General features: G+C 43.6%; 48 protein-coding genes, 1 tRNA gene and 1 other RNA gene (2 of these 50 cut by a window edge). 27 read left to right on the top strand and 23 right to left on the bottom strand.

Annotated elements, in window-relative coordinates; all coding sequences use genetic code 11:
* The 4 genes from YWE_RS0104670 to ppx form a co-directional block, all read left to right on the top strand.
* Positions 1 to 1,632, top strand: partial view of an AAA family ATPase gene (locus YWE_RS0104670; protein WP_029093462.1) — the 3' portion only. It extends 120 nt beyond the left edge of the window; the window shows 1,632 of its 1,752 coding nt (coding positions 121-1,752); its start codon lies beyond the left edge, outside the window; it ends in the stop codon at positions 1,630 to 1,632.
* A gap of 98 nt (positions 1,633 to 1,730) precedes the next feature.
* Positions 1,731 to 2,249 carry a bifunctional 3-hydroxydecanoyl-ACP dehydratase/trans-2-decenoyl-ACP isomerase gene (fabA, locus tag YWE_RS0104675; protein ID WP_029093463.1) on the top strand — a complete coding sequence of 173 codons (519 nt, stop codon included), beginning with the start codon at positions 1,731 to 1,733 and terminating at the stop codon, positions 2,247 to 2,249.
* Between the two features lie 237 nt (positions 2,250 to 2,486).
* Positions 2,487 to 4,583 (top strand): polyphosphate kinase 1, encoded by a 2,097-nt coding sequence (gene ppk1, locus YWE_RS0104680; RefSeq protein ID WP_029093464.1) that lies wholly within the window; start codon positions 2,487 to 2,489, stop codon positions 4,581 to 4,583.
* Between the two features lie 5 nt (positions 4,584 to 4,588).
* Positions 4,589 to 6,115, top strand: coding sequence for an exopolyphosphatase (gene ppx, locus YWE_RS0104685; protein ID WP_029093465.1), 1,527 nt, complete (start codon positions 4,589 to 4,591; stop codon positions 6,113 to 6,115).
* A 310-nt stretch (positions 6,116 to 6,425) separates the two neighbouring features.
* On the opposite strand, the gene ompW is transcribed toward ppx, so the two are convergent.
* Entirely contained in the window at positions 6,426 to 7,079 is a 654-nt protein-coding gene (gene ompW / locus YWE_RS0104690) for an outer membrane protein OmpW (RefSeq protein ID WP_029093466.1), read from the bottom strand.
* Between the two features lie 402 nt (positions 7,080 to 7,481).
* Between ompW and YWE_RS0104695 the strand changes: the two genes are divergently transcribed.
* Positions 7,482 to 8,249, top strand: a complete 768-nt coding sequence (locus YWE_RS0104695; RefSeq protein WP_029093467.1) for a YciC family protein — start codon at positions 7,482 to 7,484, stop codon at positions 8,247 to 8,249.
* Positions 8,250 to 8,364: 115 nt separating this feature from the next.
* Here YWE_RS0104695 and YWE_RS0104700 read toward each other — a convergent pair whose 3' ends face one another.
* Entirely contained in the window at positions 8,365 to 10,074 is a 1,710-nt protein-coding gene (locus YWE_RS0104700; RefSeq protein WP_029093468.1) for a SulP family inorganic anion transporter, read from the bottom strand.
* Between the two features lie 224 nt (positions 10,075 to 10,298).
* Between YWE_RS0104700 and YWE_RS0104705 the strand changes: the two genes are divergently transcribed.
* From YWE_RS0104705 to yciA, 3 genes are all read left to right on the top strand, one after another.
* Positions 10,299 to 11,168: an NAD(P)-dependent oxidoreductase gene (locus YWE_RS0104705; protein WP_211230991.1), complete on the top strand. Its 870-nt coding sequence runs from the start codon at positions 10,299 to 10,301 to the stop codon at positions 11,166 to 11,168.
* 81 nt (positions 11,169 to 11,249) lie between these two features.
* The gene (locus YWE_RS0104710; RefSeq protein WP_029093470.1) at positions 11,250 to 11,810 is read left to right on the top strand and encodes a septation protein A; all 561 of its coding nucleotides are present in this window, start codon (positions 11,250 to 11,252) and stop codon (positions 11,808 to 11,810) included.
* A 135-nt stretch (positions 11,811 to 11,945) separates the two neighbouring features.
* On the top strand, positions 11,946 to 12,365 hold the full coding sequence (gene yciA, locus YWE_RS0104715) for an acyl-CoA thioester hydrolase YciA (protein ID WP_029093471.1): 420 nt from the start codon (positions 11,946 to 11,948) through the stop codon (positions 12,363 to 12,365).
* Positions 12,366 to 12,501: 136 nt separating this feature from the next.
* Here yciA and YWE_RS0104720 read toward each other — a convergent pair whose 3' ends face one another.
* Positions 12,502 to 13,296, bottom strand: a complete 795-nt coding sequence (locus YWE_RS0104720; RefSeq protein ID WP_036015120.1) for a TonB family protein — start codon at positions 13,294 to 13,296, stop codon at positions 12,502 to 12,504.
* A 236-nt stretch (positions 13,297 to 13,532) separates the two neighbouring features.
* Here YWE_RS0104720 and YWE_RS0104725 point away from each other — a divergent pair, with 236 nt between their 5' ends.
* Positions 13,533 to 13,829 (top strand): YciI family protein, encoded by a 297-nt coding sequence (locus YWE_RS0104725; RefSeq protein ID WP_029093473.1) that lies wholly within the window; start codon positions 13,533 to 13,535, stop codon positions 13,827 to 13,829.
* 65 nt (positions 13,830 to 13,894) lie between these two features.
* Here YWE_RS0104725 and YWE_RS29490 read toward each other — a convergent pair whose 3' ends face one another.
* Positions 13,895 to 14,074 (bottom strand): YciY family protein, encoded by a 180-nt coding sequence (locus YWE_RS29490; RefSeq protein WP_071605828.1) that lies wholly within the window; start codon positions 14,072 to 14,074, stop codon positions 13,895 to 13,897.
* A 200-nt stretch (positions 14,075 to 14,274) separates the two neighbouring features.
* Between YWE_RS29490 and cls the strand changes: the two genes are divergently transcribed.
* Both cls and YWE_RS0104735 read left to right on the top strand, forming a co-directional pair.
* A complete protein-coding gene (gene cls, locus YWE_RS0104730) occupies positions 14,275 to 15,735 on the top strand; it encodes a cardiolipin synthase (protein ID WP_029093474.1) in 1,461 nt (486 codons plus the stop codon).
* Positions 15,736 to 15,780: 45 nt separating this feature from the next.
* Positions 15,781 to 16,110, top strand: a complete 330-nt coding sequence (locus YWE_RS0104735; RefSeq protein ID WP_036015158.1) for an HI1450 family dsDNA-mimic protein — start codon at positions 15,781 to 15,783, stop codon at positions 16,108 to 16,110.
* Positions 16,111 to 16,259: 149 nt separating this feature from the next.
* Here YWE_RS0104735 and YWE_RS0104740 read toward each other — a convergent pair whose 3' ends face one another.
* Complete coding sequence (locus YWE_RS0104740) at positions 16,260 to 16,907, bottom strand: YchE family NAAT transporter (RefSeq protein WP_029093476.1); 648 nt, start codon at positions 16,905 to 16,907, stop codon at positions 16,260 to 16,262.
* 469 nt (positions 16,908 to 17,376) lie between these two features.
* On the opposite strand from YWE_RS0104740, the gene adhE reads away from it, so the two are divergent.
* Both adhE and hns read left to right on the top strand, forming a co-directional pair.
* Positions 17,377 to 20,043 (top strand): bifunctional acetaldehyde-CoA/alcohol dehydrogenase, encoded by a 2,667-nt coding sequence (gene adhE / locus YWE_RS0104745; RefSeq protein ID WP_029093477.1) that lies wholly within the window; start codon positions 17,377 to 17,379, stop codon positions 20,041 to 20,043.
* Between the two features lie 1,143 nt (positions 20,044 to 21,186).
* Positions 21,187 to 21,594 carry a histone-like nucleoid-structuring protein H-NS gene (gene hns, locus YWE_RS0104750; RefSeq protein WP_029093478.1) on the top strand — a complete coding sequence of 136 codons (408 nt, stop codon included), beginning with the start codon at positions 21,187 to 21,189 and terminating at the stop codon, positions 21,592 to 21,594.
* Positions 21,595 to 21,924: 330 nt separating this feature from the next.
* Here hns and YWE_RS0104755 read toward each other — a convergent pair whose 3' ends face one another.
* The 4 genes from YWE_RS0104755 to rssB form a co-directional block, all read right to left on the bottom strand.
* Positions 21,925 to 22,929: an NAD-dependent epimerase gene (locus YWE_RS0104755; protein ID WP_029093479.1), complete on the bottom strand. Its 1,005-nt coding sequence runs from the start codon at positions 22,927 to 22,929 to the stop codon at positions 21,925 to 21,927.
* 8 nt (positions 22,930 to 22,937) lie between these two features.
* On the bottom strand, positions 22,938 to 24,281 hold the full coding sequence (locus tag YWE_RS0104760; RefSeq protein ID WP_029093480.1) for a UDP-glucose dehydrogenase family protein: 1,344 nt from the start codon (positions 24,279 to 24,281) through the stop codon (positions 22,938 to 22,940).
* 29 nt (positions 24,282 to 24,310) lie between these two features.
* Positions 24,311 to 25,231, bottom strand: a complete 921-nt coding sequence (gene galU, locus YWE_RS0104765; protein ID WP_029093481.1) for a UTP--glucose-1-phosphate uridylyltransferase GalU — start codon at positions 25,229 to 25,231, stop codon at positions 24,311 to 24,313.
* Between the two features lie 229 nt (positions 25,232 to 25,460).
* Positions 25,461 to 26,471 (bottom strand): two-component system response regulator RssB, encoded by a 1,011-nt coding sequence (rssB, locus tag YWE_RS0104770; protein ID WP_029093482.1) that lies wholly within the window; start codon positions 26,469 to 26,471, stop codon positions 25,461 to 25,463.
* A gap of 198 nt (positions 26,472 to 26,669) precedes the next feature.
* Here rssB and YWE_RS0104775 point away from each other — a divergent pair, with 198 nt between their 5' ends.
* From YWE_RS0104775 to YWE_RS0104800, 7 genes are all read left to right on the top strand, one after another.
* Entirely contained in the window at positions 26,670 to 27,137 is a 468-nt protein-coding gene (locus tag YWE_RS0104775; RefSeq protein ID WP_029093483.1) for a YchJ family metal-binding protein, read from the top strand.
* Between the two features lie 90 nt (positions 27,138 to 27,227).
* Entirely contained in the window at positions 27,228 to 28,061 is an 834-nt protein-coding gene (purU, locus tag YWE_RS0104780) for a formyltetrahydrofolate deformylase (RefSeq protein WP_029093484.1), read from the top strand.
* A 217-nt stretch (positions 28,062 to 28,278) separates the two neighbouring features.
* Positions 28,279 to 28,363, top strand: a tRNA-Tyr gene (locus YWE_RS0104785).
* A gap of 43 nt (positions 28,364 to 28,406) precedes the next feature.
* Positions 28,407 to 28,535, top strand: a non-coding RNA gene (locus tag YWE_RS28915) — RtT sRNA.
* 159 nt (positions 28,536 to 28,694) lie between these two features.
* Positions 28,695 to 29,267, top strand: a complete 573-nt coding sequence (locus tag YWE_RS0104790) for an LOG family protein (RefSeq protein WP_029093485.1) — start codon at positions 28,695 to 28,697, stop codon at positions 29,265 to 29,267.
* A 118-nt stretch (positions 29,268 to 29,385) separates the two neighbouring features.
* Positions 29,386 to 30,192 (top strand): exodeoxyribonuclease III, encoded by an 807-nt coding sequence (gene xthA / locus YWE_RS0104795; protein ID WP_029093486.1) that lies wholly within the window; start codon positions 29,386 to 29,388, stop codon positions 30,190 to 30,192.
* An 86-nt stretch (positions 30,193 to 30,278) separates the two neighbouring features.
* Positions 30,279 to 30,692 carry a pyrimidine (deoxy)nucleoside triphosphate diphosphatase gene (locus YWE_RS0104800; RefSeq protein WP_029093487.1) on the top strand — a complete coding sequence of 138 codons (414 nt, stop codon included), beginning with the start codon at positions 30,279 to 30,281 and terminating at the stop codon, positions 30,690 to 30,692.
* A gap of 17 nt (positions 30,693 to 30,709) precedes the next feature.
* Here YWE_RS0104800 and YWE_RS0104805 read toward each other — a convergent pair whose 3' ends face one another.
* The 4 genes from YWE_RS0104805 to YWE_RS0104820 all read right to left on the bottom strand — a co-directional run bounded on the left by YWE_RS0104805 (position 30,710) and on the right by YWE_RS0104820 (position 35,674).
* Positions 30,710 to 32,641 carry a DNA topoisomerase III gene (locus tag YWE_RS0104805; protein WP_029093488.1) on the bottom strand — a complete coding sequence of 644 codons (1,932 nt, stop codon included), beginning with the start codon at positions 32,639 to 32,641 and terminating at the stop codon, positions 30,710 to 30,712.
* A complete protein-coding gene (gene mnmH / locus YWE_RS0104810; RefSeq protein ID WP_036015124.1) occupies positions 32,641 to 33,765 on the bottom strand; it encodes a tRNA 2-selenouridine(34) synthase MnmH in 1,125 nt (374 codons plus the stop codon). Before mnmH ends, YWE_RS0104805 begins: the two co-directional genes overlap by 1 nt.
* Positions 33,765 to 34,808 carry a selenide, water dikinase SelD gene (selD, locus tag YWE_RS0104815; protein WP_029093490.1) on the bottom strand — a complete coding sequence of 348 codons (1,044 nt, stop codon included), beginning with the start codon at positions 34,806 to 34,808 and terminating at the stop codon, positions 33,765 to 33,767. The genes mnmH and selD overlap by 1 nt, the downstream gene beginning before the upstream one ends.
* Before the next feature lie 317 nt (positions 34,809 to 35,125).
* Positions 35,126 to 35,674: an NAD(P)H nitroreductase gene (locus tag YWE_RS0104820; protein WP_029093491.1), complete on the bottom strand. Its 549-nt coding sequence runs from the start codon at positions 35,672 to 35,674 to the stop codon at positions 35,126 to 35,128.
* Positions 35,675 to 35,831: 157 nt separating this feature from the next.
* Here YWE_RS0104820 and sppA point away from each other — a divergent pair, with 157 nt between their 5' ends.
* The 3 genes from sppA to pncA all read left to right on the top strand — a co-directional run bounded on the left by sppA (position 35,832) and on the right by pncA (position 39,479).
* On the top strand, positions 35,832 to 37,679 hold the full coding sequence (gene sppA, locus YWE_RS0104825) for a signal peptide peptidase SppA (protein WP_029093492.1): 1,848 nt from the start codon (positions 35,832 to 35,834) through the stop codon (positions 37,677 to 37,679).
* 142 nt (positions 37,680 to 37,821) lie between these two features.
* Positions 37,822 to 38,838: an asparaginase gene (gene ansA, locus YWE_RS0104830; RefSeq protein ID WP_029093493.1), complete on the top strand. Its 1,017-nt coding sequence runs from the start codon at positions 37,822 to 37,824 to the stop codon at positions 38,836 to 38,838.
* Between the two features lie 17 nt (positions 38,839 to 38,855).
* Positions 38,856 to 39,479: a bifunctional nicotinamidase/pyrazinamidase gene (gene pncA / locus YWE_RS0104835; protein WP_029093494.1), complete on the top strand. Its 624-nt coding sequence runs from the start codon at positions 38,856 to 38,858 to the stop codon at positions 39,477 to 39,479.
* 64 nt (positions 39,480 to 39,543) lie between these two features.
* Here pncA and msrB read toward each other — a convergent pair whose 3' ends face one another.
* Positions 39,544 to 39,951, bottom strand: a complete 408-nt coding sequence (gene msrB / locus YWE_RS0104840) for a peptide-methionine (R)-S-oxide reductase MsrB (RefSeq protein WP_029093495.1) — start codon at positions 39,949 to 39,951, stop codon at positions 39,544 to 39,546.
* Between the two features lie 362 nt (positions 39,952 to 40,313).
* Between msrB and gapA the strand changes: the two genes are divergently transcribed.
* Both gapA and YWE_RS0104850 read left to right on the top strand, forming a co-directional pair.
* Positions 40,314 to 41,309: a glyceraldehyde-3-phosphate dehydrogenase gene (gene gapA, locus YWE_RS0104845; protein WP_029093496.1), complete on the top strand. Its 996-nt coding sequence runs from the start codon at positions 40,314 to 40,316 to the stop codon at positions 41,307 to 41,309.
* A gap of 219 nt (positions 41,310 to 41,528) precedes the next feature.
* The gene (locus tag YWE_RS0104850; protein ID WP_029093497.1) at positions 41,529 to 42,410 is read left to right on the top strand and encodes a D-hexose-6-phosphate mutarotase; all 882 of its coding nucleotides are present in this window, start codon (positions 41,529 to 41,531) and stop codon (positions 42,408 to 42,410) included.
* A 105-nt stretch (positions 42,411 to 42,515) separates the two neighbouring features.
* Here YWE_RS0104850 and YWE_RS0104855 read toward each other — a convergent pair whose 3' ends face one another.
* The 6 genes from YWE_RS0104855 to rlmKL all read right to left on the bottom strand — a co-directional run bounded on the left by YWE_RS0104855 (position 42,516) and on the right by rlmKL (position 51,174).
* On the bottom strand, positions 42,516 to 43,271 hold the full coding sequence (locus tag YWE_RS0104855; RefSeq protein ID WP_227659962.1) for a MipA/OmpV family protein: 756 nt from the start codon (positions 43,269 to 43,271) through the stop codon (positions 42,516 to 42,518).
* A gap of 71 nt (positions 43,272 to 43,342) precedes the next feature.
* Positions 43,343 to 43,909 (bottom strand): membrane integrity-associated transporter subunit PqiC, encoded by a 567-nt coding sequence (gene pqiC, locus YWE_RS0104860; RefSeq protein WP_029093499.1) that lies wholly within the window; start codon positions 43,907 to 43,909, stop codon positions 43,343 to 43,345.
* Positions 43,906 to 45,534 (bottom strand): intermembrane transport protein PqiB, encoded by a 1,629-nt coding sequence (pqiB, locus tag YWE_RS0104865; protein ID WP_029093500.1) that lies wholly within the window; start codon positions 45,532 to 45,534, stop codon positions 43,906 to 43,908. The genes pqiC and pqiB overlap by 4 nt, the downstream gene beginning before the upstream one ends.
* Positions 45,521 to 46,792, bottom strand: coding sequence for a membrane integrity-associated transporter subunit PqiA (gene pqiA, locus YWE_RS0104870; protein ID WP_029093501.1), 1,272 nt, complete (start codon positions 46,790 to 46,792; stop codon positions 45,521 to 45,523). Before pqiA ends, pqiB begins: the two co-directional genes overlap by 14 nt.
* Before the next feature lie 299 nt (positions 46,793 to 47,091).
* Positions 47,092 to 48,999 carry an ABC transporter ATP-binding protein gene (locus YWE_RS0104875; protein ID WP_029093502.1) on the bottom strand — a complete coding sequence of 636 codons (1,908 nt, stop codon included), beginning with the start codon at positions 48,997 to 48,999 and terminating at the stop codon, positions 47,092 to 47,094.
* 3 nt (positions 49,000 to 49,002) lie between these two features.
* On the bottom strand, positions 49,003 to 51,174 hold the full coding sequence (rlmKL, locus tag YWE_RS0104880) for a bifunctional 23S rRNA (guanine(2069)-N(7))-methyltransferase RlmK/23S rRNA (guanine(2445)-N(2))-methyltransferase RlmL (protein ID WP_029093503.1): 2,172 nt from the start codon (positions 51,172 to 51,174) through the stop codon (positions 49,003 to 49,005).
* 196 nt (positions 51,175 to 51,370) lie between these two features.
* Between rlmKL and YWE_RS0104885 the strand changes: the two genes are divergently transcribed.
* The gene (locus tag YWE_RS0104885; protein WP_029093504.1) at positions 51,371 to 52,474 is read left to right on the top strand and encodes a YcbX family protein; all 1,104 of its coding nucleotides are present in this window, start codon (positions 51,371 to 51,373) and stop codon (positions 52,472 to 52,474) included.
* A 23-nt stretch (positions 52,475 to 52,497) separates the two neighbouring features.
* Here the strand turns inward: YWE_RS0104885 and YWE_RS0104890 are convergent, their stop codons facing one another.
* Both YWE_RS0104890 and pyrD read right to left on the bottom strand, forming a co-directional pair.
* The gene (locus YWE_RS0104890) at positions 52,498 to 53,055 is read right to left on the bottom strand and encodes a cell division protein ZapC (RefSeq protein WP_029093505.1); all 558 of its coding nucleotides are present in this window, start codon (positions 53,053 to 53,055) and stop codon (positions 52,498 to 52,500) included.
* Positions 53,056 to 53,261: 206 nt separating this feature from the next.
* Complete coding sequence (gene pyrD, locus YWE_RS0104895; RefSeq protein WP_029093506.1) at positions 53,262 to 54,272, bottom strand: quinone-dependent dihydroorotate dehydrogenase; 1,011 nt, start codon at positions 54,270 to 54,272, stop codon at positions 53,262 to 53,264.
* A 761-nt stretch (positions 54,273 to 55,033) separates the two neighbouring features.
* Here pyrD and YWE_RS0104900 point away from each other — a divergent pair.
* Positions 55,034 to 55,468 carry a type II toxin-antitoxin system HicB family antitoxin gene (locus YWE_RS0104900; RefSeq protein WP_029093507.1) on the top strand — a complete coding sequence of 145 codons (435 nt, stop codon included), beginning with the start codon at positions 55,034 to 55,036 and terminating at the stop codon, positions 55,466 to 55,468.
* A gap of 1,356 nt (positions 55,469 to 56,824) precedes the next feature.
* Here the strand turns inward: YWE_RS0104900 and pepN are convergent.
* On the bottom strand, positions 56,825 to 57,671 hold the 3' portion of the coding sequence (gene pepN / locus YWE_RS0104910) for an aminopeptidase N (RefSeq protein ID WP_029093508.1). Its footprint extends 1,772 nt past the window's final position; the window shows 847 of its 2,619 coding nt (coding positions 1,773-2,619); its start codon lies off the right edge, out of view; its stop codon occupies positions 56,825 to 56,827.

Here is a 57,671-nt window from a genome sequence, read left to right on the forward strand (position 1 = left end):
CAAAAGTCTTTAGCCACATTCTGTAATCAGCACCCAATGGCCTCACCATTTATGCTGATTAAAGCTGTGGATAGCCGGGCATACCTGTCTTTAATTCATCAATCTGTAACCCGCTTGTTGCCTCCGCGTACAGATATTATTGGTAGCCACTATGACATCGATAATGGCACAGTAAGCCTCAGCGATGCGAAGAGCAGCAGTGACAACTTTGCGGCTACCAGCAATTGCTTATATGAAGAGTGGATTGAGGCTGAACAGCTATTAGGTTGTTTACGCAAGCATGGCGATGGTTATAACCTAGAGCCCGGACTGGTTCATAAAGCAAACGGCGGCGTACTGATTTTATCTGTGCGAACTTTACTGGCTCAACCCCATTTATGGTTCCGCTTAAAACAAATCGTGACCAGCCATTGCTATCAGTGGTTCACCAATGATGAAAGCCGCCCGTTGCCGTTGTCAGTTCCTTCGATGCCATTAGATTTGAAGGTTATCCTCGTTGGCGACCGCTATGGTCTGGGCGATCTACAAGAACTTGAACCAGAGCTGATTGAACGGGCTATTTATACCGAATTTGAAGCCGATCTGGCGATTACAGAAAGCGAAGATATGGCGACATGGTGTAGCTATCTCAATGCTATCGCCTATGATGCACGACTGCCAGAGCTGGACAGCAGCGCATATCCTGCCTTGCTCAAAATAGCCGTAAGGAAAAGTGGCGATCAGGATAAGTTACCGCTCTGCCCTCAGTTGCTAAGCGGTCTGTTAATTGATGCCACTCAATATGCCGAATCTAAGATTACCGCCGACTCAGTGGCACAGGCTGAGCAAGAGAAAGTCTGGCGAGAAAGCTATCTGGCCGAAATGGTTCAGGATGATATCGCGCTTGGTCAGTTAAGAATTGAGACTGAAGGTTATGTTATCGGTCAAATTAACGGGCTATCGGTACTAGAGTATCCTGGTCATCCAAGAGCGTTTGGTGAGCCATCACGCATCAGCTGTGTGGTTCACATTGGCGACGGCGAGATCATGGATGTCGAACGTAAAGCTGAATTAGGTGGCAATCTGCACGCTAAAGGCATCATGATCATGCAGGCCTTTATTGCCTCTGAACTGGCCTCTGACCAACAGTTTCCATTCTCTAGCTCGATCGTTTTCGAACAGTCATATGGCGAAGTTGACGGTGACAGCGCTTCATTGGCCGGTTTATGCGCGTTAATCAGCTCACTTTCACTGCAGCCGATAAATCAGCAAATAGCGGTGACCGGTTCTGTCGATCAGTTTGGTAATGTACAGACGATTGGCGGCATCAATGAAAAAATTGAGGGATTTTTCGATGTCTGTAATGACCGCGAATTAACCGGAACTCAAGGCATTATTTTTCCGCTAACCAATATCCGTCACCTTTGTTTAAAAGATGAAGTTGTTGAGGCGGTGAAAGCAGGCCAGTTTCACCTATGGGCCGTTGAACATGTCCATGACGTGTTGCCATTACTGATTGGTTTGCCATACGTTGATGAAAATAAGCCAAGCGTACTCAGTGCTATTCAGGAACGTATCCTGCAGACCGGTGGTGGCGATCGTAGCCGTTTACCATGGCCGTTGCGTTGGATTAATTGGTTTAATCGTGGCTGATCGGACTTGTTCAGCTTACAAGTGTAAGCTAATCTAAAGGCAGAATACCTAAAGGGTATACTACCCTCTTACATATTAAAAATAAGGTTAGTTCAATTATGGTTGAGAAACGCGAATCCTATACGAAAGAAGATCTACTTGCTTCAGGCCGTGGTGAACTGTTTGGCGCAGGCGGACCTCCGCTACCAGCACCGAATATGCTGATGATGGATCGCATTGTCAAAATGACTGAAACCGGTGGTCAATATGACAAAGGTTATGTTGAAGCTGAGTTAGATATCAATCCTGACCTATGGTTTTTTGGCTGCCATTTTATTGGCGACCCTGTAATGCCGGGATGTTTAGGTCTAGATGCTATGTGGCAACTGGTGGGCTTCTATTTAGGCTGGCTGGGCGGTGAAGGTAAAGGTCGTGCACTCGGCGTTGGTGAAGTTAAGCTGACCGGGCAAGTCCTGCCAACCGCGAAGAAAGTAACCTATCGCCTGCACTTAAAGCGCATTGTTAATCGCCGCCTGATCATGGGTCTGGCAGATGGCGAAGTGTTGGTTGACGGTCGCGTTATTTATACCGCCACCGATTTGAAGGTTGGCCTGTTTAAAGACACCAGCGCCTTCTAAGCCCCTCTTTGTTTTATAGTAAAGGCGTTCTGGTTCCTTCTGGTAATAAGAACGCCTTTAATCATTTAATCTACAATCGAGCTTCTCTTTTTAAATCCCCCCCGTCATAACAAACCAATAATATTCTCTGAATTAGCTAAACTGATAGCCATAGGATAAATCCTGTTAGGTATCAGTAGACTTGACCCCCAACAAATCGCCATAATGGTGTTATCACGTGGTTACCATGGAGTTATGATGAATCAGGAAAAGCTCTATATTGAGAAAGAACTGAGTTGGTTATCGTTCAATGAGCGGGTATTACAAGAAGCTGCAGACAAAAGTAATCCTCTTATCGAGCGCATCCGTTTTCTAGGCATCTACTCCAGCAATTTAGATGAATTCTATAAAGTACGCTTTGCCGATGTCAAAAGGCGGATACTGATCAAACAAGAGCAAGGCTATGCATCCAGCTCAAAACACGTTCTGAAAAAAATTCAGTCTAAAGTCCTTAAAACCGATCTTGAATTCGACAATTTATATAACGAGCTCTTGCTTGAAATGGCCCGTAATCAGGTATTCCTGATTAATGAACGTCAGCTATCTGAAAATCAGCAACTATGGCTACGCCACTATTTCAAAAATCAGCTCAGACAGCACATTACCCCGATCCTATTAAATAATGACATCAGCCTGTTAGAGTTTCTCAAAGATGACTACACCTATCTGGTAGTGGAAATCGTCATTAATGCAGAAAACACACAGTATGCTTTATTAGAAATTCCATCAGATAAAGTCTCCCGCTTTATTACACTTCCTCCAGAACCGCCAAGAAGACGTAAGCCAATGATCCTATTGGACAACATTCTTAGATTCTGTTTGGATGATATTTTTAAAGGCTTTTTCGACTATCAATCATTGAACGCTTACTCGATGAAAATGACCCGAGATGCGGAATATGACTTAGTCAATGAAATGGAGTCCAGTTGGCTAGAATTAATGTCTTCCAGCCTGAAGCAACGCCTGACGGCAGAACCAGTTCGGTTTGTCTATCAGCGTGATATGCCTAATGATATGGTGGAAATTTTACGCCAGAAGCTGGGGATTTCATCCTATGACTCGGTCATTCCCGGCGGGCGCTATCATAATTTTAAAGACTTCATTAGCTTTCCAAACGTAGGTAAAGCTAATCTGGTTAATAAGCCCCTGCCTCGTTTAAGGCATATCTGGTTTGATAATTTCCGTAATGGCTTTGATGCCATCAGAGAACGGGACGTTCTGCTCTATTATCCTTACCATACCTTTGAACACGTACTGGAATTAGTCCGTCAGGCTTCATTTGACCCCAGCGTGCTGGCGATTAAGATCAATATTTATCGGGTAGCTAAAGATTCCCGAATCGTTGAGTCGATGATCAATGCGGCCCATAACGGCAAGAAAGTAACGGTGGTGGTTGAACTGCAGGCCAGGTTTGACGAAGAAGCCAATATTCATTGGGCTAAACGCCTGACTGAAGCCGGGGTTCACGTTATCTTCTCTGCGCCGGGGTTAAAAATTCATGCAAAATTATTTTTAATATCCCGTCTTGAAGACGGTCAGATCGTGCGTTATGCCCATATCGGTACCGGAAATTTCAACGAAAAAACTGCCCGCCTGTATACGGACTTCTCGCTTCTGACCGCAGACTCTCGAATTACTAACGAAGTCCGGCGGGTGTTCAACTTTATTGAGAACCCTTACAGACCGGTGAGTTTTGAGCATTTACTGGTTTCTCCGCAGAATTCTCGCCTGATGTTGAATAAACTCATCGACAGAGAGATATCCTATGCGCAGGCTGGATTAGGCGGCGGTATTACGCTGAAAATTAATAATCTGGTAGATAAAGAACTTATCGATCGACTTTATGCGGCATCCGGTGCCGGAGTCAGAATTCGTCTGATTGTCAGAGGGATGTGTTCTTTGGTGCCCAATATCCCCGGTGTGAGTGAAAACATTCAGGTCATTAGTATCGTAGATCGGTATTTAGAACACGCCCGTGTTTATATCTTTGATAATCAGGGTGACAGTCAGGTCTTTATTTCATCTGCCGACTGGATGACGCGCAATATCGACTATCGTATCGAAGTGGGTGTTGCAATATTGGACCCGGTTCTAAAACAGCGAGTACTCGACATTATTGATTTACAACTTTGTGATACAGTCAAAGCGCGAATCATTGATAAAGAATTAAGTAATCAATATGTTATGCGAGGTAATCGCAGGAAGGTCCGATCGCAAATCGCTATCTATGAATATTTAAAGACGCTGGAACAACCCGCCGTTATTCCGGAACAATCAGGTTCATCTGAGCAATAATAACTATGCCTTTAAACGAGTCCTCAGTAGCTAAGCCGCAAGAAATTGCGGCTATTGATTTAGGTTCTAACAGTTTCCATATGGTTATTGCCCGCGTCGTAAACGGCGCACTACAAATTTTAGGGCGATTAAAACAGCGAGTCCATTTAGCCGAAGGTCTTGATAAAGACAACTATTTGAGTGAAGAAGCCATGGAACGCGGCTTGGCTTGCCTGAGTTTGTTTGCTGAGCGCCTGCAAGGTTTCTCGCCGGACAGCGTAAGGATTGTCGGAACTCATACCTTACGACTGGCGGTAAATAGTGAAGAATTCCTATCAAGGGCAAAACATATTCTGCCCTATCCCATCGAAATTATTTCCGGTCAGGAAGAAGCACGCCTGATTTATATGGGTGTCGCACATACCCAACCTGAAAAAGGTCGAAAGCTGGTTATAGATATTGGCGGTGGCTCAACCGAGATGGTAATCGGTGAGGATTTCAGCCCCACCTTAGCCGAAAGCCGGCGTATGGGATGCGTTAGCTTTTCTAAACAGTTTTTTCCTGGTGAAGAAATTAGTAAACAACATTTTCAGCGTGCACAGCTCGCCGCAGAACAAAAATTAGAAAATTTATCCTGGCAGTACAGAGTTGAAGGGTGGAAATTTGCTTTAGGTGCATCAGGTACCATTAAGGCCGTTAATAATGTCATTGTTGAAATGGGTGAAAAAGACGGCGTTATTACCCCTGAGCGCTTAGCTCTGGTTGTTGAACGAGTATTGAAATTCCGCTCGTTTAAATCTATCAATTTGCCGGGCCTATCTCCTGACCGTCAAAGCGTGTTTGTTCCCGGTTTAGCTATCCTATGCGGCGTATTTAATGCTTTATCAATTAAAGAGCTCAGGCTCTCTAATGGTGCACTTCGGGAAGGAGTCCTTTATGAAATGGAAAGCCGCTTCAGGCATCAAGATATTCGAAGCAGAACGGCGATCAGCTTGGCAGAACACTACAATATAGATCGGGAACAGGCCGCAAGAGTATTAGAAACAACCCATACTCTCTATTCTCAATGGGTTACTGATAACCAGAATTTAGCCCATCCACAGCTGGAAGCGTTACTCGGCTGGGCGGCTATGCTGCACGAAGTGGGTTTAAGTATTAACCATAGCAATATGCAACGCCATTCAGCCTATATCCTGCAAAATACTAACCTACCGGGGTTCAATCAGGAACATCAGCTCTTATTAGCTACGCTGGTGCGTTTTCATCGTAAGAGCATCAAACTCGATGAATTACCTAGATTCAATTTAGTAAAAAAACGTCAGGTTATCCCGCTGATTCAATTATTACGCTTGGCCATATTGTTAAACAATCAACGGCAGTCGACTACCGCTCCGGATTATTTCCGACTGGTTAGCGATGACAATCATCTGTCATTATTCTTTCCGCCAGATTATCTGAATATAAACGCCTTAGTTCTGGCAGACCTTGAACGGGAACAGGAATATTGGGATGAAGTTACCGGTTGGAAGCTAAGTATAAAAAGTGACGCTTAAAGCCTAATGCTTGTCAGTTAAGCATTTCTATATGATGTGACTCCACTCAATCGTCATCCCGGCGAAAGCCGAGATCTAGGTTTTAGCTAACCCGCTGGCATTTAGCCTAAGGGCTGGACCCCGTTTTTCAACGGGGTGACGAGGGTAATGGTTCCGTAATAACTAGGCGAATCATTGGCTTACGTTTATTGACTGCCCTTAACTGATCGGCATTACGTTTAAAGCCAATATTTCTTTTAGTCAGTAAAAAGCCCCGATTTCAGATCGGGGCTTTTAGCTATTCATTATCGAACTTATGGCTCAGTGGTACTTAGAATTTATAACCAACGCCGAACATAAATGCGAACGGGTCAAGGCGTGTACTAACACTGTGATTTGTACGGTTACCGGCAGCATCCGTTGAGGTAAATTTCACATCAGTATCAATATTCATCCACCAAACTGAAGTATTCACCATCCAGTTTTTATCGATGTTGTAGTCAACACCGGCCTGCAATGCCACACCCCATGAATCATCAACGCTTAAATTGCTTAAGCCAGCACCTTTACCAGTGCTGTTAAAATCTTCGCTGAAGAATGTGGTGTAGTTAATACCGGCACCTAAATATGGACGCCACTGGCTTTCTGCATTGCCGAAATAATATTGGGCCATCAGTGATGGAGGCAACTGTTTAACGGTTGCAATATTACCGACTCCGCCAACGCCTACGTCATGCTTAAACGGCGTTGCGCCTAATAATTCAATACCGATATTATCAGTAATCATATAGCCGAAAGTTAAACCAAGCTGAGTATTGTTACTGACATTAAATGACCCTGTACCTTCCAATACTCTGTCAGATCCTTCATTTGGTCTGACCGTTACCGACCCAGCACGAAACAGAAAGTCACCGGCCTGATGAGCAAAAGTGATTGACGGCGCTAACGTTGCAGCAATTAGGCATACCAGAGGGAGTTTTTTCATAATCCATATTCCTTTTAGGGTTAATATGCGGAGAAATATACCCCGTTAGGAGTAAAATTGATTCAATCGAGATCACAGTTTTGAGCTAATTTTAATAAAACAGTGAACTTATCAAATTTTAACTCCACCAATATTTACACATATTTGATCAAGATCAATTGCGCTAAAAATGCAACGCATAAACAACCTGATTGTTGAATTTTTCATCTGATAACGGCAGGCCTAAATTAACTCAATTAATTCCTAATCGTTATTATTTAATAAGTAATTAAAGATAAAATCAGCAGTGGCGATAGCCAATTTGCTTAAAAGGATAAACAATAAAATACAAGACTAATTATGAACAGGTTACAATCACTGCCGATCCAAACCATTTGAATCTTGTTTTCTTCAGGAGATGTTATGTCCATCACGGCCAATTCACTATCCCGTGACAGCGTTAATTTTATACGTAATCAGCTATCCAGCTTTATTATGCTGGCCTTGCTGACCTCTTTTATCATGGTCGCACTATTACATGCGCTGGCACCCGATTTATCAGAACTACAGGCATTGGTCAGTAATGCCGTTGGCGGTGTAACCCCCATGAGTCGAAGCGAGCTCAGAGCGATTGTCGCAGCAATGCCAAAAGAACAACAGATTGCTATTGCTGAGGCGACAATACCGCTAGTTACCGCGACAGCAGGAAGCTTCTTGATCAGCAATCTGCTACTCACTGCTGGCGTAATAACCTTGGTTCAACAGGTTTCAAATCAGCAAGCAACAAGTGCCATTCGAGCGCTTGGGGCTTCTGTCCATATATTACCGAAACTGCTTATTCTGTTTATTATTTCAACCTTTGTTATTTTAATCGGGCTATCGTTCTATTTTTTACCGGGCATCTTTTTGACCTACGCTCTGGTCCTGTCGCCGGCTATTCTGATAAGTTCTCAGAAAGGGATCATTGATTCCATTATCATGAGCTGGAAAATAGCCTTGGCTAATATCAAAATTATCCTGCCGGCCTTTTTGTTTGCGATATCAGTGGAATTTCTTCTTTATGCACTCACCATTGAAATGGCAATGCGCTCCTCAATCGTGGTATCAATATTATTGGTCGGTGCAGGGAATTTAATCACAGCATATTTTTTAGTCTACCTGTTCAGATTCTATATGTTGGTTAAGCAATAAGTAAAAAGCAAAACGGCGAGTTTTAAACCCCGCCGTTTCGCTTTTGTAACTAACCGTTGTAACTAACTGTTGTAACTAACTGTTGTAACTAACTGTTGTAACTAAATAATTACCCTTACTCTTCAGTGTTTAAAGCGCTTTCTTTACTTTGAATAAGTTTAAGAGCCAGATAGAGATCGGGAACTAATAGAATGTCTTCTTCTTTCATTGCTGGCCGATTGTCTTTAAACCAACGGGTTAATTCTGTCCTTCTCCCCGCCAGTACTAACTTCACTTTGCGCACCTTCAAATCACGCTTTAGCTCATCAATCGCGGCTAACACGCTGATGTCTGCGTAGGTAAAACTTGCCACAGCATCTATCACCACCCAGCGCGGCTGAAAAGGTGTACTATCAACCAAGTTGAGAATCCGTCGCTTAAAATAAGCAACGTTGAAATAGGTCAGCGGAGAGTTAAACCGATACATCATCACCCCCGGCACAGCCTTAACGTTATGGCTATTTCCCAGAGAATGGATCATACCATCCTCATTGACACCTAATAATTGCTCAGTAGGTCTGAACACCGTACGCAAAAATTGCAGTAATCCAAGAAGAACAGCCAGCCCGATACCTTGAATAACGCCAATTAATAATACGCAGACAAAAGTAAAGCAGGCTAAACGAAACGCTGATTTATTGCGTTTTCTCAGTCCCCAAATGCCACGCAAATCCATTAGAGACCATGCCGCATATATCAGTACAACGCCTAAAGCCGATACTGGGATATATTTAAGCGGCTGAGTGAAAAAAAGAACCACTAGAGCTATCACTAAAGCGGCAATAATAGAAACCAGCTGGCTTTTACCACCATTAGAGTCATTAACCGCAGTACGGGAGTCGGCCCCGCTAATGGCAAACCCTTGTGATAAGCCAGACATGATATTCGCCATGCCTAACGCTCTGAATTCAACGTCAGCATTAATTTCGTAACCATTTTTAGCCGCAAAACTCCGGGCGGTAAGCATCAGGCTCACAAAGCTAATAAGCGCTAAGTTAAGAGCCGGAATAACCAGGTCACGCATCAATCCCGGCTGAAAGTCGCCCCAATGAACGACGGGCAGACCGGACTCAAATCCTACCCCGCCAATGGTTAAAATTCCGTATTGCTGAACGGAACATCCCCATGCCAGAGCAGTGGTGATGATAATAGCGATCAAAGGCGCTGGCCATTGACTACGGAATCGCTTAATAACGATCAGAATAACCAAGGTTAATGCTGACATCGCTAAAGTCAGTAAATGGCTATTTAGAATTTGGCCGGGCAAAGCAATTATTTTTTCAATCAGCTGATTTTCGTTCAGCTGAATTCCCAAAACCTTACCCAGTTGCCCGACCATAATAGTGACGGCAACCCCATTTAATAAACCGGAAAGAATAGGATGGGAAAGCAAATCTGCCAGAGCGCCTAGTCGAAATTTACTGGCCAGAAGACACCACCCTCCCATCATCAAGGTCATCATAATGGTCAACTGCCAGTGAAGCTCAAGATCGCCGGCCGCCAATGGTGTCACTACCGCCGCAATAACCGCACAGGTCGTTGCATCAGGTCCGACAATCAACTGACGAGAAGAGCCAAATAGCGCATAAGCTATCATGGGTAAAATACAGGAATATAAACCAACAATGGCGCCAACGCCGGCCAGTTCGGCATAAGCAATAGCAACCGGTAGCGCTACGGCGGCTACCGATAACCCGGCTTTGATATCCGGTTTCAGCCAACGTCTATCGTATGCTAATAAACTTTTTAATCCCGGCATCCAGTTTAAAAGGACTCTTCCGAACATTTTATCCTCTGTCGGCAACGACAATGTCAGCGAATACATAGGGTCTGTGATTTTAATGATAGAACATAATGCTTGGCTAGATAGGCGCTGACAAGGCCGATTATTGCTATATTTCGCTTTTCAGCCATAAAGTTACCTCACCGCCTCGTTTTAGCACTTTTCCCCCATGCTTAAAAAGAATACGATAGGCTTTCTGAATATCACTAATAATAACGGGAGTGCTAATGGCTAAGATTAGTTTTGTCGGACTTGGCGTTATGGGATACCCCATGGCTCGCCACCTGCAAAAAGCAGGACATGACGTAACAGTTTACAACCGAACCACCGCCAAGGCAGAACAGTGGGTCAAAGAATTCGGTGGAAAACTGGCATTAACTCCGCGTGAAGCTGCTATCGGTGCCGACATGGTAATGACCTGTGTCGGTAATGATAATGACGTTCGCTCAGTATATTACGGCGACGACGGTATTTTTGCCGGAGCCGAGCCTGGAGCCCTGCTGATTGACCATACAACTGCCTCAGCTGATTTGGCTAAAGAACTCTATCTCGCAGCTAAAAAGCAAGGGTTTGATTTCCTTGACGCTCCAGTATCCGGAGGCCAGGCTGGTGCAGAGAATGCGGTCCTGACCGTTATGTGTGGTGGAGATGAAGAAGTATTTAAACGCGCAGAACCTGTGCTTAGCGTTTATGGCAAAGCGGTAACCTTAGTTGGTGCCAGCGGCTGTGGCCAACTATGTAAAATGGCAAATCAACTCTGTATTGCAAACGTTTTAGCCGGCGTTTCTGAAGCAGTACGCTTTGCTCAAAAGGCCGGTTTAGACGTTAATATCGTGCGTGACGTCGTTAAAATGGGGTCAGGCAGTTCATGGCAGTTAGAGAACCGGGCCGCAACTATGGCTGAAGGTAAATTTGACTTTGGCTTTGCCATTGACTGGATCCGCAAAGATTTAGGGTTCTGTTTTGAGGAAGCTGAACGCAACGGCGCTAAGTTACCTTTTGCTAAACAAATTGATGAAGCTTATGCCGAATTGCAACAGCGTGGACTTGGCCGCTGCGATACCTCAGCGTTAATCTGTATTCTTGATGATAAATAATTATCAGTAACACTGGCGGCGGGTATAATCCTGCCGCCAAATTCGGTATAGTCAGCAGCCAACTGACCAATGGAAAGATTTATGAAGCAGTTTCTTGATTTTCTGCCCCTGATTGTTTTTTTTGCCGTTTATAAACTTTATGACATCTATATGGCTTCCGGTGCACTTATTGCTGCAACCGCACTTGCTGTTATCTATAGTTTAATAAAATTCCGTAAAGTTGAAAAAATGATGATAGTGACGTTTGTCATGGTCGTTATTTTCGGTACGTTAACCATCGTTTTCCACTCAGATGAGTTTATTAAGTGGAAGGTCACGGTTATCTATGCCCTTTTCTCTCTAGGCCTTTTATTCAGCCAGTTTGTTCTGAAAAAGACCTTAATTAAAACGATGCTCGGCAAGGAAATTACGTTACCTGAACACGTCTGGACTAAGCTGAATATTGCATGGTCGCTGTTCTTTCTTGCCTGTGGACTCCTTAATATCTATGTCGCCTTTTGGTTATCACAGGATATCTGGGTTAACTTCAAGGTATTCGGTTTAACCGGCCTGACCTTAATCTTCACGTTGATAAGTGGCGTTTATATTTATCGCCATATTCCGGAAGAACAAAAAAATCCGGCGAGCGATAAACAAGATTAAAAAATACAGCCTTTATATTTTGCCAACGCCGATATATCAAAAGTAACGTAAACTGATATAGCAGAGCGGTTGAGTTGTGGCCCATCATTAGCGCCATTATCTTTAAACTTTAATAGACCTAATCAGAATAGCACTATGAGCAAACAAGAACGTACTCCCCATGGGGAGCTAGTACTGCGTACATTAGCCATGCCAGCTGACACTAACGCCAACGGTGATATATTTGGTGGCTGGATCATGTCACAAATGGATATCGGCGGCGCTATACTGGCTAAAGAAATGGCCCGTGGCCGCGTAGTGACCGTAGCTGTTGATGCTATTACTTTTCTTAAGCCCGTCACCGTGGGAGACGTTGTCTGTTGTTATGCCCACTGTATCCGTACCGGTCGTAGCTCGATTACGGTAAATATGGAAGTCTGGGTTAAGAAAGTCTCTTCAGAGCCTATCGGACAACGCTATTGCGTTACAGAGGCCATATTTACCTATGTTGCGGTAAGCGACGAAGGTAAATCGCGCGCGCTACCCGATGGTAAAAGAAATTATACTGCTGAGTAATCAGCGATATCTCGCGATAAAAATAACCGCCTAACGGCACTGAGATAGCCCTTATCCTCATACACGACCAATGATAAAACGGGCCGCATTCAGCGGCCCGTTTTATATTCAAGTTCAGGAAAATTAACGACTGGAGCTACTGGATTTTCGCCCCGCCGTCAATTTTAAAAATAATGGTCAGCGTTTTATCTTTAACCACCACGGGGGTATAACGCCATTTTTTCAGTGCAAGCTTCACATCTCGCTCAAACATTCTTGGCGGGGTTGCTGAAATAATTCTTACGTTCTCGATTCGTCCGTCTTCATTAATATCAAACATCACCTTAATTTCGCCTTCAATTCGGCGATCAAACGCTTGCTTTGGATATGCAGGCTCAACCTGCTTCAGGATCTTAGAACCCGTAGAAGGCGCGGCACCCTGTGCCGATGATTGTGGGCCACTGGTTACCGGACTAATATTACTGCTGGTCAGCGGAGATGTCGCAGGTTTATCAATATCAGCTTTTTCAACCGGTTCTTTTTTAGGCTCTTTCTTTGGCTGCTTTTTAGGTTTTTGAACCGGTTTGGGTTCCGGCTTTTTCTCTGGCTTAGGTTTCTCTATCGGTTTTTCCGCTGGCTTAGGTTCCGGAATAGGCTCAGGAATAACGACAGGTTCGGATTCAGGAATAGGTTCTGGTTCGGAAACATCGGGTTCTTCTGGTTCACTTTTAGCTTCAGTAGCCTGAGTTTCTTGCTCTGCATTAGCCTGCGGAGCAGCAAACATTGCTGGATTGACCATCACAACATTCATTGGGGCCGCTTCTTCTGCGATCGGTATTTCAACCTGATCTTTAATTGAGGCAAAAACAAGCCCGCCAATAAGTGACGCATGAAGACAGACTGAAAATGTGATCGGCCAAGAAAAACGACGCGCTAAAAAGAACTTTTTCAAAAAATAGCCATTCCAATGTTTCAACGTAGGAAGAATTCTAAATGAAAATGGTAATGATATTCAATATCATTTTTAACATAATACCAGATAACAGACGGAAGTCTGATTTTAAACCGGTTATATAGGTTCTGATTTGCTAAAACTGATGATACCACTTGAAATTGGCATTGATGTATAAGATTAAATCACATAACTTAATCAGTGAGTTTACTCACCATGATAATGAGGATAGTGCTGTGTTATACCTAATTTATGCAGAAGATGTGGCAAATTCATTAGAACAACGCCTCGCAGCTCGCCCGGCTCATTTAGCCCGGTTACAACAATTGAAAGATCGGGATCGGCTGGTAGTCGCAGGCCCAAATCCTATTACAGACAGTGAAGAACCGAATTCTGATGGCTTTTCAGGTTCAGTGATTATTGCTGAATTCCCTAGCCTGGCTGAAGCTAAGAGCTGGGCAGATAAAGATCCATACATTGAGGCGGGTGTATATCAAAACGTCACTGTAAAGCCGTTTAAGCGCGTATTCTAAGCATATGGGGTTCCCGGCTGATATTGAGTCAGGAACCTCAAGCACTCCCACTTTAATCTTCCCCGTCACCATTCATAATTAATCGCGTAAAGCAGCGACCGTTGCTGGCGCCCTAGCTGCCTGTCGGCTCTGATACGGTGAATACGGTTATTTCTGCGAGATTGGCCTTCTAACCAACGGTTACGACGACGTTGAGATTGACGTAACATCCGCCAGCGGCCGACTTCTGTCCGAGTTCTTTGCATAATAATCAAAAAATACGTTTAACCAATAAAAGGTGGCACATTGTAACGCATATACTTTAATTAATAGGGTATTTAGACTAAAAATTAAGTAACAAGAATCTACAATTAGTTTAAAGAAGTGTTTTACCTTGCTGCAACTCTGCGTACACTCAGAGAGCTATTTTTTTGTTATTCAAAGGAAACGGGACAATAAATTCACAATGACCACATTCTATGCCGTTATGAGCTGGCTATTAGTATTTGGCTACTGGTTGTTAATTGCCGGTGTCACCTTAAGAATACTAATGAAGCGGCGTACCGTTCCATCAGCCATGGCTTGGCTGTTGGTTATTTATATTCTTCCGCTGGTCGGAATCATCGCTTATCTTTTATTCGGTGAACTTCATCTTGGTAAACGCCGTGCTGAACGGGCACAAGAAATGTGGCCTTCCACTGTCAGCTGGCTCGGCGAACTTAGAAGCTGCACCAAAATTTTCGCGACTCAAATTAGCCCGGTATCTGAACCGCTATTCCAACTGTGCGAGCATCGACATGGCGTTCCTGCCGTTCGTGGAAACCAGCTCCAGTTAATGACCAGTTTCGATGACACCATAAAATCACTGATTCGTGATATTGAACTGGCCGAAAACAGCATAGAAATGGTGTTCTATATTTGGCAGGCCGGTGGGCAAGTTGATAACGTATCTGAAGCATTGATGGCAGCGGCCAGACGAGGCGTAAGATGTCGGATAATGCTGGATTCCGCAGGCAGCATGCATTTTTTCCGTACGCCCTACCCCGGATTAATGCGAAAAGCGGGTATCGAAGTTGTTGAAGCCCTGAAGGTTAACGTTCTGCGCGTATTTTTACGTCGCATGGACTTACGTCAGCACCGTAAAATTGTGCTTATCGATAACGATATTGCCTATACCGGCAGTATGAACATGGTCGATCCGCGCTTCTTTAAACAGGGGTCCGGCGTTGGGCAATGGATAGACTTAATGGCCCGGATACAAGGCCCTGTTGCGACGATTCTTGGTATTATTTATGCCTGCGACTGGGAAGTTGAAACCGGTAAGCGCCTTCTTCCTGAACCGCCAAACTATACGATGTTACCTTTTGAAGATGAAGCGGGTCATACGGTACAGGTTATTGCCTCTGGCCCCGGATTCCCTGAAGAAATAATTCATCAGGCGCTGCTCACTTCGGTCTACTCTGCTCGTAAGCAACTGATAATGACTACCCCCTATTTCGTGCCCAGCGATGACCTACTGCACGCTATTTGTACTGCGGCACTGCGCGGCGTTGACGTCAATATTATTGTTCCGAAGAAGAATGACTCTATTATGGTTGGCTGGGCCAGTCGCTCATTCTTCTCAGAGCTGCTTGAGGCCGGAGTCAAAATTCATCAGTTTGAAGGGGGGTTGCTACATACCAAAAGCGTTTTGGTTGATGGACAGCTTAGCCTAGTCGGTACCGTAAACTTAGATATTCGTAGCCTATGGCTGAATTTTGAGGTTACCGTTGTGGTCGATGATGAAGCGTTTGGTCAAGATCTTGGCTGCGTTCAAGATGATTATATCGCCCGTTCGACAATACTAGACCCGGCTGAATGGGCTAAGCGACCAATGTGGCAACGCGTAATCGAACGTTTATTTTATTTTTTCAGTCCGTTACTATGACGGTTAAGATCCAATACTACCTTACAGACGGAACTCCTGATGGACATGACTGACTTTGATATAAATAACCGATTAGATGAAGATGAAGCTCTCGATCAGGCTTATGACATTTTTTTAGAATTGGCCGTAGATAATTTAGATCCTGCTGACATCATCTTATTCAATCTTCAATTTGAAGAACGCGGTGCTGCAGAGCTGCTAGACCCTTCCGATGAATGGCTTGAGCATGTTGATTTTGATTTAAATCCCGACTTCTTTGCCGAAGTCATTATTGGGCTAACCAATCAACAAGATGAGATCGATGATATTTTTGCTCGAGTACTTATCTGTAGAGAAAAGAATAATAAATTCTGCCATATCCTGTGGAAAGAGTAATTCGCATCACTCTCCCATTGTTGTCTGATTAGCATAGAAAAACCGCAGCTTATGGCTGCGGTTTTTCTATATTATTGCATTATCAAATAAATAATTTGAGTGAATAAACTCGGCCTCCTGAGCCACTATGTCTGGCATGCCTCATAATATCAGGTCAATAAGCCAGGAAACGTCGCTTTTACACCCGTCACAATAAATTCAATTCCCAGAGACATCAGCAGTAGACCCATAATACGCGTGATGACGTTAATTCCGGTCTGCCCGAGTAAACGAACTAATAGCGGAGCGGCTCGAAAAAGAAGCCAACAACAAAACGAAAACAAAGCTATTGCGACAAAGAAACCGAGATAATCCAACCAAGTGTTATAACGAGTACTCCAAACAATCGTTGAGCTAATAGCACCCGGCCCGGCCATTAAAGGCAACGCTAATGGGACGACTCCGACATTATCCCGAACCGTCGTTTCTGTTTTCTCCTGCTTATTTTGCTTATCTTCACCTAGCTTTCCGCTAATCATAGACATAGCAATAGTCACAATCAGAATTCCACCGGCAATGCGGAAAGAGTCGATCGAGATCCCAAAAATACGCAGTATTGCATCACCTAAAAATAACGAACACCAAAGAATAATGGCGACTGATAAGTTAGCCGTTAAGTTGGTTTTATCTCTGGCAGCCGGAGATTGGTAATTCGTCATACTAATAAATACCGGCAGAATTCCAACCGGATTAACTAGCGCGAACATACCAACAAGAAACTTAATGTATCCTGATAAATCCAGCATGGTATGGCCCATCATGGACTCCCAATTATATAAAGCAGAGGGTCAATTTGACTGGCGCTAATGTAATAGAATTATCTATGGTAATCCACCGTAAATATCCGAGAACATGGCTTAGCTATACAAAAAAGATAAGATATAAAGCCAATATAAACAAACTATTTTGAATAAATAGCTCAATGACTATGGTTGTCTGCATCATGGGCGAAATTAGGCGTGCTGAATGGTGTCAGCTTGTGATTATTGTGATTTAGATCACGATACAATAAATACTTAATAGGTAAGCTGTAATCAATGCAGTTGAAACAAGAAGACTTTCATCTGAACACACTGTAACAACGTATAAAAATATCTTCTAATAACAATATGTTAACTTAAACTTTTTCAGTAAGTAAATCGTATTGAGCTGGCCAGCTTTTCCTATACTTAATACTTGTATCGCGACTTACTCACTAAAAAAGTTTATCAATCTTAGGAGAGTCCCATGACAGTAAGTAATATCACTGAACTGAATGCGCTGGTTGCCAGAGTAAAGAAAGCTCAGCTTGAGTATGCTAATTTTACACAGGAACAGGTCGACAAGATTTTCAGAGCCGCTGCGCTCGCTGCCGCAAATGCCCGCATACCACTAGCTAAAATGGCAGTAGCCGAATCCGGTATGGGTATTGTGGAAGACAAAGTGATTAAAAACCACTTTGCCTCTGAATATATTTATAACAAATATAAAGATGAGAAAACCTGCGGTATTCTTGAAGAAGATGAAACCTTCGGCACCATTACCATTGCAGAACCTACCGGAATTATCTGTGGTATTGTTCCCACCACCAACCCAACCTCTACCGCAATATTCAAAGCGCTTATTAGCCTGAAAACGCGTAACGGTATAATTTTCTCGCCGCATCCGCGTGCTAAAAATGCAACCAATGAAGCGGCAAATATCGTGCTGCAAGCCGCTATTGAGGCCGGTGCACCAAAAGATATTATCGGTTGGATTGATGTTCCAAGTGTAGATCTCTCAAATCAGTTAATGCACCATCCTGATATTAACTTAATTCTCGCCACCGGCGGTCCGGGAATGGTTAAAGCTGCCTATAGTTCAGGAAAACCTGCTATCGGCGTAGGTGCGGGTAACTCACCGGTTGTTATTGACGAGTCTGCAGATATTAAGCGCGCCGTTGCTTCGATTTTAATGTCTAAAACTTTCGATAACGGCGTTATCTGCGCATCAGAACAGTCTGTCATTGTCGTTGATAAAATTTATGATGCGGTACGTGAACGATTTGCCTCCCACGGTGGCTATTTATTAGCAGGCAAAGAGCTTCAGGCAGTACAGGAGATTATTCTTAAAAACGGCAATATTAATGCCGATATCGTTGGCCAACCGGCAGTGAAAATTGCAGAAATGGCTGGAATAACCGTGCCCGCAAGTACCAAAGTTCTGATTGGTGAAGTTACCGTTGTCGATGAGTCAGAACCTTTTGCCCACGAAAAATTATCTCCGATGCTGGCTATGTATCGGGCTAAAAATTTCGATGATGCCGTCAATAAAGCCGTCAAACTTGTTGCTATGGGCGGAATAGGACATACATCTGCACTGTATATCGATCAAGATAACCAAAGCGAACGTATCGCTTACTTTGGCGACAAAATGAAAACGGCCCGTATTCTTATCAATACCCCAACCTCTCATGGTGGTATCGGTGACCTGTATAACTTTAAGCTGGCGCCATCACTAACATTAGGCTGTGGCTCTTGGGGCGGTAATTCCATTTCTGAAAACGTCGGTCCTAAGCATCTGATCAATAAAAAAACAGTAGCTAAGCGAGCTGAAAATATGTTGTGGCATAAACTCCCTAAATCAATTTATTTCCGTCGTGGTTCTCTACCAATTGCTTTAGAAGAAGTAGCCACCGATGGTGCTAAACGTGCATTTATCGTTACTGACCGTTACCTGTTTAATAACGGCTATGCAGATCAAATCACAAAAGTATTGAAACAGCACGGTATTGAAACAGAAGTATTCTTTGAAGTTGAAGCGGATCCGACCTTAAGTATTGTTCGCAAAGGTGCGGAGCAAATGAACTCCTTTAAACCGGATGTCATTATCGCATTAGGTGGCGGCTCCCCAATGGATGCGGCGAAGATCATGTGGGTCATGTATGAACATCCTGAAACTCATTTTGAAGAACTGGCATTACGCTTTATGGATATCCGTAAACGTATTTATAAGTTCCCTAAAATGGGCGTAAAAGCCAAGATGATCGCGGTAACCACAACATCAGGAACCGGTTCAGAAGTGACTCCTTTCGCCGTGGTGACGGATGATGCTACCGGGATGAAATACCCATTAGCCGACTATGCGTTAACACCAGATATGGCCATTGTTGATGCTAATTTAGTGATGAATATGCCGAAATCATTATGTGCTTTTGGTGGGTTAGATGCCGTTACTCACGCATTAGAAGCCTATGTTTCAGTATTAGCCAATGAATATTCTGACGGCCAAGCGTTGCAAGCGCTGAAGTTATTGAAAGAATATTTACCGCAGAGCTATAAAGAAGGGGCTAAAAATCCTGTTGCCCGTGAGCGAGTCCACAATGCGGCCACCATCGCAGGTATTGCGTTTGCTAACGCCTTCTTAGGGGTTTGTCACTCAATGGCTCATAAGTTGGGTTCTGAGTTCCATATTCCTCATGGCCTGGCTAACGCACTGTTAATCTCTAACGTTATCCGATATAACGCCAATGATAACCCGACCAAGCAAACCGCATTTAGCCAATACGATCGCCCACAGTCACGCCGTCAATATGCTGAAATTGCCGATCACTTAGGTTTGTCCGCACCGGGAGACCGTACTGCTGCCAAAATTGAGAAATTGTTAGGCTGGCTGGATGAAATTAAGAAAGAGCTGGATATTCCATCCTCTATTCGTGAAGCCGGCGTGCCTGAAGCTGAATTCTTAGCTAAAGTCGATAAGTTATCTGAAGATGCCTTTGACGATCAGTGTACTGGCGCAAACCCACGTTATCCGTTGATTTCAGAGCTTAAAACGATCTTATTAGATACTTACTATGGCCGCAATTACGTCGAAGAACAGGATGCCACTCCAGCGCTTGAAACCAAGGCTAAAGCAACATCAAAAAAAAAGTAAGAAGTAGCTAGCACTGATATTATTTATAATCTGACTCACCGAACCGCCCTATTGGGCGGTTTTTTTGATTTGTAAACTCATGGTTTTATAACTTGCCGGCTTTTCTGCCTCATCAACACAATAACAACGCTATCATACATAGCCATAGAAGCTGGTAGAGAGTGATACAGGCGTATGCTCTTGACTATGTATCAGGTGACCATGTATCAGGCATACTGAGACACGCGCCTAATCACTTCTATTAGTAAATAGTGGCTATATACCCCTCTAATTCAACCATTTCTACTCACGCGAAATGACCCATAGCATTTATTCCTAAAACGCTTCAGATAAATGCATGTCGCGGCTAAGCTATTACATGATATCCAAAATTAACAAATAGCCATGTTGGTAACGCTTCATATACAGATAACAACTCGATGATGCTCACCCACTCATCGCTCCGAACGGTTCTGTATTTAATTACCCATAACACCAGTCGAAGCTAAGTCGGCATAATCGCTAGATAAAGCAGAATCTCTTAGCCCTTAGTTTGCTATGTAACATAGAAATTATTGGCTAATAAGCTCGTTTATAAGGAATTGTTATAATTCATTCACTAAGCACTTCTATTTTTTAGCGAATAAAAGCGCCCTACTTTCAGGATAATGGCCATCGATGTGAAAACAGAAAACCACAATTATATAAGTGGTAAAGAAGATTTATTCCATATAACACAGGAAAATAAAGCGACCCAACATGAAAATTATTGACTGAATTTGTAAAAATCACAGTCTGTTACAAATAGTTAAATAACTTCACTCAGGAAGTTTTTCTAAATCGCGGATAGCCGTTATACCGAACATTTATTGGCAGCTAGGACCACTCTATTAGTAACAAATTAACCACAATGCGTGTTATATCGGATAAACTAAATATCTGTTTCAAATAAATATCACCTCATCAAGGTTGATAGCATGTAGCATAAAAATGTATCATAGCTAACAAAGTGTTTTTTACTGTATTTTCTAGCGTCACTAACCATATTTGACTCTAGATAATAAATAAATTAAGTTTATTTATGTCATGACCTATTGCAGAATTTAATTTAGCGTTTTATTATTAGTTAAAATTTCAATCCATAATTAATTTGAGAACAATACAATGAGCGAAGCATTAAAAGTCCTTAACAACATCCGTACATTGCGTGCTCAAGCAAGAGAATGCTCTCTTGAGACTTTAGAAGAAATGTTAGAGAAGATGGAAGTTGTCGTAAAAGAGCGTCGTGAAGAAGATCAAGCTAGCCAAGCTGAAATTCAAGAGCGTACCCGTAAATTACAACAGTATCGTGAGATGCTAATTGCTGACGGTATCGATCCTAATGAATTACTTCAATCTCTTTCAGCAACGAAAGTGACTGGTAAATCTAAGCGTGCCGCGCGCCCTGCTAAATATCAATTTACTGATGAGAACGGCGAGTTAAAAACTTGGACTGGCCAAGGTCGTACTCCTGCTGTCATCAAAAAAGCAATTGAAGAACAAGGTAAATCACTGGATGATTTCCTGCTTTAATTAGTTTCTAGATTGTTTAAAAGCCTCCTTTTATTGGGGGCTTTTTTATGTCCAATAATCAGGGCTATTCCTGAATCCACTTTTTCATCAGGCTATAATTTGTCTATCAGCAAGTATGTGTCATTTAACACGAAGATAATGTGCGTGGCCTTATTTCATTGTCGATAGTGTTAGTCTTAAACTAGTTACCCTTGAAACAATATCAATTTGAAAGAAACGAGTGGGATAATTCTCTCAGAAAATTAACGCTTAATAACCAGTACAATGACAACAATAAAAAAGAGAACCGAAGCCCTCTTTTTATTCATATTATTAGGTAACTATTCTTTGTTAACGATAAAAATCTTTATACCAATCAACGAATCGTTGCACACCATCAGCAACTGATGTTTGTGGTTTAAAACCAATAACTTTATATAATGCCGAAGTATCGGCGCTGGTTTCCATTACGTCACCAGGCTGCATCGGCAATAAATTTTTTGTTGCTACCTTACCCAACGCATTCTCTATAGCCTCGATGTATTCCATCAAGCGAACGGGCTGACTATTACCTATATTGTACACTTTATAAGGTGCAGAGCTTGTTGCCGGTGTTCCTGTTTCAACTGTCCATAACGGATCTGCAGTTGGAATAACATTTTGTAAACGAACAATCGATTCAACAATATCATCAATGTAGGTAAAATCACGGCGCATATCACCGTGGTTATAAACATCAATGCTCCGCCCTTCAGTAATAGCTTTAGTAAATTTAAATAAAGCCATATCCGGGCGCCCCCAAGGGCCATATACAGTAAAAAATCGTAGCCCTGTTGTTGGCAAATTAAACAGGTGAGAATATGTGTGAGACATCAGCTCATTGGCCTTTTTAGTTGCCGCATATAAAGATACTGGATGATCTACACTATCATCTGTAGAGAATGGCAACTTACGATTTAAGCCATATACCGAGCTCGAAGAAGCATATAACAGGTGCTCAATACTATTATGCCGACATCCTTCAAGAATGTTCAGATGCCCGCTTAAATTAGATTCAGCATAGGCATGAGGATTGTCTAAAGAATATCTAACGCCGGCCTGAGCACCTAAATGAATAACCCGTTGAAAACGACCATCTTCAAAAAGCTTAGAAATTCCATCCCGATCGGCCAAATCCATTTTTACAAATCGAAACTGGGCCTGTTCCTCTAATAAAGCCAAACGGGCCAGTTTAAGGTTGACGTCGTAGTAATCATTGAGATTATCGATCCCTACAACCTCATGGCCCAAGGATAATAAGCGCTGACCAACGTGAAAGCCGATAAAACCAGCAGCGCCTGTAATCAGGAATTTCATATTCAACCTCAAATTATCGGATTAACAGAAGCACCACGTCCGATACCATAATAGGTAAATCCACGCTGAGCCATACGCTCAGGCTCATAAAGATTACGCCCGTCAAATATAGCGGCTTGTTTTAAGGTCGCTTTGATTAAGTCAAAATCAGGAGCGCGAAAATTCTGCCATTCAGTACAAATAACTAAAGCATCCGCACCTTTCAAAGCATCTTCTTTGGTCGCCACTAAAACTAAGTCACTGCGATCGCCATAAATACGTCGCGCTTCTTCCATCGCTTCCGGATCGAAGGCCTGAACTTTAGCACCCGCTTGCCATAATGATTCCATTAATACGCGACTGGAAGACTCTCTCATATCGTCGGTATTAGGTTTAAAAGATAAACCCCATAGGGCAAAGGTACGGCCTTTAAGATCGCCCTTGAAATGACGCTGCAAGAAACTAAATAATTTATGCTTCTGTTTGTCATTTACTGACTCAACGGCCTGAAGAAGCGTTGGCTGATAACCAATATTTTCAGCGGTACGAATAAGAGCCTGAACATCTTTAGGGAAGCAAGAACCACCATAGCCACAGCCAGGATATATAAAGTGGTATCCAATACGCGAGTCAGAACCGATTCCTTGACGAACTTTCTCAATATCTGCGCCCAGAAGCTCAGCCAGATTTGACATTTCATTCATAAAACTTATTTTAGTGGCCAACATACAGTTGGCAGCATACTTCGTCAGTTCGGCGCTGCGGATATCCATAATCACCATTCGGTCGTGATTACGGTTAAACGGTGCGTACAATTCACGCATCAAATCCAGTACTTGGTCGTTATTAGTCCCAATGATAATACGTTCAGGCTTCATGCAGTCAGAAACCGCCGCCCCTTCTTTCAGAAACTCCGGATTAGACACGACATCGAAAGGTATATCTGCATTACGCTTTTTAAGGGTCTCAATGACCACCTGACGGACTTTATCGGCAGTTCCTACCGGTACTGTAGATTTATCGATAATCACCTTATAGCCGGTCATATGCTCGGCAATGGTACGGGCTACTGCGGTTACATATTTTAAGTCTGCCGATCCGTCTTCATCCGGTGGCGTTCCAACCGCAATAAACTGGATTTCTCCGTGTTCTATGCCTTGTATTGCATTGGTGGTAAACGTCAGGCGACCTGCCTCATAGTTTTCTTTAACCAGTGGCGCTAATCCCGGTTCAAAAATAGGAATCACCCCATTTTTGAGATTCGTGACTTTGGCTTCATCGACATCGACACACATAACATCATGGCCAACTTCAGCTAATACCGCGGCCTGAACCAACCCTACATAACCAATACCAAAAACTGTTACTTTCATCGTTTTGTCATCCAAAATAAATTTTATTATTAACTATTTTTCGTAGACAGCTGGAGTTGTTGTAACCAGGAATTAAATTCTTTGCCTAGCGTAGCGTGACGCAAACCGTGTTCGACAAATGCCTGCATATAGCCCATCTTATTACCACAATCATGGCTACGCCCTCTGATGTGATAAGCATCTACCGGATGTTTTTCCATTAACATGGCAATAGCATCCGTTAACTGGATTTCATCGCCGGCACCGGGTGGAACCCGAGAGAGTAAAGGCCAGATATCCGCAGAAAGTACATAGCGGCCAACAATGGATAGGTTAGACGGCGCTTCACTTACGCTCGGTTTTTCCACAACGTTGGCAATCGGAGCGCTTTCACCCGCGGTTAATGGATAGCCATTACAGTCAACAATACCGTAATCACTGACCTCGTTTAACGGTACCGGTTCAACCATGATTTGGCTGTGTCCGCTATCGCTAAAACGCTGGAGCATTTCACTCAAATTATCTTTCTCAGGATTCGACTCGTACTGATCAATAATGACATCAGGCAATATCACAGCAAAGGGCTCATCGCCAACTAATGGCTGAGCACACAAAATAGCGTGTCCGAGGCCCTTCGCGAGGCCCTGACGAACTTGCATAATGGTGACATTACTCGGACAAATCGACTGAACCTCATTCAGCAGTTGGCGCTTAACGCGCTTTTCCAACATGGCTTCAAGTTCAAAGCTGGTATCAAAGTGATTTTCAATCGAGTTTTTAGAAGAGTGGGTGACTAAAACAATGTGATTAATGCCAGCGGCGATACATTCATTTACAACAAACTGAATCAGCGGTTTATCAACTAGCGGAAGCATCTCTTTAGGTATTGCTTTTGTCGCAGGGAGCATTCTGGTCCCTAAACCCGCCACCGGAATAATCGCTTTTTTAATCTTAGATTGTGTAACGTCCATAAATAAGTTCTCACTATTCAAAAGCATCAGATAATCAATCGGATGCTCTGCGTTTGTGTGGAGGTATAATTCGGGTGTTGTTCGTTAAACGACTGCATATTTCATCCTCTGATGAATTTAAATACAGTAATATCGCTATCCAGAACAAACAGTTATTACAGTATATCAGGTAAGACAATATTCTCCGATAGGCTTAATACTGTCGTTCTGAAGTTAAGGTGATAAAGGACTAAAGTGATGCATTAAGCTGTAATCGACCACCTGCCCCCCAGACCTGGCAAAGCCACCGGTCTGTAATCAGGCTCGTTTGACTGGAATAAAGCGTATCTAATGTCCCCAGAGGCATGCTATCACTGAGTTCATATTTGCGATCGTTGGCTTCAATTTTCACGTGCAAACCGGCTGAAACAATCAGTAATTTCCGTTTTGGCACATGATAATAACCGGCAAGAAATGGGAACTGTCCTTCCAGATAAGACTGATGAAGCAGTTTATTAATTCTGTTTAAAACGGTTGGCATTTGCGGTAAAGACTCATTCTGCTCGGCTAAATGTTCTTGTAATAAATTATTGAATAACGCTCGTAGCAATAGTGCAGCTAAAACGCCTTTGTCACCGGCCCGTGAAATATCTAAACAATAAAAAGCAAAATCATTTTCAGATAACGCGGCAATATCTAAAACAATGCCGGAACGGTCAGCCAGAGTCAGCTGACGATAATTAATTTTACAACCGGAAATCACCTGTTGGGCCGGCGGCTGTAACTGCCTCAATAGCTGAATGGCTTCCTGGGGTTTTTCGCTTAAATTGGCCCAATCTTCAAGCAACGCCATCTCATCACTGGCCGGTGATGAGAAAAGATAAGGATAAAAACAAGCCAGCAAGGCATCGCGTAAATTATTCAAATCTGAGATAGGTTTGAGCAAGACGTCATGAACGCCTAAACGCAGCATTTTATCGACATCGGTAATTTTTTCTGTTGCAGAAATAACGATAACCGGAATCTGACACCCTTGATGTCTTAGACGATCAACCAGCGTAATACCGTCCATTCTTGGCATACCTAAATCGCAAATCATCAGTTCAGGTTGATTATTTTCAACGTAGATTAACGCTTGCTCGCCATCTTCTGCCTCACCAATAATTGCACCAAGGGAAGTTAAATATCCCGCCAGCATAGAACGGAAAACCGGATCATCTTCGACAATAAGAATATGTTTGTTAGCTAAAGGCGGTGTCATTGTAAACTTCCATGCTTTCTGTTTATTATATTTTGGTTCAAATTTGGCACTTGTGCCTGCTAAATTCGTAACTTATTGTTATAAAAATTGTTGTTATATCTGCTTGATAAAGAATAGATACTATCATCTCTAATTCTTTGCTGTGCTTAGCATGTATTTTCAATAGGTTATGATTCTCATATTTTGACGGAGTTTATCGTGTCTAAACCGTGCCCATGCGGGAGCTTAAAAAACTTTACACAGTGTTGCTATCCGCTAATCTCACAGCAAGCTATAGCCTCAACGCCCTCAGCATTAATGAGGTCTCGCTATAGTGCTTATGTGACCCAAGATGTAGAGTATCTCATCTCAACCTGGCACGATGATTACCGCATCGCAAATTTAGCAGAATCTGTTCGCCTTAGTTTCGAAAATACCGAGTGGCAAAGTTTAACTGTCATCAAAGAAGAACCAGGAAATGGTATAAACGAAGGCTATGTCGAATTTATTGCTAAATACCGAGACTTGAAAACCGATCGTCACCATGTCATTCATGAACGTTCCCATTTTATAAAACAGGACGGGCGCTGGTACTATACCTCTGGCATTAAACCGCAAGTAGGCCGTAATGAGCAATGTCCTTGCGGCTCAATGAGAAAATATAAGAAATGTTGTGGTCAGGATTAGATCTCAGAATCCTAAACCCACACTCAAACATCTGAAACACATTAATATATAAAACAAATAATAGCATACACATCATAAGGTTAAGTTATAATGCAAAGAAAGATACTACGTACAATTTGTCCCGATGCGAAAGGGTTAATCGCTAAAATCACGAATATTTGCTACAAACACCAGCTTAATATTGTGCAAAACAATGAATTTGTTGATCATCGTACCGGACGCTTTTTTATGCGTACCGAGCTTGAAGGTATTTTCAATGATGAGACTCTGTTAGCCGATTTAGATGGTGCTTTACCAGAAGGTTCGGTTCGGGAGCTTAATCCTGCCGGCAGACAAAAAATTGTCATTCTGGTAACAAAAGAAGCCCACTGCCTTGGTGATTTATTGATGAAAAGCACCTACGGCGGATTGGATGTTGAAATCGCAGGCGTTATTGGCAATCATGATACCTTAAAAACCTTAGTAGAACGGTTTGATATTCCTTTTCACCTGATCAGCCATGAAGGGCTAACTCGTGAGGAACATGATTCTCAGGTTGTCGATTTAATTGATACTATTGCGCCTGATTACGTGGTGTTAGCTAAATATATGCGCATCCTAACGCCTGATTTTGTTCGTCATTTCCCGAACCGTATTATCAATATCCATCACTCGTTTCTGCCAGCATTTATCGGCGCTCGTCCTTATCATCAAGCCTATGAGCGTGGGGTCAAAATTATCGGTGCTACAGCCCACTTTGTTAACGATAACCTGGATGAAGGCCCGATTATTATGCAGGACGTTATTAATGTCGATCACACCTACAGTGCAGAAGACATGATGCGCGCCGGCCGAGATGTAGAAAAGAACGTATTAAGCCACGGAATTTATCGCGTTCTGGCACAGCGCGTGTTCGTCTATGGCAACAGAACCGTTATTCTTTGATCGTGCTGGCGATACACTCAATCAAAAAGTCACGTTTCGGCGTGGCTTTTTTCATTGAAAAATTGAAATAAAGAATATTATTCCCGCACTTCACGCATAAAAAAACACCAAACAATAATTATTCGAGATATAAGGCTTTACAGCGCCAAAGCTTTTGGTATTATGCGAGCCCTTGTTGAGCGAGGTAGTATGCTCTCAAGTAAAACAAGCAGTAACTGGTGGGATACCCAAGCGGCCAAAGGGAGCAGACTGTAAATCTGCCGTCACAGACTTCGAAGGTTCGAATCCTTCTCCCACCACCATTCTATTTAGTATTCCTGTAGCGAAAATCCCCATATATACAAATTAATATCGCTGAGGAGAAGGTGAGAACCTTCGATAAGGTTCGAGTCGAGCAATGCGAGACAACGTTGCCATCGGCAACGGCCCGAAGGGCGAATCGCGCAGCGATGAGTCATCCTTCTCCCACCACCATTTCAAACACCTTATCTGTCTTTTTTCTAAAAAATCCCCCAGAAATATCAGTATGATTAAATTCATCCGTCAATTTTATTGAATTTTTTCGTCTCTGCCTTGAAGCCCCCGGCCAAATAAGCTATACAACCCCCTTGTTTTAATTTATCAGGAAGTCTCATGCGTAAGAATATTTGTGTTTATTGTGGTGCTAGCACTGGAAATAATCCTGCCTATACCGAAGCCGCACAGCTACTTGGCCAAACAATTGCCCAGCAAGGCCGTCGTCTAATTTATGGGGGTGGAAATAAGGGATTAATGGGTATTCTGGCAAATGCAGTATTAGAGGCGGGTGGTGAAGTCACTGGTGTCATTCCTGAACGTTTAGTTGAAGCAGAAACCGCTCACCACGGATTAACTGAATTAGAAATAGTACCCGATATGCATATACGAAAAGCCCGTATGAGTGAACTTGCAGACGGTTTTATTGCACTACCGGGTGGAATCGGGACCTTTGAGGAACTGTTTGAAGTCTGGACCTGGAGCCAAATCGGCTATCACACTAATCCAGTAGGATTGCTGAATATTAACGATTTTTATACGCCAATGAGCAGCTTTTTACAGCATGTGGTAGATGAAGGTTTTGTTCGCCAAAGCTATCTGAATACGCTTTTAGTCAGCAGCTCTGCTACAGACCTGCTTGCTCAGTTTGACCAATATCAGCCACATAATCTGGATCGCTGGGCAAAATAACAGTCCCGTCCTTAACGCGGGCCGATAGCCTCACCATAACAATATCGGCCTGTGTGACAAATTTGACTAATCTCTGTTACCATTAATCAACAATCCCCTTACCGATAAAGATGCAATTATGAAGTTTATTTCTTTCAATATCAATGGACTAAGAGCAAGGCCACACCAGCTTGCTGCTATCATAGAACAACATCAACCGGACGTTATTGGCCTACAAGAAACCAAAGTTCATGATGATATGTTTCCTCTAGAAGATGTCAGCCAATATGGTTATCACGTATTTTATCACGGCCAGAAAGGCCATTATGGTGTCGCTCTGCTAACTAAAGAGAAACCCATTGCCGTCAGAAAAGGCTTTCCTACCGATGATGAAGATGCACAGCGTCGTATTATCATGGCCGACCTGGCAACGCCAATGGGAACACTGACGGTGATTAACGGCTATTTTCCTCAGGGCGAAAGTCGTGACCATCCGACAAAGTTTCCGGCTAAGCAGAAGTTCTATGCGGACTTACAGTCCTATTTAGAACAGCAACTTAACCCAGAAAATCCTGTTGTGGTAATGGGTGATGTCAATATTAGTCCGGCAGATTGTGATATCGGTATTGGCGAAGATAGCCGTAAACGCTGGCTACGCACCGGTAAGTGCTCATTCCTGCCGGAAGAGCGTGAGTGGATGCAGCGGCTAATGGGATGGGGTTTAGTTGATACCTTCCGTGATGCCAATCCTGATACAAGCGATCGCTACTCATGGTTTGACTACCGTTCTAAAGGATTCGATGAAAATCGCGGGCTGCGAATTGATCTGGTGCTGGCCAGTCGTTCATTGGCCCCTCACTGCATCGGAACCGGGATTGATTATGATATCCGCGGTATGGAAAAACCTTCTGACCATGCCCCTATCTGGGCTGAATTTAAGCTCTGATATTTACGCTGGCTGAATCCCTTTCCAATATCGCTACAAGGATTCAGCCAGACTCATATAAACGATAAAAGCGCATTCGAATAAATATGAAAGTAGTTGATGTTGTGGCCGCTATCATTGAAGAAACTCACCACAAAAACAGCCGAATTCTGATCGCCCAGCGGGATACCCAAAGCGATTTATCCGGCTATTGGGAGTTTCCCGGCGGAAAAATTGAACCGAATGAAACACCTCAACAAGCGCTATGTCGCGAGCTTTATGAAGAGCTTGGTATCGATAATATCCAGGTTACAGATCATATTGCCACCAGCGAGATTCAGCAGCCCGAACGAATTATTCGTTTACAAGCCTGGCGGGTAACGGCTTATCGTGGAATCATACAGCTTCGCTGCCATAGCCATTTTCTTTGGCTGTCGCCAGAGGAAGTTGAAAACTATCCGTTAGCCCCGGCAGATATTCCACTATTGCAAGCCTATCGAAAAAGCCTTCAACCACAATAAATCTATTATTAGCCTGACTACTCTTCAGCTTTTTTCTTTACCGCTTTAGCCCGTTTTTTCTTAGGCTTCGCGTCCTCTTTTTCTATTGATTGCTGGATACCTTTAAAAACTTGGGGAACCCGGTTCCGTTTTGCCTGATAGATAAGCTCCTGAAGCGTCATCACCATGGGTTGCATAAAATCCTGATAGCGACACTGCTTTTCGCTAATCTGAGTAAGCGTAGACTCCCAGTGAGCGGTCATATCCGGCCTGGCTGCAATTTCAGGTAAACAATGGATCAATGCCCTGCCGGTATCCGTTGAGGTTATTGTCCTGCCCTTTTTCTGTAAAAAACGGCGTTTAAATAAAAGTTCAATAATCCCTGCACGGGTGGCTTCTGTCCCTAATCCGTCAGTGGCACGCAAGACTTTCTTCAGCTCTTTATCTTGCACAAAGCGGGCAATACCGGTCATTGCTGACAGTAACGAACCATCGGTGAAGGGCCGAGGTGGTTGAGTCTGACGCTCAACAACTTCTCCATTTTCACATAACAGCTCATCATCTTTTTTCACGACCGGCAGCGGTGTACCTTCATTTTCTTCATCCCGCTCTTTGCCTCCCAGAAGCGTTCGCCAACCGGCTTCGGCCAGAAAGCGAGCTTTAGCGATAAATTTGCCTCCGGCAATTTCCAGCTCAATCACGCACTTTCGGTAAACGGCATCAGGACAAAATTGCATCAAATACTGAAGAGCAACCAGTTCATAGATCTTACGTTCGTCCTCAGAGAGAGAAACCGATGAGCTGCGTGAAGTAGGAATGATGGCATGGTGAGCATCCACCTTTTTATCATCCCAGCAGCGATTACGCCTATCAGTCTCCAAAATAGGTAATGGAAATAAATTGGCTTGATGAATTTCAATCGCAGCCAGAACGGAATGGCGATCGGCAAAGTGCTCTTCCGGTAGATAGCGGCTATCCGAACGCGGATAAGTAATTAATTTATGCGTTTCATAAAGTCTTTGGCAGAGATCTAATACTTGCTGAGCGCTGAAGCCATGACGCTTAGAGGCTTCAATTTGTAATGCTGACAGTGAGAATGGCAGCGGAGAAACCTCTGATTCCCGTTTATCATTATACTCAGTAACCATGGCTGGCTGGCCGGCAATGCGGCCAACCACATGCTCGGCCAGCGCCCTATTAAGCAGGCGCCCTTCCTCATCCTGATAAGACTCACAGGATTCACTTGGCTGCCAAATCGCCGTAAATCGCTCATCCAACGGCGTGACTATATGCGCTTTCACCTCAAAGAAATCTTTCGGTACAAAGTTTTCAATCTCTTCATCCCGACGTACCACTAAACCCAATACTGGCGTCTGTACTCGCCCTACGGATAAAACCCCGTCATAACCGGCGTTTCTTCCAAGAATGGTATAGGCGCGGGTCATATTAATGCCGTAAAGCCAATCGGCCCGAGATCGGGCTAATGCAGAAACACAGAGAGGAATAAACTCGCGGTTTTCCCGCAGTTTATCAATGGCTCTGGTCACTGCCTGTGGGTTTAAGTCATTAATCAAGCAGCGGCGAACCTGTTGGCGTTTTTCAGGATTCAGCTCAAGATAATCAAGCACTTCATCCACCAGCAGTTGCCCTTCTCTATCGGGGTCTCCTGCATGCACAACCTCATCAGCTTCACTCAGCAAACGCTTAATCACATTCAGCTGTTTAGTGACCGACTCTCGAGGTTTTAGTTGCCATTTTTCAGGAATAATCGGCAGATCGGCTAATGACCAGCGGGCAAAACGGGCATCATATTGATCCGGCTGAGCTTGCTCAAGCAAGTGGCCAATACACCAGGTAACGACCTGGTCGTTACCACAAATAATATAGCCATCCTGACGCTTATGAGGTTTAGGTAATACATCAGCAATGGCCCGGGCCAAACTCGGTTTTTCGGCAATAAATAAGCGCATCAGACTTTATCGTGTCGTAAAGAGTCGTGTGACAGTGAGTCATGTAATAAAAAATCGCGAACTGCGGTTGAATCGCCACGAAAAATTATACGCTCTGATTTTTTACTCAGCTGATAGCTATACATCGGATCATAATATTCATTCAGCAGCGGGACTAACCAGTTTTCATGTTTAGAACTGCCCTTGCCGGATTTCTGATAGTCAAGCGCCAAATCCAGCTCGTTAAGTAATATTTGATATCGTTCCATTCCTAGCCGTTTACGGATAGCGAACATTCCGTGGTGCAAATATTCACAAAACTGTTGCCAGCCCTCTTCTGCACCATATACACGCTCAAAATCGGCACTCATAGAGTCGATATACTCCAGCTGTAAACGCTCAAGGCGCACATCCAGAGGATCATCAATGACCACAATACTTGCCAACTGCATGGCCTCATAAAGTTCTAATGGAACATGATTTGAGCCAATCGTCTTACCTTCATCTTCAATTACCCAACTCCGGATGCCGGTATGGTATTTTTTCAAGAAGGTTACAGCCACTCGATTTTCAAAATTAATTTGGCAACTCTGGCCGATAATTGTGCGTCCAAAAGAAGAACCGCGGTGCCGGGCAGCCCCTTCTAAATCGACGCCAGAAGGTAGATCCCGAACTAATAACGTTTTGCCACTGCCGGTATTACCACCAACGATTCGTATTGGTAAACTGGCAGCCCGTCGGTTTTCATTAATTAAAAAATTTCTTAATGCTTTATATCCGCCTTCAATTAGCGGGTAATCAACGCCGGCCTCATGTAACCAACGTTGGGTAATATGAGATCGCAATCCCCCGCGAAAACAATATAAAAAACCATTAGGGTGCTGCTGACAAAATGATTTCCATTGCTCAATGCGCTGCGCTCTAATATCACCGCTGACTAAACGTTCACCTAACTCAATTGCCGCTGACTGGCCATGTTGCTTATAACAAATACCGACTTCTTCCCGCTCACTGTCTGACATCAACGATAGATTAACCGCATGCGAAAAAGCCCCCTGAGAGAATTCCACAGGGGCTCGGACATCAATCAACGGAATATCGTTAAGAAAGATATGTTGATAATCATTACTCTCACTACGAAACATCAACAAACCTCAATCAGTGCGCGATCCTGCTTGGGCTCGATTAATTCACCAATCGCCGTTAACGTTATCTGATAACGCTCAGCAATGGCCTGAACTTGCTGTTCACTTTCGGGCAATACCGCAATTAATAAACCGCCTGAAGTCTGCGGATCGCATAACAGTTTTCGTTGTAAATCCGTCAGGGAGCCGACTAAGTGACCGTAACTATCATAATTACGTTGAGTTCCGCCGGGAACACAGCCTTCAGCAATGTATTTCTCAACGTCAGGCAGCTTTGGCACGCTATCAAACCAAATATTGGCCTGAACACCGGAGCCCTGACAAATCTCGCTTAAGTGTCCTAACAGACCAAACCCGGTAACATCGGTCATTGCCGTTACGCCATTTACTTGAGCAAACTCAGCGCCGGGCTTATTCAATTGGCACATTGTTTCAGTAGCAACACCTTGGTGAATCGCCTGTAATTTACTTTTCTTTTCAGCGGTAGTTAATACGCCAATACCTAACGGTTTAGTCAGATAGAGTTTACAACCGGCTTGAGCCGCACTGTTCTTCTTAATTTGCTCGGTGCTTACCATACCGGTGACGGCAAGACCAAAAATAGGTTCTGGCGCATCAATCGAGTGCCCGCCGGCCAGAGAAATACCAGCCTGCTGACAAACATACCGACCACCGTCGATAACTTTTTGGGCAATCTCAGGCGCCAGCTTATCAACCGGCCAACCGAGAATAGCAATTGCCATAATGGGTTTTCCCCCCATGGCATAAATATCACTAATCGCATTGGTGGCCGCAATACGGCCAAAATCAAACGGGTCATCAACGATAGGCATAAAAAAATCAGTCGTGCTGATAATTCCTATACCGTTACCAATATCGTAAACGGCCGCATCATCACGCGTCTCATTGCCTACTAATAAATGGGGATCGATAAACTTCTCTTGCTCAGAATGGAGAATAGTTTCCAGCACCTTTGGTGATATTTTACAACCACAACCCGCACCATGGCTGTACTGAGTTAAACGTACACTATGTTCTGACATGTTCAATTCCCCTTTCTGGCCTGAGCCACGACATCGGATTAATCTTATATAGTAACGCGCCTTGCCACTATTGATAAGACATACTCTCGAGATTCAGGATAATTTGCGCAACATTCTGAGACAAAAACCAGTGAGATACCCCCAATAATTTGAGCTACAGGACAGCGGAAAGTGATTCAGTGAACCAATAGGGTAAAGGCCCCGCAGCGCGGAGAATGACGAGTAAGTGCATTAATAAACACAAAAACCCGAACGGGTCGGGTTTCAAATCGTTATTCAATCGATTGGGATAAGTCTATTTTAGCCCGCGCCTAAAATTAAAAATAAGCAACAAAAGGCGTGGTATCCGGTGCTTTAACTTTAACTGGTTGCACTAACGGTGTGCCTAAATAGAGAAAACCAACAATCGTATCTTGCTCTCGACAGCCAAAGGCCTGCCGTACTATCTCATTTTCAGTCCAAAATCCGCTGCGCCAGATACCACCGAAGCCTTGAGATACCGCAGCCATTTGCATTGTCTGTACGGCACAACAGGCCGAAGCAACCTGCTCCCAAAGCGGAACTTTGTGCTCTTCGGTACAGTGGGCAACAACGGTAATAATCATCGGCGCACGTAAAGGCGCTTTTCTGGATTTGTCCTGAACAGCCTGATCCTGATTTTCATCTAATGCAGCCGCCAGCAATACCTCACCAAATCGGTCACGGGCTTCACCTTCAATGATGATAAAACGCCAAGGCTGAAGCGTGCCATGATCCGGGGCACGCATCCCGGCACGAATAATGTTATCTAAGGCTTCACCTTTCGGTGCTGGCTCTGCTAAGCGTGAGGCTGAACGGCGATTTAGTAATAGCTCTAGCGCATCCATAATCATCTCCTGATAAATAAATATGCGTGTATTGTAAGTTAAATATTTGTAACAAGCACAAAAATAACGGCATCATATGGCTATTTAACACTGACTTTTTTACCATCAACCTTTAGGATAAGCCTAATTATTATCAGGGCTCAAACACGGAGCAGACATGCAAGCACTATGGCGGTTCATTGCGAGCGTATTTAAGTGGGGCTGGCGGATACTTAATTTTATCCGTAATGCCGTTTTAAATTTCGCCTTTATTCTCTTTCTGTTGATAGGGTTAGGCATTTATGCACAATTCCAACAGAGCACCATTCGCCCGGATACCGGGGCGTTACTGGTTAATTTAAGCGGTACTATTGTCGATACACCAAGTTCTGACAGTAAACTACGCCAGCTCGGGCAGGAACTGATCGGTGGCAACAAAGACGTACAGGAAAACTCCCTGTTCGAAATTGTTAAACAAATTCGCTATGCCAAAGATGACCCACAAATTAAGGGCATTGTGCTCTCTCTGAATAACTTTTTAGGTGCAGATCAACCCTCCCTGCGCTATATAGGCAAAGCACTAAAAGAATTTCGTGATGCAGGAAAACCTATCTACGCCATTGGCGATAGCTATACCCAGAGCCAGTATTTCTTAGCCAGCTTTGCCAATAAGATTTACTTATCACCACAAGGCTCTGTCACATTGCAGGGTATTGCTACCAATAATCTTTACTACAAGTCATTATTGGAAAAGCTAAAGGTCACAACTAATATCTTCCGCGTTGGTACCTATAAATCGGCCGTTGAGCCAATGATTCGTGATGATATGTCTCCCGAAGCCCGTAAAGCAGATAGCCGCTGGTTAAACACTCTTTGGTCAAATTACCTGACTGATGTTGCCGCTAACCGCAATATCTCTACGGCAGAACTATATCCGGATATGGATCAGTTGCTTAAGCAGCTAAAAGCCAACGATGGTGATACGGCCAGCCTGGCGTTAAAAAATAAGCTGGTTGATCAACTGGCCTCTCGCCCGTCGGTAGAAAAGCAAATGACCGAATTTTTTGGCTGGGATGAGAAGAACAAAAATTTCAATCTCACCAGTATTTATAACTATCCAGTTCCTGAGCCTGAAAATAAAGATCTTGAGCCATCTGAAATAGCGGTTGTCTTTGCCGTTGGCGCTATTGTTGATGGCCCTGAAATGCCGGGAATGGTTGGCGGAGACACCACGGCAAAACAACTGCGTGATGCCCGTCTGAATAAAAATGTGAAGGCCATTGTATTAAGAGTTAATAGTCCCGGCGGTAGCGTTAGCGCTTCAGAATTAATTCGTACTGAAGTTCAGGCGTTAAAAGATGAAGGTAAACCGGTTGTTGTATCAATGGGAGGGCTGGCTGCCTCTGGCGGATACTGGATATCAACCCCCGCTGATTATATCGTTGCCAGCCCGAGTACGCTGACCGGCTCCATCGGTATTTTTGGTGTCATTAATACCTTCGAAAACTCTTTGGGAGCCATTGGGGTTCATACTGACGGCGTTTCGACCTCACCACTTGCCGAAGCGACAATTACCAAAGCCCTGCCCGAACAGTTCTCTCAAATGATGCAACTGACCATTGAGCGAGGCTATAAAACCTTTATCAATCTGGTTGCTAAATCACGGAATAAAACGCCAGAACAGGTCGATAGCATTGCACAAGGTCGAGTCTGGATTGGCTCCGATGCTAAAAATAATGGATTGGTAGATGAATTAGGTGATTTTGATGATGCAGTAAAGAAAGCCGCTGAATTAGCCAAACTGGATAAATACCAAATAAATTGGATCAGGGGCGAACCAACCCTGAGTGAAATATTATTTGGCCAAGTTTCTGTTCAGTCAATGTTACCTGATGCGGTAAGCGCGTTATTACCTGCCCCGCTTCGTCAGGTCGCTAGTGATATTCAAAAGCAGCCCGGTTTCTTTAATAATATGAACGATCCCGGCCACCGCTATATCTATTGCTTAAGTTGTAGCTATAACTAATAGGCTTAAATACCATTAAGTCAATCGTCAAAGCCCGGCCACAAGCCGGGCTTATTTATGCCCGACAGATACATATTAATCACCTGCCTATTTCCCTATAATCGTTGTCATCTCCGATCGTTGATCTGGTACTTATACAAAAATGAAAAAGAAAGTTATCTATATCTCCTATACCGGCGGCACCATTGGCATGCAGCGGTCCGATCACGGCTATATCCCTGTATCAGGCCATTTGCAGAAGCAACTGGCAAACATGCCTGAGTTTCATCGTGAAGAAATGCCTGACTTTGTGATTCATGAATACCAGCCGCTAATCGACTCCTCGGATATGACGCCACAAGACTGGCAATATATCGCCGACGATATTAAGAAAAATTATCATCAATATGATGGCTTCGTCATTCTTCATGGTACAGATACCATGGCATTCACCTCATCTGCGTTGTCTTTTATGTTGGATAATCTGGATAAGCCGGTGATTGTAACGGGTTCACAAATTCCTTTAGCTGAACTAAGGTCTGATGGGCAAACCAATTTGTTGAATGCACTCTACATTGCTGCAAATTATCCAATCAATGAAGTTTGCCTGTTCTTCAATAACAAACTATTTCGCGGTAACCGCACCAGCAAGGTCCATGCGGATGGTTTCGAAGCATTTTCTTCACCAAACTATCCTCCGTTGCTTGAAGCCGGGATTCACATTCGCCGGTTATCTCCGCCAGATCCATTTCCCTGCACCGGCGAGTTTTATGTGCATAATATTGCGCCTCAGCCTATCGGTGTTGTCACTGTTTACCCCGGCATCTCAGCAGAAATGATCCGTAACTTTTTACTTCAACCCGTCAGAGCATTAATTCTGCGCTCTTATGGTGTTGGTAATGCACCTCAGGATCCTGCATTACTCAAAGAGCTGCGCAATGCCTCAGAACGGGACATTATTGTGATTAACCTGACACAATGTTTATCCGGGCGGGTTAACATGGATGGCTATGCCACCGGTAATGCACTGGCACAGGCCGGAGTCATCAGCGGGTTTGATATGACCGTTGAAGCTGCGTTAACTAAGCTACATTTTTTACTCAGTTCAAACTTACCGGCCAATGAAATTCGAAAGCTGATGCAGAAAAACCTTCGGGGTGAACTGACTGAGAATGAATAATCCGCTGAGAAATAACCATGAATAACGCACTATTATTAGTCGACTTACAAAATGACTTTTGTTTTAACGGGGCGCTTGCCGTTCCTGAGGGCGACGAGGTTATCAAGGTAGCTAATCAGGCTATTCATAACTTCAGGCGCCGCAACCAGCCGATTATCGCCAGCCTGGACTGGCATCCGGCCAATCATAAAAGCTTTGCCGTCAACTCAGGTACTCAAGTCGGTGAATCCGGTATATTAAACGGATTACCTCAGGTTTGGTGGCCTGTACACTGCGTCGAAAAAACACAGGGGGCAATGTTGCATCAACAGCTGGAAAAAGAGTATATCAACAAGCTCTTTGTCAAAGGCTGTGACTGTGATGTTGATAGCTATAGTGCTTTCTTTGACAACGGTAAACAAAACTCTACCGGGCTTAATGAGTGGTTATCCGGCCAGAAAATAGAACGTCTGACTATTTTAGGATTAGCCACTGATTACTGCGTAAAATATACCGTACTTGACGGGCTTCGCCTTGGATATGCGGTAGACGTTGTTATAGATGGCTGTAGAGGCGTTAATCTGCGACCGAATGACAGCAATAACGCGCTGCTCGAAATGCAAGCAGAGGGCGCGAGATTGCTCAAGCTGGAAGAGATTTAGGCCTGATTATTGTTATATCGCCCAACCAAAGCTGAATCGATTTTGTTAATATTCAGATACAAAATTAACCGGCGTTTTTTTCGCCGGTTTGTTCATCAACAAACTGCATGGATGCCGAGTTAATACAGTAGCGTTTTCCTGTTGGCGGCGGGCCATCGGGGAAAACGTGCCCTAAATGAGCATCACACTGATTACAGACTATTTCTACTCTATGCATATTATGAGAATAATCATCAATATAGCGTACGGCTTCAGGGGTAATTGCTTCAAAGAAACTCGGCCATCCGCAGCCGGAATCAAATTTAGTATCTGAATAAAAAAGTGCAGAATCACAGCATATACAGCGATAAGTTCCTAAGCGTTTATTATGTAGTAACTTTCCGGTATAAGGGGCCTCAGTTCCCCGCTGCTGAGTAACAAATTTCTGAATGTCAGATAAGTTATTATTTTTATTATTCAATGAATTAGACATTAATTATTTCCTCAATCTAAAAACCAGTATTTATCCCCATCACCTTGCCGATTATAACAATATATTAACAATAATATTAGGTAATTTGTGTGAAATTGAGCAACTAATGCGGACTAAAAACCAATAATTACCCTATTGAACATGAAAGTGGTTATAATTAGTGAATCGGTACTCGATAAGGCGCCAAAAAAGAACAAAAAACCAACAGTAACAGGTATTGTATTGATTAGAATTTGGTATCTATTTTGTGATTCTCGACAATAATTGACACGATTCCGCTTGACGTTTTGCAAGGTTTTTGTAATTTTACAGGCAGGTATGAAACTCACTTCATTCACTAACAAACAAGCTGGTGGAACAATATGACTATCAAAGTAGGTATTAACGGTTTTGGCCGTATCGGTCGCTTCGTATTCCGTGCTGCACAAGAGCGTTCTGATATTGAAGTTGTTGGAATCAACGACTTGCTCGACGCTGAGTATATGGCGTATATGCTGAAGTATGACTCTACTCACGGTCGTTTCAAAGGCACCGTTGAAGTGAAAGACGGTCAACTGATCGTTAATGGTAAAAAAATTCGCGTTACTGCTGAAAGAGACCCAGCAAATCTTAAGTGGAACGAAATCGGCGTTGACGTTGTTGCTGAAGCAACTGGCCTGTTCCTTGATGATGCAACTGCACGTAAACACATCACCGCTGGCGCTAAAAAAGTGGTATTAACCGGACCATCTAAAGATAACACGCCAATGTTCGTTATGGGTGTTAACTGCGGAACTTATGCTGGCCAGGATATCGTTTCTAACGCATCTTGTACCACTAACTGTTTAGCGCCAGTCGCTAAAGTACTGAATGATAAGTTTGGTATTGTTGAAGCGCTGATGACAACTGTTCATGCTACAACCGCTACTCAAAAAACCGTTGATGGCCCATCTCACAAAGATTGGCGCGGCGGCCGTGGTGCAGCTCAGAACATCATCCCTTCATCTACTGGCGCAGCCAAAGCCGTAGGCAAAGTAATTCCTGAGCTTAACGGCAAATTAACCGGTATGGCTTTCCGTGTACCAACGCCAGACGTTTCTGTTGTTGACTTAACTGCACGCATCGAAAAATCTGCCACTTACGAAGAAATTTGTAAGGCAATGAAAGATGCTTCAGAAGGCGCACTGAAAGGCGTTCTGGGTTATACCGAAGATGACGTAGTATCTACCGACTTCTTAGGCGAAAAATGCACATCTGTATTTGATGCTAAAGCAGGTATCGCTCTGAATGGTAACTTTGTGAAAGTTGTTGCTTGGTACGATAACGAAATCGGCTATTCAAACAAAGTATTAGATTTAGTCGCTCACATCTCTAAATAAGATGTCGGATAAATTCTGATCGACAAGGGCAGCTTATAAGCTGCCCTTTTTTATTGGTAGCATGTCATCAGCACGTTATATACCTCTCATCATTCAAGGTATTGAATAAATCGGCCATAGGCACTACAAAGGGCCTAATAACGCAGCCAACAAACCTGCAACTTGAAGTATGATAGGTAAACTGTCTGTAATTATGGATAACTAAAAGGCTAACTAGATATGTCAGATATTCTGTTTTCTTTACCCGTTGAACAACAAATTACGCCCTGCCTGACCTTATGTAAAAAAGACGAATTGCCAGTCATCGTTATTAATCATCCTAAAGCTAAAGGCGCTATCTCACTGCAAGGTGCTCATGTGCTGTCATGGCAGCCTGAAGGTGAGAAGCCGGTATTATGGCTTAGCCCTGAGAGCAATTTTAAACAGGGCGTTGCTATTCGTGGCGGCATTCCAATATGCTGGCCGTGGTTCGGAAAAGCCGGCGATCCGATGCACGGATTTGCCCGAAATCAGCTATGGCAGTTAATTGCACATGATGAAAATGATGAATGCGTGTGGCTGACTTTTTCTTTAGAAGATAATGAACAAACCAGAATATTATGGCCTCATTCATTTAGTTTAATAGCCCGGATAAAGATGGGAGAAACTTGTGAGATTGAATTAGAATCGCACGGGGATTATTCCTTCACCAGCGCCCTTCACACTTATCTGAATATTGGTGATATCGATCAGATTTCCGTATCAGGTCTGGGCCCTAACTATCTGGATAAAGTCGTTGGCGGCGAACATACAACAGCGGACAAAAAGCTTACCTTCAGCGGCCTGATTGATCGTATATACACCCAACCAGAATCATTTAGTGTGATTGCCGATCCGGCCAATCAACGTTCGATTGAAATTCATCACAAAAATGCCAGCGATGCCGTTGCCTGGAATCCAGGTGCAGAAGTCGCTAAAGGCATGGCAGATATGCCTGACGATGGCTATAAAACGATGGTATGCGTAGAAACGGCTTATGTAACCAATGCTCGCACCGTTACCAACGATAAGCCACAGTTTTTATCCGCAACTATCCGTTGCCATAAGAATGAACAAAAATAACCGCTTGAAGTACCCGTTTTAATCTCAATAAAAATGCCGACTCAGTTAAATCTGGTCGGCATTTTTTTAAAACGTTAAAGCCTAGCTGAACCGATAAAAAGTCGCTTAGAAAGTATAGGTAATACCTGTCGCAATAATAGCAGAGTAAGAACGATCAACCATTGGGCTGTCTTTTACTTCGCTGTCTAAACGAACATAACGACCGGAGGCAAAAGCATTCCAGTTTTCATTCAGCTTATAGTTAGCAGTCAATTCCATATACGGAGACCAGCTGCTGCTTGCATCATAACGGTCTAAGCCGCTACGGCGAGATTCATTACTGGATATACCATAATAATAATCGTTGAAGTTGCTGCTATACCAGCCGGCACCGACTCCCGGTGTCAGTCTGAGGTCGTTTAACTGGAACGAATATAAATAAGCCGCATCAGCATACAGGCCATTACTGGTATTCAGCATATCGGCAGAAAGAGAAGTACGGATAATACCCCAATCAGCCATATGCTTGTAGCTGACGCCCCCCATCATGGTAGAGCGGCGTTTATCCAACTGCTTCATTTGATGATCGTCACTCTTACTAGGGCGAAAGTGTAACGGTGAATAAAAAAGATTCAGAGCCAGCTGATTCTCTTTATCATTCCACAAATAAGCACCCGCTCCCGGTCCGCGAATAAAGAAAGTATCGCCTTCATAGCTAATTATAGGAAACGGTAATACTTCATTATCAACGCCTTTATAAGGGAATAACTCAAATGCAGCGCTTGCTCCCAGAGTCCATGTATTGTCGGCAGCATTCACTACCGGAGCTACCAAAGCGGAGCTTAAAAAACAGGTACCCAATATAATTTTATTTAACTTCATTAATGTTAAAACCTCTTTCATATATAGCTTTCATCTAAACCACAACGGCCAAATTCTATAAGTTTTTCAACTCAATTTTTTAGTGCATTAGCAATATCAACAGACTCTTTGTGCCAAGCATTTGCCAGTGAATAGACTAGCTCGTCATATCCATCTTTTTGCAGAGGCGCCTCTATATTAAATGGACGACGAATTATTTTATTATCACTTTGTAGCATCCAGTAACCACTGACAATCGCGTATCCGTCATATCGTCCTTGGAATCCAGTCACTGTCACGCGTAATACGTCGGCGTCATGGCCGCTAACCAACTGCCCGGAAACCACTCGTCCGGGTAGAAGAACGCTAAGATTATCGGTTAGCGCCTGCTTTAGCTGCTGGTCCAAACTACTTCCCCAAAGATTATTCTTTGCAACGGTATATTTGACATCGCTGGTTTGAAAAGCGATCCCCGGACCGCTAAGAAAATCAGCAACAGTTACGCTTTCAATCCATAGCTGCTTTCCGGCGCTAAGGTGCACGGCCTGTGCGTTATTGCTTTGAGCAGCAACGGGTGGCAGCTGATAGTAAGAGACTTCACTCTGACTACTACAGGCGCTTAATAACAGTGCAATAACGGCAATATTCCATTTCATCATTTATTGGCCTTCTTCGGCTGAGGATCGTTAGCACTCGGTGCTTCAAACACCAGCGCATTACTCTTCTGATTCAATTTTTGTAATATCGGTTGCAACTCACGCATAACCTGATCGAGTCGCTGCATATCAGACACCATGTTGCTATATGCGGTAGAACCCGGCTGGAAACCTTTCAGACTACGGTTTAGCTCTTCCAGAGTTTTTTGCATATCTTTTGGCAAGTTGTTTACTTCTTTACTGGCCAGAATGGTATTCAAATTATTCATCATACTACGCGTTTCTTTTAGCGTCTGGGTCATCTCTGCCAGCATGGGTTCAACCGGCAGGTTATTAACTTTGTCCAACGTTTCTAACAAGCGTTTTTGAACCTCAGCCAGACCGCTACTAACCGTCGGTATTAACGGATAGTCATAGACTTTTTTCGGTCCGTTCCACGGTTTAGCATCCGGATAAAAATCCAGATCGACATACAGCGCTCCGGTCAGTAAGTTACCGGACTTCAACGATGCTCTCAGACCATTATTTTGAGCTTCAATAAGGTGACTTTTAATATCAAAATCTTTACCAAAGCGGTTCTGTATCCTATCAGGCTCAATTCGAGCCAATACGGGCACATGATAATTAATAGATCCCTTATCATTACTTTTCAGCTCAGGCATAAAGAAAGGCACTTCAGAAACGGTACCAATCCTTACGCCACGAAACTCAATCGGAGCTCCGGGTTGCAGGCCTCGAATAGAATCTTTAAAGAATAAAACGAAGTCATCATGTCGTGTAAACAGAGATTCTTGGATGCTTTTCTGATCGGAATAGAGTTCAAACTCTTCGAAATCTTTTACCGCGTCCCCCACTGACCAGCCATCCGGTAAATCAAAGCTCACACCGCCGGAAATCAAGGTTTCCAGAGAAGCCATTTCAACCCTGACCCCTTGAGAGGACATATCAAAAGCAACGCCACTATCCTGCCAAAAGCGCACATTACTCGATACCAGACCACGATAAATATCCATGATAAATAACTGATAGCGCATAACGCGATCTTTCGGATCAAACTCACTGCTTTCAACTGTACCCACGCGGAATCCGCGGAATAAAACAGGATCTCCGGCATTCAGCCTATTGGGTTGCTTACTCTCTAAAGCAATGCGTAATCCTTTGGTATCTGCGGAGGCCAAAGGCGCGCTATCTTGCAGCGTAAATGTGGTTTCAGCCGTTTTATTATGGCCGGGTAATAACTCAATATATGCGCCGGATAATAAGGTATTTAAGCCTGAGATGCCTTCGCGCCCTATCTGAGGTTTTACTACCCAGAAAACGGTATCTTTATTCAGTAGCTTATCCATATCATCATGCAAACGGGCTTTGATAATAACCTGTTTTAGATCTTCACTAAGGCTGACTGATTCAACCTTGCCGATATCAACATTTCGGCTTTTTATGGCCGTTTTTCCACCTTCAATACCCTCTGCATTAACAGTGACTAAGGTCACTAACGGACCCTGAGTACTAAAGTGATAGAAAAGAATCCACGCGCCGATTAACACCGTCACAATCGGTATAATCCACACTGGCGACCAGCGTTTTATCGCCTCAATTTTTGCAACGTCCTGATTATTGTCCTGCACTATCAGGCTCCTCATTAGTTATAGTTTGCTTACGATCCCACAAAAGGCGAGGATCAAACATCATGGCTGCAATCATGGTTAAAATAACCACCAGTGCAAATAGCAATGCGCCAATATCAGGGTAAATACTCATTAATCGCCCCATTCGCACCAGCGCGGATAATACGCCAATAACAAAAACGTCAATCATTGACCAGCGGCCAACAAATTCAACGATTTCATACATAAGATGCATTCTTTCTCTATCTTGGCGGCTTTTTATTGCACCATCTCTTGATGCGTCATAACAAAGCCAAGCAATAGCTAACATTTTTAAGGTCGGTACTACAATACTGGCAATAAAAATAACCAATGACACCGGGTATGAACCGTCTTCCCAAATCAAAATAACACCGGCCATAATGGTCGATGACAACGGGTTGCCTAACACTTCAGTTACCATAATCGGTAACAGATTTGCCGGGATATAAAGAATAATAGATGTGACCAGTAAAGATATGGTCCATTGTAAGCTATTAGGCCTTCTCACATAGCCATCAGTTTGGCAACGCGGACACTCTTTTTGATCTGCTGGCAATATCGCCATACAGCATGGGCATAATCGCAACCCCTGTGACATGCCCGAAATTCCGGTTTGCGGCGTTTTATCTAAGGCCGGAGCCGGTTGAATACTCTGCCAAAGTGAATAACGGTCGGTACACTGAAAAGCTCGGACCTGAAGCAGGCAAAACAGGCAATAAGGAATAAAGCTCGGCCCAATACCAATATCGCCATAAGCCATTAGCTTAACAAAGCTCACTAATACGCCGACTAAAAAGATTTCAACCATGCACCAGACTTTAGCCAGGTATATTGCCCGCCCCATAATGACTTTTAGCCGGTGTGGCATCCGAACCTTCAGGCACAGCAATATAATGGCAACCATGCAAAAAGCAGGTATGAGCTGAACAAAAATAATAAACAGTGATGCCAGGCTGGCATAGTCATCACTCATCATTGCCTGAGGAATTTCAATCAAACGAATCTGATTATAAATTCCTGAAACGCGCATATTGATAAACGGAAATAGGTTAGCAAACACCATCATAATCAGTGCACTGACAGCACAACTCACCGGCTGTAGACTCGGTTCAACCCAGCGTGCACTCAACGTTGTATGACAGCGAGGGCAAACAGCCTTATCGCCTTCTGCGATTTGCGGTAACTTAACCGTCAAATCACATTGTGGGCACAAAACCACCTCATCTGTTGCGGACATAGCCTGTACAACATCCCCTTCGCGCACGGGATGTTTAGCTATCGTTTGTGGCAATGATGCATGGGAACAGCTCGCATCTAAACACATAGCCACCACCTTTTGTTAAATAATGCAATCGTCATATTCGAAAGCCGAAGATAACGAACAACAGAGAACTTAGGCCCGTAAACATTTATCGCATTCCCTTGCCTATGTTAGCGTTAAGATATCAGCTATAAGACATTTCAATCATTACCCCATTCAGGGTAATGATTGAAAACCATGGTTAAAACTATTCCCCATAGCGACTTATTATGCTTTTACTCAGCGTTTTTAAGCGCTTCAAGCTCTTCCCAACGCTCAAATGCTTGTTCAAAAGACTGTTCAGCCGCGGCCAAATCCATTAATACCTTCTGCGTTACGTCATGCGGCTGATTAAAGAAGGATGCATCACTGACCTGAGCCTGAAATTTAGCAACCTGATCTTCAAGCTTTTCAATCTGAGCAGGTAACTCTTCTAGCTCACGCTGCAAACGATAGCTTAATTTATTCGCTGGCTTTTTCTTTTCCTCTACCTTCTCAACGACTGGCTTAGCCTGCACTATCGTCGTCGGAGCTTTTAATTCTTTGGCATTGGCTTGCTGTTGATGAGCATCATAATAACCACCGACGTACTGTTTAATGACGCCGTTACCCTCAAAAATCCAGCAATCTGTCACTGAATTATCAACAAATTGGCGATCGTGGCTTACCAGTAAGACCGTACCTGTATATTCATTGAGTAACTCTTCCAATAATTCTAATGTCTCAATATCCAGATCGTTAGTTGGTTCATCGAGAATTAGTAAGTTACTCGGCTTTAAGAATAATTTGGCTAACAGTAAACGGTTACGTTCACCACCAGACAATGCACGAACCGGCGTCATTGCCCTCTTAGGATGGAATAAAAAGTCCTGTAAATAGCCTAGCACATGACGAGGACGGCCGTTAACCATCACCTCTTGCTTACCTTCAGCCAGGTTATCCATTACCGTACGATCCGGATCCAGTTCCGCACGATGCTGATCAAAGTAGGCAACTTCGAGCTTAGTTCCACCGCGAACTTTACCGCTGTCCGGCTGTAGCTGTTGTAACATCAGCTTTAAAAGCGTCGTTTTACCACAGCCATTCGGACCGATTAGCGCAATCTTATCCCCGCGCTGAACCTGAACAGAAAAATCTTTAACCAAGGTTTTACCATCAACAGAATAGCTGACATCCTCAAGTTCAAAGATAATCTTGCCTGAACGGATAGACTCCTCAACCTGCATTCTCGCGGTGCCCATAGTAGAACGGCGAGCGGCGTGTTCATTACGCATCGCTTTTAGCGCTCTGACTCGCCCTTCATTACGCGTACGACGGGCTTTAATTCCCTGACGGATCCAAACTTCTTCCTGAGCTAAACGCCGATCGAACTCGGCATTTTGTAGCTCTTCAACCCGAAGTGCTTCCTCTTTACCTTCCAAGTAAAGATCATAATTGCCGGGCCATGACACTAGCTTGCCACGGTCCAGATCGACGATCCTGGTTGCCATGGTGCGAATAAACGAACGGTCATGGGAGATAAAGACAATGCTGCCCTGAAACTCTTTTAAGAACTCTTCAAGCCAGGAAATAGTTTCAATATCTAAGTGGTTGGTTGGCTCGTCCAGCAGTAACACATCGGGAGAACAGACCAGAGCACGCGCCAGCGCCGCTTTGCGTAGCCAGCCACCGGATAACGAAGAAAGCGCTGCATCCGCCGATAGTTCTAAACGAATTAAAACATCACGGATTTGGCTGTCAATTCGCCACCCGTCCTGATGTTCCAGCGCTTCCTGCAGTACTGACATGCGATTTAAATTTTTATCGCTGGGATCGTGGCCCACTAATAACGATAAATGCTGGTATTCCTTTAGTAACTCTGCCGGCCCGGCAATGCCTTCCGCAACAAAGTCATACACGCTGCCTTCAACGTTACGCGGTGGATCCTGTTGCAGACGAGCGACCACTAAATCCTGTTCGAAAATGATCCGACCATCATCTAACGGTAGCTCTTTGCTTAAAATTTTAAGTAAGGTCGACTTCCCGGCACCGTTGCGCCCGACTAAACAAACTCGCTCATTCGGTTCAATATGAAGTTCGGTGTTATCTAATAACGGCGCATCACTAAAGGAGATCCATGCGCCGGATAAATTAATTAAAGACATGTATTACTTACCCTCGCCGGCGTGAGAGATCAGCCAGCAATTATGAATTTGTCGATTACGGGCAAAATCTACCGAAAGCGTTTTCTCGGAGATTTCTTCAGCCGCTAAGCCAAGCTTAGTCAAGCCTTCTGTATCCATTTTAAAACCGCGCTTATTGTTGGAGAACATAATGGTTCCACCGGCGCGTAACATCTTTTTCAGATCCATCATTAAAGCCAGATGATCCCGCTGAACGTCAAAGCTATTTTCCATACGCTTCGAGTTTGAGAAGGTTGGCGGATCGATAAAGATCACATCGAATTGTTCCGTCGTTTCACGCATCCAGCCTAAGCAGTCGGCCTGAATTAACCGATGCTGACGGCCGGTCAAATTATTGGCCCGCAAGTTACGTTCAGCCCATTCCAGATAGGTTCTGGACATATCAACCGTCGTCGTACTGCGCGCACCACCAATGCCTGCATGCACGCTGGCCGAACCGGTATAAGCAAATAGGTTAAGGAAATCCTTCCCTTTACTTAACTTGCCCAAAGTACGACGGGCAATACGGTGATCGAGGAATAATCCGGTATCCAGATAGTCGGTCAGATTTACCCACAGTTTGGCACCGTACTCATCGACTAAGAAAAACTCACCTTTTTGAGCCAGTTTTTCATATTGGCTTTTACCTTTTTGCTTTTCACGCACTTTCAAAATCAGTGCGCTGGCCGGCAGTTCCATCACCGCTAAAGTGGCGTTAATAGCATCAAACAGTCGCTGTCTGGCTTTTTGAGGATCGACAGTTTTTGGCGGAGCATATTCTTGCAAAACAACTTTACTACCGTAGCGATCGACCGCTACGTTGTATTCGGGTAAATCAGCATCGTACAGGCGGTAACATTCAATGCCTTCTTGTTTTGCCCACTTATCCAGCTTCTTCATATTTTTACGCAGGCGATTAGCAAAATCAGCCGCAATCTGAACCGATTGGCCGCTGTGTGCTTCATTTTCAGTGGCAACACCACCATCCGCTCCCACACTGACATTGCGCTGGTTTTCAGACAGCTGATAATTTTTTTGCACGCAGTCCAGAGGACCATTTTTAGCCTTAAACTGGCGGCCGGCGCGCAGTTGTAAACAGCTTAACAATTCCGGTGATGCGCTGAATAAAGACAGGTTCCAGCCACCGAATGACTGTTTCATGATTCGACCAAGAGCACTGTGTAAAGCGATCAGCGCGGGTTCACTCTCCAAACGTTCGCCATAAGGAGGATTACTTAATACCGTTCCTTTCGGTCCTTCTGGCAACGGATTGGTTAAACGAGTCAGATCCCGTGATTCAAAGGTCATCAGGCTTGCCACGCCGGCTCTGCGGGCATTACTTTTTGCTATTTCAATCACCCGACGATCGTGGTCATAGCCATAAAAACGGGACTCCGTTTTATTAACTCCACGATTCGCTCTGACCTGCGCCTCAGCCAATAGCTCACGCCAGAGCTCAGGGTTATGGCCAGACCATTGGTTGAAGCCCCAATATTCGCGCTTAAGGCCGGGGGCAATATCAGCCGCAATCATTGCGGCTTCGATTAGAAGCGTGCCGGAACCGCACATCGGATCAACCATTGGCGTGCCGGATTCCCAGCCTGAACGCATGACGATCGCAGCACCAAGGCTCTCTTTCAACGGCGCCTGACCGGCCATATCACGATAGCCGCGCTGATGCAGGCCATCGCCGCTTAAGTCAATGGCAATATTTGCCATGTCCCGCTGTAAATAGACATTAATGCGTACATCAGGCTGCAATTTAGCTACGTTAGGCCGTTCTTGAACTTTACGGGTAAAGCTATCAACAATGGCGTCTTTGACTTTCAGTGCGCCATATTGGCTATTGCGAATCTCTTCATTAGTACCGGTAAAATTAACCGCGAACGTTTTATCAACGCTGAATAGGGTCGGCCAGTTAATGGCATTAACGCCAAGATAGAGATCCATGTCGCTGTGTACGCGGAATTCACTCAGTGGAAGTAAAATGCGTGAAGCCAAACGGCTCCATAACAGGCTGGTATACATAAGACGCTCATCGCCTTCAAAATGCACACCTCCCTGAACCACTTTACAGGAACTTGCCCCCAGCGCTTCCAGCTCAGTTTTTAATAGTTCTTCCAGACCACGCGCCGTACTGGCAAACAGAGAGATCATAACGTTACACCACATAATAAAAATAGTGGTGCATTATAGCCAATCCGCGGACTTTGTCATAAAGTTACACTCCATTAATTAACGAAATGATCCTGCCGATAGCCCAATTTGGCACGTATTGAATATTTCGCCTTAGATTACAGCTCTTTTGAAGCCCACATTAGCTCATCAGAGTCAGCAAGAAGTGGAGTTCTACATGGTTAATCTATCCCGTTTGTATGTACATCCGGTTAAATCAATGAGGGGATTAGAACTTTCCCATGCTCAAGTCAGTGAAAGTGGTTTAGCTTTTGATCGTATTTTTATGCTGACTGATGTTAATGGTACCTTTATTACCGCCCGTCAGTATCCATCACTCGTTTGTTTTACTCCTGCGCTATTAATCAATGGCATGTCGATTACTGCACCGGATGGGCAAAGCCGTACCGTTTTATTTAATTCGTTTTCAGCGCCAAATTTTCCAACTGAAGTATGGGGAAATCATTTCAGTGCCCATATTGCCCCGGATGATATTAATCAATGGCTAAGCGGCTATATGAAACGTGAAGTTCAGCTACGCTGGGTTGGTGAAGCGCTGACGCGCCGGGTAAAAAACAGGCCAGAAGTTCCACTCTCTTTTGCCGATGGTTTTCCCTACTTGCTGATCAACGAAGCCTCATTTGAAGCATTGCAGCTACGCTGTCCGTCAAATATTGTAATTGAACAGTTTCGCCCTAATTTGATTATTCGGGGAGCTGATGCTTTCGCGGAAGATAGCTGGCAAACCATCCGGATCGGTGAAGTTATTTTTGATTTAGTCAAACCCTGCAGCCGCTGCGTGCTGACTACCATCAATACGGAAAACGGACGTAAACACCCTCAGAGTGAGCCTTTACGCACCCTGCAGCAATTTCGAACCGCTGAGAATGGCGACGTTGATTTCGGCCAAAATCTGATCGCTCGTAATAACGGCGTTATCCGGCTAGGCGACCGAATCGAAGTACTGGCAACCCACCCTGCTCGGGTTTATAAATCCAGTCAGCCGATTGAGAATATAGAGCCGGAGCAAGTCCCGGTTAAAAATGTCGTTATCAGCTATAAAGAACACACTTTTATTGGTAATAACCAACAGGTGCTATTGGAACAGCTAGAGCAAAATAATATTCAAATTCCATACTCGTGCCGTGCAGGCATTTGCGGATGCTGTCGAATAAAACTGGAAACGGGGGAAGTCACTGCCCTGAGAAAGGGAGCAATTAAGCGGGATGGCACCGTGCTAGCCTGTAGCTGCGTACCTAAAGAAAATATCAAACTAGCTTAGGGGGGCTCAGTAAGCTAGTTTGATCACACGGCTTGTGCGTATGAGTATTTTTGAGGCGAACTGGCTTCTTCAATAATCACTGCGCATAGCCTGTCGTGCATAATTTTTATTGCGTCACCCAACTGCATGCACTTACCTGAAAGCACCAAAGTAGGCTGAGCAACAAGGCACAAACTTGCATTCTCACCGGCATCAACCACCAACAGAATTGCCGAGTCACCATTTTCAATAAGTTTAACCGCAACCAATTCACAGCACAGCGGTTGTAGCTCAGTACCCTGCTGTACAAAATACCAACTTTTTGGCATCAGCGGCTTTAAAAAACGATTAGCCGTCAATGCATTCAATATTAATTCAGCACGCTGGTCATTGGTTAATGCTAAACAACGACAGCGTTCTTCTAGCTCAAAATATAGCGCGGCATCATCAACGCAAAATGCGGATTCGGTAAACGCATCGGGCGTCAACATTTTGGCAGAAAAACGTGAGCGAAAAATCATGTCATGAGACAAATCCAACATTAATCGATCGTGTTCATCATCAAAATACCAGCGCCAGTTATCATCTGGCTTAATCCTCATTACTCTATCCTTAAACTATGAAGCATAATTAATTTTCCATTTGCTCTACGCTTACACTAATTTAAAACCAACTAATTAGGGTTTAATTAATGTAATAAAGCGATGGTAATTACTACCAATAATGTTTGGTAAAACATAAACGTCCTAAATATAGAACAACCGGGGATAAAAATAAAGCCCCGGTCATTAATTAGTCATAATTTAGATTAAATATGAGTAAGGATATCTTTAACTAATCCGGGTCCTTTAAAAATAAAGCCGGAATAAATTTGAATTAAAGACGATCCCGCCTCTATTTTCTCTCTGGCCGCCACCACAGAGTCTATACCACCAACGCCTATAATAGGCAGCTTGCCATTAAGCTCTTTCGATAAACGACGAATCACTTCGGTACTACTATATTGTAATGGTCGCCCGCTTAATCCTCCGGATTGATCGCTATTAATTAATCCCTGGACTAATTTACGATCTAACGTTGTATTTGTTGCAATCACGCCATCAATATTATGACGAACTAAACTATCAGCTATTTGGATCAATTCTTCCTCAGAAAGATCCGGCGCGATCTTTACCGCTATAGGAACATATTTAGCGTGTCGTTTTTCTAATTCAATTTGCTTTTTCTTTATTGCCATTAATAGATCATCTAACGCTGCACCATACTGCAAACTTCTTAATCCCGGCGTATTCGGTGATGATATATTTATCGCTATATAACCGGCGTAAGGATATACTTTATCCATACAAATCAAATAGTCATCTTTACCCTGTTCTACCGGTGTAGCTTTATTTTTGCCAATATTAACGCCAATAATTCCATCAAAATGGGTTTTCTTTAAATTCTCAACCAGGTTATCTACACCGTGGTTATTGAATCCCATGCGGTTGATCAACCCTTCCGCAGCGACGATCCTAAACAGTCTGGGCTTATCATTTCCCGGCTGCGGTTTTGGCGTTACGGTACCCACTTCAATGGATCCGAACCCCATAGATCCTAAAGCATCAATACATTCACCATCTTTATCGAGACCGGCAGCAAGCCCTAGCGGGTTTTTAAATGTAAGCCCCATGCAGATAGTTGGTTTATCCGGGACTGATTGGCGAATAAGAAACTGCAATGAACGTCCATTAAGACGCCGAAGCTGACTAAAGGTAAATTCGTGCGCGCGTTCAGGATCTAGCTGAAATAGTGCTTTTCTGATGAAAGGGTAGAACATGGCATCAATCTCATTGTTAATATTGATTATTTTAAGTTATACAAAACACATCTATCGGGTGATTTATACAGAAATGCTTTGTGTTCTAATGTTCAACAGTGCTCAGGTCTACTTGAATCACTCATTCAGGTACATAGAATAACTGAAAGCTCAGCCAGATTAGAATTTTTCTTCACCGATATCATATACATTGCCACTAATTTACGTTCTCACTGGTCAATAAATCAGATTCATCCCCCAGTTAGATACAACGCCTTCATAAAAACCGTTCACCCCGACCGGCACTACTACAGGCTTTAGGCCCTTTTATCATTTGGCGGGTAGGCAACCTTAGTTAGCTTATCGATATCACAACCAAGATTTCGAGCTTAGGTCCTGCTAGCCAGAAGGGGAAAACTCTCATCAAACAAGCTCACGTCAGAGCGACCCGATTAAAACGGTGCGTATCTGCTTTGACACTTCAGGTGATGTTTCTTTATTTGGTATTGTCTTCAACGGAGTTTCCCGACATTCGTGACATAGGCAGGACGTGTAAATGCATTGTGATAAATGCCATACAACACCTTAGACAGGCAAAGATAGGATTGCCTAATATTAACTGGGAGTCAGACCATAGGTAATATTACCGATCAAAGCAATGGTAATAAAAACAACATTTATGTTATATTTATATTCTGCATATACTGTAGTTAGAAATAAACGAACAGGGTTGCTCATTGGAATATTGCAGATTTCCATTGCGCGATATAGGGGTGTTCTATATGTTTAAATATTCAGCGTCAGTCAGTTTTGATAAAGATACTGAAACCTATGAGATTTCATACAAAGACTTTAAAAACGTCTACGCTGTGGCTTACTCTGAGGATGATATCGAGCTGCAAGCCATGGACGGGCTATTAGCCGGAATTGCAGAACATATCGATTGCCGCATCCCTATTCCTGAACCCTCAGCTCATGAAAGTGGCGAAATTATTATTGTCCTTCCCATCCTTACCTGCTTAAAAATTACATTACATAATGCGATGATTCAAACCGGAACAAGGAAGATTGATTTAGCCAGAAAGCTTAATCAAAAAGGTCCACAGGTAGACAGACTTCTTGATATCACACACGCATCAAAAGTAGAGACATTGGAGCAAGCCTTATTTTTACTGGGATATGAAGTGTTTGTTTCCGTGAAAAAATCCAAAAAATAAAATAAAAAAACAACCGATTTGAAGATTCAATTCAGATATTAAATATTGTTTTGGATCATTTATGGGGGCTTACTTTTTATCTATCATAACAACCAAGTGGCACCGTTCAAAAAACATACTATTACCTTGCCGCATAGATAAAGAGGATTACTATGAACATCTCAACGTCTGCTATTGCCCTGATTATACTGATGTGCCTAACATCTGCGTATATTGGATGGATGTCATCAGAGCTGTCGGGAGGAAAAACATACTTTACGATTAAATCTTGCCCCGTTGGTTAACCTTCGCTATCGCCCGTTCAGTGGCTAACTTAAGCAATTTCACCATTATCCAAACCTATATATCCATGCAACAAGAAGATCCTATCTATTGATCTGAATTGATTTCTTATCTATAACAGTAAAAACCATCAAATTTTAAGCGTCGATGACCCTATTTGAAAAAGTCTTTATCACCGCTATTTTTCTCATTCTAAGCATCAGCATAGGGTGCATTTTTTTGGCTCAATATCTACTCTCTCCAACCCCAAAACCGCCAGCACAGCTTTATGTCCAGCTATCCGAAGGTTCTTGGGAGATAAAATCTGACGATAAGTAAAAAAGCGCCTCTACCCGACTAAAAGCCATACCGACCGGTTAAATAGATCTTCGTTACCCCCAATCATAAATGACCTATCACCTAAAATAAAAAAACCGCTTTTTAAGCTCATTTCTAAATAACACCTGGCACCATGCAATCGTCATCACTGCGAAAGCAGGAATGCGATTCGTAGGCGAAGCAAACACTCGCCTAGGGAATCATCAAGGTTTTAACCAACCACACTTAACTTCAGGACTGGATCCCGTTTTTCAACCACTACTGTCCGGAATAAATACAACAATATGTTGGTTTTAAAAGGGGCAAACGTAGGGAGAGCTTTACTGGCTACTTCCTGTCGCCAGCCCTTTGGGCCAACACTCCGTGTTGTTCAACGCCGTTCCCTACGGCTTTGTCCGTTGGGGTCGTAGCGGCGAAAGCCGCCGGAGCGCCCGTTATATCTAGGAAAGGTAGGCCCGGAGCCCATTGAGCTTAAAAACATCGCCCCTCGGCCGCTAGAAAAAGATTATATTTCGACATTCTTTTTGCGGACGAAATTTACGATAAAACTAAATTGAATCATTTTGTCATCAATTGGTTGAAGTGGACTCTACTTATCCCGGACAGCAGTGCGTTTTCACTGGGATGACGAGGATGATAGCTAGAATAACTATTAACTAACTCAACAACTCAACGTTATTCATAGCTCTTAGCTGACAAGCATTATTTATCCAACAGGCCGGGTATTGATCCGGCCTGTTGGAGTATCAGGCTAGATTATCCACCATTTAAGGTTTTAGTTATTTTCTCAAACAGATCGCCAGATAAATTATCCAATGCTTTTAGCTTTTCCAGAGAGCTACGCATCAGCGCCTGACGAGATTCATCATAACGGCTTAATCGGATCATTGGCTCAATCAGACGCGAAGCCACCTGCGGATTACGTTGGTTAAGATCGATCAAGATTTCCGTCAGGAAATCATAACCGGATCCGTCTTTAGCATGAAATACTGACGGATTAGTGGAAGCAAAAGCCCCGATCAGTGAACGAATTCGATTAGGATTATTGATACTAAATGAACGGTGATTCAACAATGATTTAATCGTCTGTAGAACTTGCTTATTCGGGCTGCTGGCCTGAAGAATAAACCATTTATCCATCACTAAGCCATCCTGATGCCAACGCTCATCAAACTCTGACATTAGCTTGTCACGGCAGGGTAACTCTGCTGCAACCGCAGCCGATAAGGCAGCTAAAGAGTCAGTCATATTATTGGCATGGTGATATTGCTGACTAATCAGATTATCGGCGAAATCACGATCGGTAAATGCTAAGTAACTTAAGCACACATTACGTAACGCGCGTTTGGCAATATCGCCATGATCAATCTGATAACGCTCGGTTTTATTTGCTACATAAATTGCCAGCCATTCATCCTGTAATTCCGTTGCCAGGCAGGTTATTAGCGAAGATCTGACCTGATGAATGGCATCGGGATCGATAATATCGAATAGCTCAGCGATTTCATTTTCTGAAGGTAGCGTCAATATTTGAGCGGCTAAGGCAGGATCCAATTGGTCCGATAATAATACCGCCCTAAAGGCGTCAACCACATGCAGAGGT

The organism is Budvicia aquatica DSM 5075 = ATCC 35567, assembly GCF_000427805.1.
GTDB lineage: Bacteria > Pseudomonadota > Gammaproteobacteria > Enterobacterales > Enterobacteriaceae > Budvicia > Budvicia aquatica.

Coding starts and splice junctions, on each gene's coding strand:
- fabA (WP_029093463.1), top strand. CDS start 1,731: ATGGTTGAGAAACGCGAATCCTATACGAAAGAAGATCTACTTGCTTCA.
- ppk1 (WP_029093464.1), top strand. CDS start 2,487: ATGAATCAGGAAAAGCTCTATATTGAGAAAGAACTGAGTTGGTTATCG.
- ppx (WP_029093465.1), top strand. CDS start 4,589: ATGCCTTTAAACGAGTCCTCAGTAGCTAAGCCGCAAGAAATTGCGGCT.
- ompW (WP_029093466.1), bottom strand. CDS start 7,079: ATGAAAAAACTCCCTCTGGTATGCCTAATTGCTGCAACGTTAGCGCCG.
- YWE_RS0104695 (WP_029093467.1), top strand. CDS start 7,482: ATGTCCATCACGGCCAATTCACTATCCCGTGACAGCGTTAATTTTATA.
- YWE_RS0104700 (WP_029093468.1), bottom strand. CDS start 10,074: ATGTTCGGAAGAGTCCTTTTAAACTGGATGCCGGGATTAAAAAGTTTA.
- YWE_RS0104705 (WP_211230991.1), top strand. CDS start 10,299: ATGGCTAAGATTAGTTTTGTCGGACTTGGCGTTATGGGATACCCCATG.
- YWE_RS0104710 (WP_029093470.1), top strand. CDS start 11,250: ATGAAGCAGTTTCTTGATTTTCTGCCCCTGATTGTTTTTTTTGCCGTT.
- yciA (WP_029093471.1), top strand. CDS start 11,946: ATGAGCAAACAAGAACGTACTCCCCATGGGGAGCTAGTACTGCGTACA.
- YWE_RS29490 (WP_071605828.1), bottom strand. CDS start 14,074: ATGCAAAGAACTCGGACAGAAGTCGGCCGCTGGCGGATGTTACGTCAA.
- cls (WP_029093474.1), top strand. CDS start 14,275: ATGACCACATTCTATGCCGTTATGAGCTGGCTATTAGTATTTGGCTAC.
- YWE_RS0104735 (WP_036015158.1), top strand. CDS start 15,781: ATGACTGACTTTGATATAAATAACCGATTAGATGAAGATGAAGCTCTC.
- YWE_RS0104740 (WP_029093476.1), bottom strand. CDS start 16,907: ATGGGCCATACCATGCTGGATTTATCAGGATACATTAAGTTTCTTGTT.
- adhE (WP_029093477.1), top strand. CDS start 17,377: ATGACAGTAAGTAATATCACTGAACTGAATGCGCTGGTTGCCAGAGTA.
- hns (WP_029093478.1), top strand. CDS start 21,187: ATGAGCGAAGCATTAAAAGTCCTTAACAACATCCGTACATTGCGTGCT.
- YWE_RS0104755 (WP_029093479.1), bottom strand. CDS start 22,929: ATGAAATTCCTGATTACAGGCGCTGCTGGTTTTATCGGCTTTCACGTT.
- YWE_RS0104760 (WP_029093480.1), bottom strand. CDS start 24,281: ATGAAAGTAACAGTTTTTGGTATTGGTTATGTAGGGTTGGTTCAGGCC.
- galU (WP_029093481.1), bottom strand. CDS start 25,231: ATGGACGTTACACAATCTAAGATTAAAAAAGCGATTATTCCGGTGGCG.
- rssB (WP_029093482.1), bottom strand. CDS start 26,471: ATGACACCGCCTTTAGCTAACAAACATATTCTTATTGTCGAAGATGAT.
- purU (WP_029093484.1), top strand. CDS start 27,228: ATGCAAAGAAAGATACTACGTACAATTTGTCCCGATGCGAAAGGGTTA.
- YWE_RS0104790 (WP_029093485.1), top strand. CDS start 28,695: ATGCGTAAGAATATTTGTGTTTATTGTGGTGCTAGCACTGGAAATAAT.
- xthA (WP_029093486.1), top strand. CDS start 29,386: ATGAAGTTTATTTCTTTCAATATCAATGGACTAAGAGCAAGGCCACAC.
- YWE_RS0104800 (WP_029093487.1), top strand. CDS start 30,279: ATGAAAGTAGTTGATGTTGTGGCCGCTATCATTGAAGAAACTCACCAC.
- YWE_RS0104805 (WP_029093488.1), bottom strand. CDS start 32,641: ATGCGCTTATTTATTGCCGAAAAACCGAGTTTGGCCCGGGCCATTGCT.
- mnmH (WP_036015124.1), bottom strand. CDS start 33,765: ATGTTTCGTAGTGAGAGTAATGATTATCAACATATCTTTCTTAACGAT.
- selD (WP_029093490.1), bottom strand. CDS start 34,808: ATGTCAGAACATAGTGTACGTTTAACTCAGTACAGCCATGGTGCGGGT.
- YWE_RS0104820 (WP_029093491.1), bottom strand. CDS start 35,674: ATGGATGCGCTAGAGCTATTACTAAATCGCCGTTCAGCCTCACGCTTA.
- sppA (WP_029093492.1), top strand. CDS start 35,832: ATGCAAGCACTATGGCGGTTCATTGCGAGCGTATTTAAGTGGGGCTGG.
- ansA (WP_029093493.1), top strand. CDS start 37,822: ATGAAAAAGAAAGTTATCTATATCTCCTATACCGGCGGCACCATTGGC.
- pncA (WP_029093494.1), top strand. CDS start 38,856: ATGAATAACGCACTATTATTAGTCGACTTACAAAATGACTTTTGTTTT.
- msrB (WP_029093495.1), bottom strand. CDS start 39,951: ATGTCTAATTCATTGAATAATAAAAATAATAACTTATCTGACATTCAG.
- gapA (WP_029093496.1), top strand. CDS start 40,314: ATGACTATCAAAGTAGGTATTAACGGTTTTGGCCGTATCGGTCGCTTC.
- YWE_RS0104850 (WP_029093497.1), top strand. CDS start 41,529: ATGTCAGATATTCTGTTTTCTTTACCCGTTGAACAACAAATTACGCCC.
- YWE_RS0104855 (WP_227659962.1), bottom strand. CDS start 43,271: ATGAAGTTAAATAAAATTATATTGGGTACCTGTTTTTTAAGCTCCGCT.
- pqiC (WP_029093499.1), bottom strand. CDS start 43,909: ATGATGAAATGGAATATTGCCGTTATTGCACTGTTATTAAGCGCCTGT.
- pqiA (WP_029093501.1), bottom strand. CDS start 46,792: ATGTCCGCAACAGATGAGGTGGTTTTGTGCCCACAATGTGATTTGACG.
- YWE_RS0104875 (WP_029093502.1), bottom strand. CDS start 48,999: ATGTCTTTAATTAATTTATCCGGCGCATGGATCTCCTTTAGTGATGCG.
- rlmKL (WP_029093503.1), bottom strand. CDS start 51,174: ATGATCTCTCTGTTTGCCAGTACGGCGCGTGGTCTGGAAGAACTATTA.
- YWE_RS0104885 (WP_029093504.1), top strand. CDS start 51,371: ATGGTTAATCTATCCCGTTTGTATGTACATCCGGTTAAATCAATGAGG.
- YWE_RS0104890 (WP_029093505.1), bottom strand. CDS start 53,055: ATGAGGATTAAGCCAGATGATAACTGGCGCTGGTATTTTGATGATGAA.
- pyrD (WP_029093506.1), bottom strand. CDS start 54,272: ATGTTCTACCCTTTCATCAGAAAAGCACTATTTCAGCTAGATCCTGAA.
- YWE_RS0104900 (WP_029093507.1), top strand. CDS start 55,034: ATGTTTAAATATTCAGCGTCAGTCAGTTTTGATAAAGATACTGAAACC.